Here is a 56115-nt window from a genome sequence, read left to right as displayed (position 1 = left end):
GGCCTGGCCGCCCTGCGCGCGGATCTCCTCGACGAGCGCTTCCGCGGGCTGCGACAGCACGTCGAGGATCGCGACGCTCGCGCCGGCCGCGGCCAGCGTGCGCGCCGTTTCCGCGCCGATGCCGCGCGCGCCGCCGGTGATCGCGGCCACCTTGCCGCGCAGGTCGAACAGGTCTTCGATGAGTTTCATTGTGTCTCCTTGTATTTAGGCGAACCGGTCACGAACGGGCCGGCCATCAAAACCATCGCGCATCATCGCGCCGTCGGCGCAGCCAGGAAATCGATGCATTCCCGATTGAAATAGGCCGCATGCTCCACCATGACCCAGTGGCCGCAACGGTTCAGCAGCACGAAGCGCGCGTCGCGGCAACGCTCGAGGAACGTCAGCGCGCCGCCGACCGGATTGAAGCGGTCGTCCGTGCCCCAGAAACCGAGCACCGGGCAGCGCAGGTCGGCGAGCGCACCCGTCAGGTTCGGCACGCTCATCGTCGACAACACTTCGGTCGGCTGCTCGACGCACACCTTCATCCGCTCGGCGACGAGCGCGTCGGTGACGATCGCCGGATCGTGCACCAGCAGCGTCAGCAGCTCGCGCATCGTGTCGTCATTCATCTGGCGATTGGTGAAGAGCTTCACCATCCGCTGGATCCCTTCCATCCGGAAATAGGTGTCGCGATCCTCGACGCCGCCCGGCGCCATCATGATCAGCCCGTCGACTTCGTCCGGGTAATCGAGCGCGTATTTCAGCGCGATCGCGCCGCCGAGCGAGTTGCCGAGCAGCACGGCCGGCCCGATGCCGAGCGCGGCCAGCTGCGCGTGCAGCGCGCCGACGAAGAAATCGAGCGTGTAGGCGACGTCGGACGGCTTCGACGACTGCCCGTAGCCCGGCAGGTCGACGACGATCGCGCGGTGGCCGGCCGCCGCGAACGCGGGGTAGTTGTGCTTGAAGTTGCTGAAACCACTCGCGCCCGGGCCGCTGCCGTGGATGAACACCACCGGGCGGCCTGCGCCCGCCTCGAAATGATGCAGGCGCAAGCCGCCCGGTACGTCGGTGAAGATGCCGGCCGGCGGCGTCGTGGGGGTCGTCATCGCGGGTTTGTCTCCTTCGTCGGTCGATGGATGCCTGCCACGATGATTACGCCGCCGGCGCCGCCCGGCATCATCCTTTCAGACTACGAAGCCGCGCGCGCTTGTTCCTATCATCGGGCCACCGAAACGGAGGCAGACGATGAACGGATTCGACTACAGCGGCAAGACGGTGCTCGTGACGGGCGGCACCAAGGGCATCGGGCGGCGCATCGCCGAGCGGTTTCTCGCGGCGGGCGCGCGCGTGTTCGTGTGCGGGCGCAGCGCGCCCGACACGCCGCCGTCCGCCGGCGGACGCACGGCCACCTTCATCGCGGCCGACCTGCGCGACATCGAGCAGGTCGACGCGATGCTCGCGACGGCCCGCGCCGCAACCGGCGGCCTCGACGTGCTCGTCAACAACGCGGGCGGCTCGCCGTTCGTGCTCGCGGCCGACGCATCGCCGCGCTTCACCGAATCGATCGTGCGGCTGAACCTGATCGCGCCGCTGCAACTCGCGCAGCGCGTGAACGCGATCATGCAGCCGCAACCGCACGGCGGTGTGATGCTGTTCATCGCGAGCGTCAGCGCGTCGCGGCCGTCGCCCGGCACCGCCGCGTACGGCGCCGCGAAGGCGGGGCTCGTCAACGCGGTCACGTCGCTCGCGGTCGAGTGGGCGCCGCGCGTGCGCGTGTGTGCGATCAGCCCGAGCCTCGTGCAAACCGAATCCGCGACCGAAGGCCACTACGGCGACGATGCGGCGCTCGATGCGATCCGCGCGACGATTCCGGCCGCACGGCTCGCGACACCCGACGACGTCGCGTCGGCGTGCCTGTTCCTCGCGTCGCCCGACGCGTCGTACACGTCGGGCGCGAACCTGCGACTCGACGGCGGGGGCGAACGGCCCGCGTTCCTGGCCGCAGCGCAGATGCAAGCGCGCTGACGCACGCGCCGCCAGAGGCGTGCGCCGATCGTTTCCAGTCCTAGGGAAGTCATCTAGTTCATTTTGACGATTCCCTGCTATCGCGATCTCCCTACTCTGCCTCTCACGACAACCACAGTCGACCGTCGTCGATACCCCCAGAGGAGACACCATGCATCAACGGATTTCGCGCCGTACCGACAAGCGGGCCACCGCCGCGCTGTCGACGCTGGCCGCCGCGCTGCTGACTTGCGTCGTTCCCGACGCGCACGCCGGCAGCACGATCGAGCTCGGCGCCGACACGACGCTGGACTACACGTTCACGCTGAGTTACGGCCTCGGCATGCGCACGCGTGCGCCGAGCGGCAATCTGCTGACGCCGGCGAACATCAACGGCGACGACGGCGATCGCAACTTCGCGAAGAACAAGCTGATCGAGAACCAGGTCAGCCTGCTCGGCGAAGTGAACCTGAAGCACGACGACTGGGGCGTGTTCGTCCGCGCGAGCACATTCTACGATCAGGCGTACCGCCACCCGAACTACAACGACGCGCCCGGCACGGTCAACCACACGGGCCAGTACAACAACTTCACCGGCGACGCCCGCTACTGGTCGGGCGGCCACACGACGCTGCTCGCCGCCTACGCCTACAACACCTTCAAGATCGGCCCGACGAGCCTGAACGTGAAGGTCGGCGACCAGGTGGTCGCGTGGGGCGAAAGCCTGTTCTTCCCGAACATCGCGGGCGCGCAAGGCCCGGCCGATGCCACCAAGTCCTATGTCGCGGGCGCTCAGGTGAAGGACATCCTGCTGCCGGTGCCGCAGATCTCGACGCAGTGGCAGATCACGCCGAACTTCAGCCTGCTCGGCTACTACCAGTTCTCGTTCCAGCAGAACCGCCTGACCGCGCCCGGCACGTACTGGAGCTATTCGGACGTGGTCGGCCCGGGCGCGCAGTTCATCATCGGCCCGGGCGGAATGATCATTCCGCGCGGGGCCGACGACAAGCCGAGCGCCCGCAACCAGTGGGGTATCGGCGCACGCGTGCGCGTGCTGGGCGACACCGAGCTCGGCGTGTACCACCTGCATTACAACGACATGAACCCGAGCGTCGTCACGACGTACTTCCCGACGCTCCAGTACCAGCAGAAATATTTCAGCAACATCAAGCTGACCGGCGCGAGCTTCTCGACGCAGGTCGGCCCGGTGAACGTCGCGGGCGAAGTGTCGTACCGCCAGGGCGCGGCCGTGCTCGTCAACACGCCGACCGGCCCGCAGTCGACCCGCGCGAACGTGCTGCAGACCAACCTGTCGGGCATCTACTCGATCGGGCCGAGCTTCCTCGCAAACTCGCAGTCGCTGGTCGGCGAACTGACGTACGTGCATGCCGGCGGCATCTCCGCGCTCGACGGCTCGACCACGCTCGCCAACTCGCGCAACGCGCTCGCGATGGAGATCGCGTGGACGCTCAGCTACAAGAACGTGTTCAACGGCTGGGATCTCGACGTGCCGCTGACCTACTCGCACGACCTGACCGGCACGTCGCCGCTCGCCGGCGCGCTCGGCTCGCTGACGGGCCAGGGCGATCACCGCGTGACCGCCGGCGTGACGTTCACGCGCCTGAGCAACCTGCAGCTGGCGCTCGTCTACGCCAAGTTCCTCGGCTCGCCCAACCCGGTCACGCGTCCGCTCGCGGATCGCGACTATGTGCTCGCCACGGCGACCTACCACTTCTGAGCGGCCCGGCCGCTCGTCACTCAGCAAGAAGAGGATTTGTCATGAAACGAACTCGTCTCCCCCTCCTGCGCGCATCGGTGATGGCCGCGTGCGCGCTCGTCGCGACGGCCTCGTTCCCGAAGGTCACGCCGGACGACCTGAAGGCGCTCGACGGCCCGCTCACGCCGATGGGCGCGGTGCGCGCCGCGAGCAAGGACAACAGCGTGCCGGAGTGGTCGGGCAAGTGGCTCGGCACGCCGCCCGACGTGCAGTACAAGCGCGGCAGCCGCTACCCCGATCCGTTCGCGAACGAGAAGCCGGTCGCGACGATCACCGCCGAGAACATGGCGCAGTACGCGGAGCACCTGACCGACGGCCAGAAGGCGATGTTCAAGCGCTATCCGGCCACGTTCAAGATCAACGTCTACCCGAGCCACCGCGACTTCCGCTACGCGGATTCCGTCTACAAGGACATCCGCACGTATGCGCCCGATTCGACGATGACGTCCGACGCGAACGGGCTGACCAACGCGCCGCCGCAGGTGCCGTACCCGATCCCGAAGACGGCCGCCGAGCTGCTGTGGAACCAGCGCTTCTCGTCGGCGATCGGCACCGAGCAGGCAACCTACGACCAGGCGGTCGTGTACTCCGACGGCAACATCGCGTGGGGCAAGGTGCGCTACGACATCTACTCGCCGCGCAACGTCGGCAAGTACGACGTGAAGAGCGACCTGAACAACCGCACGTTCTATCGCAACGCGACGGAGCTGCCGCTGTCCGACCGCGGCTCGCTGATCGTCGGCTTCACGAACTGGGACAAGGCCGGCGCGGACAACTCGTCGCGCACGTGGATGTACAACCCGGGCACGCGGCGCGTGCGCCAGGCGCCGGAGTACGGATATGACCAGCCGCAGGGCCCGGGCGGCTTCCGCACCGTCGACGACGACCGCCTGTACAACGGCCCCGGCGACCGCTACGACTGGAAGATCGTCGGCAAGCGCGAAGTCTACGTGCCGTACGACAACTACAAGGCGATGGACAGCTCGGTCAAGTATGCGGACCTGCTGACCAAGGGACATGAAAACCCTTCGTACATCCGTTACGAACTGCATCGCGTGTGGGTGCTGCAGGCGACGCTGAAGAGCGGCTATCGTCACCAGTACGCGAAGCGCGTGCTGTACATCGACGAGGATTCGTGGATGACGCTGCTCGCCGACAACTACGACGCACGCGGCCAGCTGTGGCGCACCAACGTCGCGACGACGCTGTACGCATATGACGCGAAGACGTTCTACCCCGGTGTCGTGTTCTTCCACGACCTGATCTCCGGCGCCTACATGGCCGACCGCCTGACCAACGAAGGGCCGATGCCGAAGCTCGACAGCAGCCCGCAGTTCAGTGAAGCGTACTTCTCGCCAGACGCGATCCGCAGTTCGGGTAACTAAGCAAATCGCCGCCCGCGCCGGAGCCTCGCTCCGGCGCCCGATGCCGCCCGGGACGGCGGCCTTTTCCATTCGAGGGCCCTACCATGTCCAACCGCTTGCATGCGACGCTCGGCGACGAGCTGTATGCCGCGTGGCACTCCCGCGCGCCGGTCGCGCCGCTGTCGGGGCGGCCGCGCCGGCTGTCCCTCGACGATGCGTACCGGATCCAGCAACGCTTCATCGAACGCCGCGTCGAATGCGGCGAATCGGTGGTCGGCAAGAAGATCGGCGTGACGAGCCAGGCCGTGCAGGACATGCTGAACGTGCGCCAGCCCGATTTCGGCATCCTGCTGTCCGGCATGCACTACGCGGCCGGCGAGGCGATCGCCACCGAGTCGCTGATCGCGCCGCGCGCCGAAGGCGAGATCGCGTTCATCCTCGCGCACGACCTGCGCGGCCCCGGCATCGACCGCACCGACGTGATCGCCGCGACGGCCGCGGTTGCGCCCTGCTTCGAGATCGTCGATTCGCGCATTCGCGACTGGGCGATCCGCATCGAGGACACCGTCGCCGACAACGCGTCGTGCGGCGTCTACGTGCTCGGCGATTCGCGCGTCGATCCGCGCACGCTCGATCTCGCCGCGTGCGAGATGACCATCGAGAAGAACGGAGAGATCGTCGCGCAAGGCCGCGGCGATGCGGCGCTCGGCCATCCCGCCGACGCGGTCGCGTGGCTCGCGAACACGCTCGCCGAATACGACGTGCCGCTGCTCGCCGGCGAGATCGTGCTGTCCGGCTCGCTCGCGAAACTGATTCCGGTCACGGCCGGCGACGCGCTGTCGATGCACATCTCCGGCATCGGCGGGTGCGACGTCCGCTTTATCTAAAGGAAGAGGAAGGATCCTGATGAAGAAAATCAAATGCGCACTGATCGGGCCCGGCAACATCGGCACCGACCTGCTTTACAAGCTGCGCCGCTCGCCGGTGCTCGATCCGGTGTGGATGGTCGGCGTCGACCCTGCGTCCGACGGCCTCGCGCGGGCCCGCGAATTCGGGCTGAAGACCACCGACAAAGGTGTCGACGGGCTGCTGCCGCACGTCGCCGACGACGAGATCCGCATCGCGTTCGACGCGACGTCGGCCTACGTGCACCGCGACAACTCCGACAAGCTCACCGCGCTCGGCGTGAAGATGATCGACCTGACGCCAGCCGCGATCGGGCCGTACTGCGTGCCGCCGGTCAACCTCGACGCGCATCTCGGCAGCGCGCAGATGAACGTGAACATGGTGACCTGCGGCGGCCAGGCGACGATCCCGATGGTGTACGCGGTGTCGCGCGTGCAGCCGGTCGCGTACGGCGAGATCGTCGCGACGGTGTCGTCGCGCTCGGTCGGCCCCGGCACGCGCAAGAACATCGACGAATTCACGCGCACGACGTCCGGCGCGATCGAACAGGTCGGCGGCGCCCGCAAGGGCAAGGCGATCATCGTGATCAACCCGGCCGAGCCGCCGCTGATCATGCGCGACACGATCCACTGCCTCACCGACGGCCCGCCCGACGTCGACGCGATCACCGCGTCGGTGCATGCGATGGTCAAGGAAGTGCAGCGCTACGTTCCCGGCTACACGCTGAAGAACGGTCCGGTGTTCGACGGCAACCGCGTGTCGGTGTTCATGGAAGTCGAGGGGCTCGGCGATTACCTGCCGAAATACGCGGGCAATCTCGACATCATGACCGCCGCCGCGGCCGCCACGGCCGAGCGTTTCGCCGAACAGATGCTGGCCGCGACGGCCGCCACCGCTTGAGTCGAGGAGTCACACGATGTCACTTGCAGGCAAGAAGATCACCGTCCACGACATGTCGTTGCGCGACGGGATGCACCCGAAGCGTCACCAGATCACGCTCGACCAGATGCGCAACATCGCGCGCGGGCTCGATGCGGCCGGCGTGCCGCTGATCGAGGTCACGCACGGCGACGGGCTCGGCGGCGCTTCGGTTAACTACGGTTTTCCCGCGCATACCGACGAGGCGTACCTGAGCGCCGTGATTCCGGAGCTGAAGCAGGCGAAGGTGTCGGCGCTGCTGCTGCCCGGCATCGGCACCGTCGAGCACCTGCGCATGGCGCACGAGCTCGGCGTCGGCACGATCCGCGTCGCGACGCACTGCACCGAAGCCGACGTGTCGGAACAGCATATCGGCCTCGCGCGCACGCTCGGCCTCGATACCGTCGGATTCCTGATGATGGCGCACATGTCGTCGCCCGAGCAGCTCGTCGTGCAGGCGAAGCTGATGGAGTCGTACGGCGCGAACTGCATCTACATCACCGATTCGGCTGGCCACATGCTGCCCGACGACGTGACCGCGCGGATCGGCCAGGTGCGCGCCGCGCTGAAGCCGGAGACGGAACTCGGCTTCCATGGCCACCACAACCTCGCGATGGGCGTCGCGAACTCGGTCGCGGCGGTCGCCGCCGGCGCGAACCGGATCGACGCGGCTGCCGCGGGCCTCGGTGCCGGCGCCGGCAATACGCCGATGGAAGTGTTCGTCGCGGTGTGTGACCGGATGGGAATCGAGACCGGCGTCGACGTGTTCGCGATTTCCGACGTCGCCGAGGATCTCGTCGTGCCGATCATGGACGCGCCGATCCGCCTCGACCGCGATGCGCTGACGCTCGGTTACGCGGGCGTCTACTCGTCGTTCCTGCTGTTCGCGAAGCGCGCGGAAGCGAAGTACGGGATTCCGGCGCGCGACATCCTCGTCGAACTCGGCCGGCAGCGGCTCGTCGGCGGGCAGGAGGACATGATCGAGGATGCGGCGCTGACGATGGCGCGGGCACGGGCGGTGGCGGCCTGAACGGCAGTCAGCGTACAGCACGCGCGGCAATCGGCATGATGCGAGCCGTTCGTCGAAGATTTCCTGCGAGACGCGGCCGCTCGAGCATTGCGCACGCTTGATGCAGTGATTCGGAGCCGGTAGCCGAATCGGCCGCAACGCGATCGGCAGCCCCCGGCTTCCTGGTTGTCACCGCCCCTTGCTCAGAAGCACGACAACCAGGATCGCGACCAGCGCAGCGAACCACTTCAAGCCGGTAAACATCTTGTCGAGCCTTTCCGTCAGCGCCACGACGGGATTCCCGTCGTCCGTGCGCAGCGGCATCCGCGCTGTCCGGCCATCTCCCGGCAGACTGACCTTCGGGAGATCGATGGCGAGATACACGACGTATCCGCTGGCGATCGGCGCCGCCTTCAATGCGTTGCCATCCTCGCCGGGCCTCAGGAACACGCGCAATCCCCCCGTCAGCACGGCACCGGGCGGGATCGACGTATAGACGTCCCGCAGGCACAGCCCGGCCTTGACGGCTGTGACCTGCCCCGCCTCGACGCCGTCGGCAAGTGCCTGCATGCTGCTCGCCGGCACGTCGCACCATGCCCACCACTGAGCCGGTTCCTGCATCTCGTCATCGGACTCGTTGTAGCCGAGCCGTGCCGTGCCAAGCGGATCGTCCGAATGGGTGATGCCCAGTTCGTCCTGCAATTCGCGAAGGCCGTGCCGTTCAGGCTGGCCGATCTCGCGAGCCGCGAAGGTGATGTATATCGTGCGCGTGCTGTTCTGCACGTCACCCATGATCGACAGACAGCAGTCGTCCAGACTCGCCGTCCCCTGGACATAGGTCGAAAGCGTCGAATGCGTTGTCCCTCCGGCGGGCTCCAGTCGCCTGACGACCTGGATGTCCTGCAGGGTGAGCCACAGCGACTTCGCCGGGTAGTACGTCTGCACGTTGCCGTCGGCGCCAAGGTGCTCGATCGTATGGCCGGCGCATTTCCCGATTTCGATGCAATGCCGCGCGTCCTCCTGTAGCCGGTCCTCGCCTGCATTCCGGTGCTGACCATCGTAGCCGGCAAGTTGTCCGGCATCGGGGCGCGTCAGCGGTGTCCGGGGTGCAATCCTGACATTGTCGAGAACGTCGTCGTGGGTACGGACTTCCGTGACCGACGCTCCGGCACGGGCGATCGATGCGGCAGGGGCTCGTGAACGTATCCCGTATCGCGTGTCGACGACGGGAAGCACATCACGGGCCTCCATGCCGAGCGTGATCCCGGGCGCCTGTTCCGCGAGCGGATCGGCGTACTGCGATCGGGACGCGGCCGAGACCTTCACGAGCGAAGGAAGCAGTCGGGTCAGCAGGTCGGCGTACGGGACCAGCAGCGGCAGGAACAGCCCGGCCAGCGACAGGTTGAACAGCGTATGGAAATCGGCCACCACACGCCCATTGTCCGGTTCGATCCTGACCATGACGCAACCGATCGGCGTCAGTGCGACAAGCGCAATCACCACGCCGGCCGACAGAATGAGCAGCATGCCGACCGGCACGCATCGGGAGGCAGGATCGTGTGTCGCGGTCTCCTCCAGCACCGGGCGGATGGCCACGCCCAGGTTGGCACCCAGCACCAGTGCGAAAGCCGTATCGGGGGGAATGACGTTTTGCGCGCACAGCGACATGATCAGGAGCACGATCGCGACGTTCGAATCGGCGGCCCAGGCCAGGCCGGCCGCCAGCAGGACGTCGATCAGCGGTATCGTGGATGCGTCGCTCAGCAGCATCCGAAGATTCGGCGCATCCTCGTAGTCCGTCATCAACTCCTGCAGATGATGCAGTGCGAGCAGCAACAGGCCCAGGCCGATGAGCGTGCGCCCCAGTTCATGAGCGCAAGTGTTCGATACCTTGCGGAACATCAGTACGCCAACGAGGATCAGGGCGGGCGACACGGCGCCGACTTCGAACGAAAGCACCTGCACGAGCAACGTCGTACCCACGTTCGCGCCGAGCACGACGGCCAATGCCGGGACAAGGCCGACGCGCCCCTGCGCGGCGAGCTCGCTCGTCATGACCGCGGTCGTCGTACTGCTCTGCAGTACCGCTGTTACGCCCATGCCGCCGAAGAAGGCAGGGAGTCGCCCGAAAAGCGCCCGTTCCAGCAGCGACCGCAGGCCAGCGCCGAACGCGCGCTGCATGCCGGTCTGAAGCATCTGCGTCCCGAGCAGCACCAGCGCAATCGAGCCGGCGAGATCGACCAGCGTGAACGTGAATGTCATGACTCTGGGCCCCAGACGCCGACCGGTTGTTCTTGTAACGTTTCCCGTCGTGAAGTTCGATCACGCCCGTCGCCGGCCGGCGAGGAAAGGCGAACTCGAATACGTCTTGTCGCGACGGAGAAACGCACGACCGAACCGTAGATCACGCGACGAGCCTTCCCCCGAAGACGCCGTGCGCCACGTTACGGTCACCCACGGCGGTTTCCATGAAATCACGCGCCCGCAGACACACTCCCCGCTGCAAGTGGCGTGCCACCAATGCGGGTCGGGTGCGCAAGGCGTGTTGAAACCGAAAAATACGGAAATGGGCCCGTTGGGCGAATGGATGTGTTGCAGCGTTGATACAGGCCTGCGTCTCTCATGCATCGGCCCATGTTGATTGCCGCCAACACGCGCGGCCGGCGACCACGTGGTGGCGTCACCGTCACGAGCGGGCCGAGCACGCCGCTGTGCCGACACGTCGGCATGTTTCGAAATTGAAACGCGCGGTGCGATACGTGGATGCGTACAACTGGATGGGAGCGGAGCGCGCGCTATGGACCGGCGCTCGTCGAAGATGGCTCGCCGACGTCGAATCCGCGAACCAGACCGGCGAACGGCGCGACCTGCGCCGTCCATCCGGTGTGCCCGGCCGCATGACCGGGCCGGACGGGTTTCGATCGGTACAGCGTTGCGCCGCCCGATCGCTACTGCTTAGCGACGCGGTTGCCCGGTGCGCGGCGGACGCGGCGAATTCGCGTCCTTGTGACGGAAGTTGATGCGCCCCTTCGTCAGGTCGTACACCGACAGTTCCAGCGTCACACGGTCACCCGCGAGAATGCGGATGTGGTTCTTGCGCATGCGGCCCGACGCATACGCGCCGACCACGACGCCGTTTTCCAGCGTGACACGGTATTTGCTGTCCGGCAGCACTTCGTCGACGATTCCGTCCAGTTCCAGCAGTTCTTCTTTTGCCAAACCAATTCCTCCAGACAAGGTGAATGACCGCGGCCGCGGCGAACTGACCGGCGCCGTGCCCGGCAACGGGACGGCGGCCGGCAGGATGCCGGGTATCAATTCGTTCAGACGGGCGACGGGCCCGCCTTGCAATCGGAGCCCGGCGCGTTGCGGCGGTCGGGCGGTCAGTGGCGGCGATGCGATCAGCACCGCGCAAAGTCGGGACCGCGCCGCGTGCGGCATGGCGACGGTCTACTCGGGTTGCAGCATGGGCCGCTGGCGACACGGCGAACGCGTCGCGAGGGCGTTGGATCGCACGTCGTACGGACGTGCGATGGATGAGGGAAGCACACGACCGATGCATCGTGAATGCCGCGATGCATCGGTCGTGTGCGTCGGAACGCGCTGGACGCCGGCTCGGGCCGGCCTCCGCGCGAGATCCGTCCGGCAGCGGCCGCCGCTTGGCGACCGGTGCCGATACGGCTTACTGCGGCGTGATGTTCGACGCTTGCAGCCCCTTCGGGCCACGCTTCACTTCGTAGCTGACCTTCTGGCCTTCGGCCAGGGTCTTGAAACCCGTGCCGCGGATTTCAGAGAAATGGGCGAACAGATCGTCGCCGCCGTTGTCCGGGGAAATGAAACCAAAGCCCTTGGTTTCGTTGAACCACTTGACGGTACCGGTATCCACAAATACTTCCTTAATACGAATGAAATGAACATGCGCCCGTGACGGGCACAGAAAGAATCAAAGAGGGAGAGACCAACGACTGCCGCACGCCGTGCGGCCAATGATGAGCAATCGAGCTTCTTGAAGACTTCGGTCTCGGACACTACGCGGTGCAAGCCGATCCGTCAAGTCCTTTCGATGCGACGCGTGCGCGCGGCAGCACGCGCCGCCTTGTCCGGCGGGCGTTTGCGGCAATCGGGAGGCGTAGCGATACGCCCCCCATTTTTCCCGCCACTCGCCACGCCGCGCCGTGACTGCGCTATTGCATTACTGCGGTTCGAACACGTGATGTAGCGCCGGCGGCGTCTCGCCGTCGCGGATCTTCATCTCGAACGACTTGCGCGCGACGCTCGACGGCCGCACGTCGGCCGCGTCCAGATAGAACTGCGAATACCAGTCGCGCATCTGGTACAGCGGCCCGTCGCCTTCGCACAGCAGCGGGTTGTCGATGCGCGTCTTGCTGTGCCAGATGTCGACGTCCTCGTAGAACGCGCGCTGCGCTTCCTTCACGTAAGCGTTCGCGATCTCCAGGTTCTGCGCGTCGCTCAGGCCGGCCACCTTCTTCACGATCACGCCGTAGCGCAGCTCGAAGCTGTTCATGTCGATCGGCACGTGGCAGTTCAGCAGCACCGAATGGATCGGCTGCCCGCCGCTCTGCCCCGTCATCTGCGTGATGTGCACGGCCGGCCCGAAATACGTCGACAGCGCGGTCAGGCTGTCGCCGCCGAGCTTCTCGCTGCGGCCGACCATCAGCTGCGTCGCCTTGTGATCCTCGAACAGGTTCGCGAAATAGTCGATCGGCGCATGGTGCACGGTCGCGAAGTGCGCGACGTCCGAGATGTTGTCGACCAGCTCGCGGCAGTTCGCGTTGATCACCATCTTGTCGACGACCCAGTCCGACCATTCGTCGGAGAAGCACACGTCGAGCCTCGGAATCGCGACTTCCGGCGGCGGCGCATTGCCTTCCGGGTCGTTCCACACGAACAGCAGGTTGTTTTCCTCGCAGGTCGGCCACGCGCCGATGCGCGCCTTCGGCGGAATCCGCTTGCAATACGGAATCGACGCGCACTGCCCTGCGCCGTTCCACGCCCAGCCGTGGAACGGGCAGACGAGGTTGTCGCCTTCGACCGTGCCGAGGCTCAGGTCGGCGCCCATGTGCGGGCAGTATGCGTCGACGATGTTGATCCTGCCGGTCGAATCGGCGAACGCGGCGAGCTTGCGACCGAAGATGTTCAGCGTGTGCGGCTTGCCGTCCTTGTAGTCGCGGGCGAGGCCGAGGCAGTGCCAGCCGCGCGCATAGCGCTGCGCGAGCGGCTGGGCTTCGATCTTGTAAGGGCGTGCGGACATGTGGGTTGACTCCTCTTTGGGGGACGCGCGGCGGCCCGCCGCGCACCGGGGTAATGGGGGTTCGGGGGTTGCGTCGTTCAGCGCGCCGGATTGCCGGGTTCGAGCGCGCGCGTCGGTTCGCGCGCTGGTGCCGACGCAGACGACGCGGACGGCTGCGGCAGTTGCGCCACGCGGCGCTCGGCACGCTCGACGCCGAGCCACGCGGCCAGCGCGGGGAGCAGGAACACCGCGCCGAACAGGTTCACGAGGAACATGAACGCGAGCAGCACGCCCATGTCGACCTGGAACTTCAGCGCGGAGAACGCCCACGTGCCGACGCCGATGAACATCGTGACGGCCGTGAACAGCGCCGCGGTGCCGCGCTGGCGCATCGCGTCGGCGAATGCGTCGGGCAGCGTCGCGCCGTGGCGCAGGTCGTGCTGCAGGCGTTCGTACAGGTAGATCCCGTAGTCGACGCCGACGCCGACACCGAGCGTGATCACCGGCAGCGTCGCGACCTTCAGCCCGATGCCTAGTCGCGCCATCACCGCGTTGCACAGGATCGACACCAGCGTGAGCGGCACGATGATGCACAGCACCGCGCGCCACGAGCGGAACGTGACCGCGCACAGCAGCGCGATCGCACCGAAGATCGACAGCAGCATCGCGACCTCCGCGTCGCCGACCGCCTCGTTGGTCGCGGCCATCACGCCGACGTTGCCGCCCGCGAGCCGGAACGCGACGTTCGGCGTCGGGTTCTCGGCCGCGTAGCGCTTGATCTCGTCGACGATGTGCGCGATGGTCGTGCCTTCGTGGTTCTTCGTGTAGATCAGCACCTGGATCGCCTTGCAGTTCGCGGTGTTCATCCCGTTGTCGGGGTCGAACGCGTTGGAACCCTGCGTGAGCCCGTCGCTGGAACGCGGCAACGCGGCCCAGCGCGGATTGCCTTCGTTGAACGCGGCGATGAACACCTTGCCCTGCGACGCGACGCTCGTCACCGACTGCACGCCCGCCACGCCGCGCATGTTCATCTCGAACTTCTCGATCGCGCTCATCACCGGGTAATGCAGGCAGGCGTCGTCGAAACCGGTCGTCTCGACGATCACCGACAGCACGTCGACGCCGATGTTGTACTGGTGCGTGATCGCCGCGTTGTCGACGTTGTAGCGCGAGTTCGCGCGCAGCTCCGGCGCGCCGGTGCCGATGTCGCCGATCTCGAGCCTGCGCGACTCGAGCGTGCCGTACGCGAGCAGCGCGAGCGCAACGGCGAACACGCCGAGCGCGGGCGCCGGCCGCGCGAATACCGCGAAGCGCGACCACTTCCCGCTGCCGCCGGCCGCCGCCGCGTGCTGTGCGCGCGCCAGCGTGCCGCGTTCGAGGCGCGTATACGACAGCAGGATCGGCAGGAACACCTTGTTGGTGACGATCATCAGCAGCACGCCGAGGCACGCGGTGATGCCGAGCTCGCGCACGATGTCGATCCTGATCCGCATGATCACCATGAAGCCGAGCGCGTTGGTCAGCAGCGCGACCGTGCCCGGCACGAACAGCTTGCGGAACGCGTCGCGCGCGGCCTCCGCCGACGATGCGCCGCGCACCAGCGCCTGCTTCCACGCATTGGTCATCTGCACCGCGTGCGACACGCCGATCGAGAAGATCAGGAACGGCACGAGGATCGACATCGGATCGATGCCGAGCCCGAGCAGCGGCAGCGCGCCGAGCAGCCAGACGACCGGCAGCAGCGCGACGACGAGCGCGAGCACGGTCGTCTTCAGCGAGCGCGTATAGGCGAACAGCAGCGCGGCCGTCACGAGGAACGCGAGCGCGAAGAACGCCATCACGCCGGCGATCCCGGCCTCGACGTCGCCCACCAGCTTCGCGAAGCCGATGATGTTCACGTCGATGCCCTGCTTCGCGTAGCGCGCGCGGATTTCCTCGAGCTGGCGCGCGACCGCGCTGTAGTCGAGCCGCTTGCCGGTGGCCGGATCGGTCTCGCGCAACTCCGCGCGGATCAGCGCCGACTTCAGGTCGTTGCCGACCAGCCGGCCGATCTGCCCGGAGCGCGCGACGTTGCGGCGCACCTTCGCGAGGTCGTCCGGGTTCGCGCTCGAGAACTGGCCGGGCACGACCACGTCGCCGCGAAAACCGGCTTCCGTCACCTCGGTGTAGTGGACGTTCGGCGTAAACAGCGAGAACACGCGCGAGCGGTTCACGCCGGGGATGAAGAACACGTCGTCGGTCGCGTGGCGCAGCGCGTCCATGAACGTCTGGTTGTAGATGTCGCCGTCGCCCTTCCAGCGCAGGCTGACGAGGATCGTGTTCGCGCCGGGGAACGCGCCCGCGTAGCGCTCGAACACCTGCATGTACGGGTGCTGCATCGGGATCATCTTGTTGAAGCCCGGATCGAGCTTCAGGCGCGTCGCGGACAGGCCGAGCGCGACCGTCAGCGCGACGCACAGCAACATCAGCAGCCGGCGCTGCCGGATGATGGTATCGGCGCAGCGCTCGACGAACGCGGCGAGGCGCGACGCGGGAACGGCTTCGGTGGAGCGTGACAGGTCGTTCATGGATTTCTCGTGTCGGAACGGACGAAACAGGCGATGCGGACGATGCGGGCGGCGCGGCAACGCGACCGCCGCCGCGCATCAGGACGGCGACGCAGCGAGCGGCGCGACGCCGGCCTCGCCCCCGAGCAGCAGCGCGCCGCGGCCCATGTCGAGCACGGCCGCGAGGCTCTGCACGCCGCCGAGCTTGCGCACGTCGAAGGTCAGGCCGCCGTCGCGCGACCCGACGATCGCGCCGCCCTGCCCGACCAGCACGAGTTCGCCGTCGGCAAGCTGGGTCGCGCCGAAATACGACACCGGCACGTGGCTGTCGACGTGCGTCCAGGTCGCGCCGCGATCGGTGCTGCGCAACACGTTGCCGCGCATGCCGTACGCGACCCAGTCGCCGTTCGCGAGCATCAGCGCGCCGAACAGCGAGCCTTGGTACGGCGACGGCACCTTGTCCCAGCTCGCGCCGTTGTCGGTCGAGCGCAGCAGCGTGCCGCTCTCGCCGGCGATCAGCAGGTCGCCGTGGCCGTCGCCGACGATCGCGTTCAGGTGGCGGTCGCCCGCCGGTGTCTTGAGCGGCTGCCACGTGAGCCCGGCATCGTCCGAGCGCAGCAGCTGGCCGAAACTGCCGGCCGCGAACAGCGGGCCGTTCGCGGTTCCCCACACGGACAGCAGCGGGTCGGAATGCGCGTTGTCGCCATGAACTTCGCGCCAGTGCACGCCCGCGTCGTCGCTGCGCAGGATCCGGCCGTCATGGCCGACCGCGATGCCGAGCGTCGGCGTGACGAAGCTCACCTGCGTGAGCGTCGATCCCTGGTCCGGCGTGACCGACGCCGGCCGCCAGCGGCCGCCCGCATCGTCGCTCAACAGGATCACGCCGCGCTCGCCGACCGCGACGATGCGCGTGCCGGCGCGGGCGAGCCCGTTGATCTGCAGGCGGTCCGCATGGATCGCGGTGACCGGGAACGCCGGCAGCGGGCGCGGCGAGAACGCGAACAGCGCGGCGCCGAGCACGAGCGCCGACATCGCGAGTCCTGGCAAAGTACGTTTCATCGGTTTGTCTCCTTCTCTGCGAGCGGCCCGGGCCCGCGCCGACGCGCTCGCCCTGCCGCTGCAAGTCTCCGGGCCGTCGGTCGTTGCCGCGGCCTCGAATGGTCCCGAATGGATGGCAGCCGAACCGGGCTGCCGGCTCGGCTGCCGGTGAGCCCTGCTCGAGCGTCGTTACGCGCCGACCTCGAACAGCGCGGCGGCACCCATCCCGCCGCCGATGCACATCGTCACGACCGCATGCCGCACGCCGCGGCGCGCGCCTTCGAGCAGCGCGTGCATCGTCATCCGCGTGCCCGACATCCCGAACGGGTGGCCGAGCGCGATCGCGCCGCCGTCGACGTTCAGCCGCTCGTCGGGGATGCCGAGCGTGTCGCGGCAATACAGCGCCTGGCACGCGAACGCCTCGTTCAGCTCCCACAGCCCGACGTCGCGCACGGTCATCCCGAAACGTTCCAGCAGCTTCGGAATCGCGAACACCGGGCCGATGCCCATCTCGTCCGGCTCGCAGCCGGCCACGGCCAGCCCGCGGAACGTGCCGAGCGGCGTCAGTCCGCGACGCTCCGCCTCGGCCCGCGACATCACGACGACCGCCGCCGCGCCGTCCGACAGCTGCGACGCGTTGCCGGCCGTCACGAACTCGCCCTGCTCGACGACCTTGCCGCCGCTCCACGACGGCTTGAGCCCCGCGAGCCGTTCGGCCGTCGTGTCGGCGCGCACGCCCTCGTCGCGCGCCGCGTGGACGGCTTCGTGGCCGCTCGGGTTGCCTTCCTTGTCGAACAGCGCGCGCCGCACGTCGAGCGGCGCGATTTCCGCGTCGAAGCGGCCGGCCGCCTGCGCGTCGGCCGTGCGCTGGTGGCTCTGCAGCGCGAATTCGTCCTGCGCGGCACGCGAGATGCCGTAACGGCGCGACACGATCTCGGCCGTTTCCATCATCGCCATGTACGCGGCAGGCTGATGGTCGAGCACGGCCTGCGAACGCGCGCGGTAGCCGTTCTTGTGCTTGTTCTGCGTGAGCGAGATCGATTCGACGCCGCCCGCGACGACAATCCGCGCGTCGCCCGCGCCGATGCTGCGCGCGGCGCTCGCGATCGACATCAGGCCCGACGAGCACATGCGGTCGATCGACATCCCGGGCACCGACGCCGGCAAGCCGGCCGCCGCGGCCGACAGGCGGCCGATGTTGTAGCCCTGCGTGCCCTGCTGCGCGGCGCAGCCGATCAGCACGTCGTCGACGTCGGCCGGCGCAACGCCCGCGCGTTCGAGCGCCGCGCGCACGACGTGGCCGCCCAGCGCGGGCGCCTCGGTGTCGTTGAACATGCCGCGAAACGCCTTGCCGATCGGCGTGCGTGCAACGGAAACGATGACTGCGTCTTCCATGAGCTGGCTCTCTGAATCGAAACTAGAAGTAGTAGCGGCTGATCGTGTCGGCGACGCAGCCGGGCTTGGCCTCGCCTTCGATCTCGACGGTCACGCGAACCCACGCCTGCACGCCGCCGTCGAGCGCCTCGACGCGCAGCAGCTCGCCGACGCCGCGCACGCGCGCGCCGACCTTCACCGGCGCCGGGAAGCGGATCTTGTCGCAGCCGTAGTTGACGCCGAGCCGCGCGCCGTCGATGCGCACGATCTGCGGCAGGAAATAATTGACGAGCGACAGCGTCAGGTAGCCGTGCGCGATGCACGCGCCGAACGGGCCGTCCTTCGCGCGCACCGGGTCGACGTGTACCCACTGGTGGTCGCCCGTCGCGTCGGCGAAGCCGTCGATGCGGATCTGGTCGATCGCGAGCCACGCGCTCGCGCCGAGCGTGTCGCCGACGGCCGCCGCGAGTTCGCCGGGATGCGCGAACACGCGGGGCGTCGCGCGCACGGAGTCGAGGGTCGCGCTCATCATGCGTGCTGGCTGCTGACCGACAGCACTTCGCCCGTCATGTACGACGCGTAATCGCTTGCAAGGAACACCATCACGTTCGCGACCTCCCAGACTTCGGCGGCGCGCCCGAAGGCTTCGCGCGACGCCAGTTGATTCAGCAGGTCGGCCGGGGCCGACTTCTTCAGAAAATCGTGCATCGCGATGCTCGGCGCGACCGCGTTGATGCGCACCCCGTAAGGCGACGCCTCGAGCGCCGCGCAGCGCGTGAGCGCCATCACGCCCGCCTTCGCCGCCGCGTAGTGCGCCTGTTCCGCCTGCGCACGCCAGCCGAGCACCGATGCGTTGTTGACGATCGCGCCGCGGCCGCGGGCCTGCATGTGCGGCAGCATTGCGCGCGTCATCCGGAACGTCCCGGTCAGGCTAATGTCGATCACCCGCGACCATTCGGCATCGTCCATTTCGACGATGCGTTTCGCTCCGCCGAGCCCGGCGTTGTTGATCAGTACGTCGACGCCGTCGAGCTTGTCCTGGGCTTCCGCGACGAGCGCCTGCACGTCGTCCTCGACCGCGACGTTGCACAGGCGGCCGTAGATCTGCTGCAGCCCCGTTTCAGCGCGCAGCGTCTCCACGGCCTGTTCGAGGCGTTTCTCGTGGATGTCGGAGATGAACAGCGCGCGGCAGCCTTCCTCCGCGCAGCGGCGCGCGGCCGCGAAGCCGATGCCGGCGCCGGCGGCGGCCGTGATCAGCACCGATTTGCCGGCGAGCAGCTGGTGGCCCGGCACGTACGCCGGCGCTTTCTGGATCTGGGGTTCGGTCATGCGTTTCCTCGCGGTTCCCTGGGCATGCCGAGCCCGCGCTCGGCCATGATGTTCAGCTGGATTTCGTTGGTGCCGGCGTAGATCGTGTCCGCACGGGAGAACAGGAACACGCGCTGCAGATGGGTGAGCTTCTCGTCGGCCGGATCGATCACGTTCGCGCGGGACCCAAGCGCGTCCATCGCGAGCTGGCCGAGGTCGCGGTGCCAGTTCGACCAGAAATACTTGTAGATCAGCGCCTCGCGGCGCAGCGGCGCGGTGGCGCCGTTCGCGTCGTCCGCGCCCGACAGCATCCGCAGCGCGTTGTAGCGCATCACGCGCAGCCCGGCCCACGCGCGGCCGATCCGCTGGCGCAGCACCGGGTCGCGATCGGCGCCCGATTCACGCGCGGCGTCGATCACCCAGTCGAGTTCGCGGACGAACTGCATCTGCTGGCCGAGCGTCGACATGCCGCGCTCGAAGCCGAGCAGCGTCATCGCGATCCGCCAGCCGTCGCCCGGCGCGCCGACGAGATCGCGAGCTTCCGCGCGCGCACCGTCGAAGAACACTTCGTTGAATTCGGCGCCGCCGTTGAGCTGTTTGATCGGGCGAATCTCGATGCCCGGCTGGTCGAGCGGCATCAGCAGGAACGACAGCCCCTTGTTGCCCTTCGACGCCGGATCGGTGCGCGCGAGCACGAAGATCCAGTCGGAGTCGTGCGCGAGCGACGTCCACACCTTCTGGCCGTGCACGCGCCAGGTACCGTCGGCCTCCTGCTCGGCGCGTGTGCGCACGTTCGCGAGGTCCGAACCTGCACCCGGCTCCGAGTAACCCTGGCACCAGAACTGCGTGCCGGCGAGAATTCCGGGCAGGAAACGCGCGCGCTGGTCGTCAGTGCCGCACGCGACGAGCGTCGGGCCGAGCAGCCCTTCGCCGATGTGCCCCATCCGCCCGGGGCCGCCGGCGCGCGCGTATTCCTCGTGGAAGATCACCTGCTCGGCGACCGAAAAGCCGCGGCCGCCCGCGTCGGTCGGCCAGCCGAGGCCGGTCCAGCCGCCCTGCGCGAGTTCCCGTTCCCACGCCTTGCGCAGTTCGGGAAACGCTTCCTCGTCGCCGGGGCCGCCGCGGTACTTCAGGCACGCGAATTCGCCGGTCAGGTGCGACTGCACCCAGTCGGCGACTTCGTGCCGCAATTGCTGTTCGCGCGTTTCGCTGTTCATTGGAGTGCTCCGGTACGCGCTGCGGACGAACGCGTGGCGATCGAAGCCGACGGCGACGACGCGAGCACCGCGTCGTGCCGCGACGCGCCGCCGTCGATCGCCTGGCTGGCGATCCATTCGAGCAGTTGCGGCGTGCTGCCGAACTGCGCGCCCGACGCCTGCGCGCGCTTGAAATAGAGATGCGGGTCGTATTCCCACGTGAAGCCGACGCCGCCGTGCAGCTGGATCGCCTCCTGTGCGCAGAACGCATACGCATCGTTGGCGGCGGCTTTCGCGGCCGCGACGTCGGCGCGCAGCGCAGCGCCGGGCGTGCCGCTGCCGGCTTCCGCGTCCCACGCGTGGGCGGCGCCGAGCACGGCCGAGCGCGCGGATTCGATCAGCACCATCATCTGCGCGCAGCGGTGCTTGACCGCCTGGAACGATGCGATCGCGCGGCCGAACTGCACGCGCTGGCCGGTGTAGTCGAGCGTGAGATCGAGGCATTGCTGTGCGCCACCGAGTTGTTCGGCGGCCAGCGCGAGCGCTGCGAACCATGCGGTGCGTTCGAGCAACTTCGCGGCAGCGCCGCCGCTCGCGAACAACGCGTCGCGGCTCACGCGGGCCTCGTCGAGCACGACGCGCGCGATCGGCCGCGTCGCGTCGAGCGTGTCGAGCGGCGTGACGCTCAGGCCCGACACCGTCGCGACGTCGATCGCGAACACCCCGATCGCCTGCCCTTCGTTCGCGATCCGTGCCGGGATCATCAGCAGGTCGGCGCGCGCGCCGTCGATCACCTGCTCGATCGTTCCGGACAGCGCGTAACCGCCCGTCGCTTCTTCCGCGACGACCGGCAGTTGACCCGCGCCGGCCGGAAGCTCGAGCGGCAATGCCAGCGTCGCGCTGCACGCGCCTTCGGCCAGCTTCGCGAGCCAGCCGGTCGCGCCCGGCGTATCGCAGCCGGCCAGCGCGGTGGCCGCCAGGCACGCGGTCGAAAAATACGGCACGCACGCGACGCGCCGCCCAAGCTGCTCCATCAACAGCGTCTGTTCGACCGCGCCGAGCCCCATCCCGCCCGCCGCCTCCGGCAGCGCCAGCGCGTTCCAGCCGAGTTCGCCCGCGAGCGCGGCCCACAGCGCGTCGTCGCGGCCGGCCGCTTGCTCGATCGCGCGGCGCACGTCGGCCGACGCGCTGCGCTCGGCGAGCACGTCGGCTGCCGCATCGCGGATCATCGCCTGTTCGTCGGTGAGCGCCAGATCCATCGTCAGCTCCCGTACACGCGCTGCGCGGGCCGCGCATCGGCGAGCAGCCGCGCGACCGCCGGGCCGACCTCGGCCGGCGCCCAGCGCGCGCCGCGATCGACGCTCGGGCCGGTGCGCCAGCCTTCGGCCACCGCGATCATCCCGCCCGCGACCTCGAACACCTGGCCCGTCACGTCGGCCGACAGCGCGCTGCCGAGCCACACGACGAGCGGCGCGACGTTGGCCGGATCGAAATAGTCGAAGCCGCCGTCCTCGGGCTTCTTCATCATGTCGGCGAACACGCCTTCGGTCATCGACGTGCGCGCGGCCGGCGCGAGCGCGTTCACGCGCACGCCGTAGCGCTGCAGTTCGACCGCCTGCATCAGCGTGAGCGCCGCGATGCCGGCCTTCGCCGCGCCGTAGTTCGACTGGCCGATCGAGCCTTGCAACCCGGCGCCGGAGCTCGTGTTGACGATGCGCGCGTCGACCGGATGGCCGGCCTTCGCGGCGTCGCGCCATACACGCGCCAGCACGCTCGACAGGCAGAAGTGGCCGCGCAGGTGTACGCGCATCACGTCGTCCCAGTCGGTTTCGGTCATGCTGGTGAACATCTTGTCGCGGCAGATGCCTGCGTTGTTGACCAGCACGTGCACGTCGCCGAATGCTTCACGTGCGGCGTCGACGATCCGCTGCGCGGTGTCGATCCTGGTGATGTCGTCCGAATTCGCGAGCGCGCGGCCGCCGCGTCGTGCGATCTCGTCGCACACGGCCTGCGCTGCCTCGTGCCGGATGTCGTTGACGACGACCGCCGCGCCCTCGGCCGCGAACGCGAGCGCGTATTCGCGCCCGAGCCCGCCGCCGGCGCCGGTGATGATGACGGTGCGTCCGTTACAGATTCCCATGCTGATGCCTCCTGGATCGAGAGATCGTGAAAGTGACGCGCTCACAGGCGCTCGATGATCGTGACGTTCGCGAGACCACCGCCTTCGCACATCGTCTGCATCCCGTAACGTCCGCCGGTGCGTTCCAGTTCGTGCAGCAGCGTCGTCATCAGCCGCGCGCCGGTCGCGCCGAGCGGATGGCCGAGCGCGATGCCGCCGCCGTTCGGGTTGGTCTTTTCGTGCGGGAAGCGCGTGTCGGCAAGCCAGGCCTGCGCGACCGACGCGAACGCCTCGTTCATCTCGACGACGTCGATATGCGCCCAGTCGAGTCCGCTCTTCGTCAGCGCAACCTTGGTCGCCGGGATCGGCGCGGTGAGCATCCACAGCGGATCGTCGCCGAGCACGCTCAAGTGATGAATGCGCGCGCGCGGTGTGAGGCCGTAGCGCTTCAAGGCATCTTCCGACACGATCAAGAGCGCCGCGGCCGCATCGCAGGTCTGGCTCGCGACGGCGGCCGTCAGCGAGCCGCCCGGCATCAGCGGTTCGAGCGTCGCCATCTTGTCGAGCGACGTGTCGGGGCGCGGCGTTTCATCGTGAAGGACGCCTTCGAGCGGCACGATTTCCCGCTTGAAATGGCCGGCCTCGATCGCCGCCACCGCACGGCGATGGCTCTCCAGCGCATAGCGTTCCATCGCGTCGCGCGACAGGTTCCAGTGATCGGCGATCCGTTGCGCGGCGACGAACTGCGATACCGGCGCGTCGCCGAAACGCGCGCGCCAGCCGGTGCTGCCCGAGAACGGGTCGTTGAAACCCAGCGACACCGCGCTCGTCATCGCGGACGAGATCGGGATCTGCGTCATCGTCTGCACGCCGCCCGCAACCACCACGTCCTGCACACCGCTCATCACGGCCTGAGCGGCGAAGTGCACGGCCTGCTGCGACGAGCCGCACTGGCGGTCGACCGTCACGCCCGGCACCTGCAGCGGCAACCCGGCCGCGAGCCAGCAGGTGCGCGCGATGTTGCCCGCGAGCGGGCCGATCGTGTCGACGCAGCCGAACACCACGTCGTCGTATTCGTCGGCCGGAATCGCGTTGCGTTCGACGAGCGTCTTCAGCACGAAGCCGCCGAGGTCCGCCGCGTGCACGTGTGCGAGCCCGCCTTTGCGGCGGCCGGTCGGCGTGCGCAGCGCGTCGACGATATAGGCTTGTTTCATTGATTGGTTTCCTCGAAGTCGAAGGTCTGCGCGGGGCCGATCGGCAATGCGTCGCCGAGGATCGCGTCGGCCACGCGGGCCTTGTGGAACGCGGTGTCGCCCCAGCTGCCGGAGAACGCCCAGATCCGCTTCATGAAGATCTGCAGGTCGAGCTCCCACGTGTAGCCGATCGCACCGTGAACCTGCATCGTGTGGCGCGCGGCCAGCTGCGCGGCGGCGCTCGCCGCGAGCTTCGCGTGCGACACCAGCACCGCGCGCTGCGGGTGATCGTCGGCGATCGCTTGAGCCGCGCGCGCGACCACCGGCCGCGCGAACTCGTAGCGGATCGCGACGTCGGCGAGCAGGTGCTTGAGCGCCTGGTACGAACCGATCGCCTTGCCGAACTGCTTGCGCTGCGCGCTGTAGTCGATCGCGACGTCGAGCACGCGTTGCGTGAGGCCGAGCAACTGCGCGGCCACCGCGAACGCGCCGTGGTCGAGCGCGCGATCGAGCAGCGGCGCGGCTTCGTCGGCGCCCGCGATGCGCGTGGCCGCCGACGGTTCCCAGTCGAGCGTGAACAGGCGCCGCGACGGGTCGACGCTGTCGACCGCGCGCCACGCGCACTGCGCGGGATCGACGCGGTGCAGCTCGCCGCGGTGCTCGCAGAGCAGCGCCTGCGCGACGTGCACGTCGGCCGCATACGGGTTCACCGGATGCACGAGCGCGACACGCGCGCGCCCTTCGGCGATGTCGCGCAGCAGCGCGTCGCGCCAGCCGCTGGCGGGCAGCCGCGCGAGCACGCCGGCCGATACCAGCGCCGTGTCGAGCAGCGGCTCCGGGCTGCCGAAATAGCCGTAGGCCTGCGCGAGCAGCGCCCATTCCGCTTCGGTCAGGCCGAGGCCACCGTGCGCTTCGGGCACCGACACGGCGGTCAGCCCCTGCGACGCGAACAGCGACCACAGCGCGTCGGAGCGGCCGGTCGGCGTGGCCCACAGCTCGCGGATCAGCTCCGGGGTCATCTCGGTCATCAGCAGGCGCTTCACGCTGTCCGCGAGCGCTTCCTGGTCTTCATCGAATACGAAATCCATACGATGTCCGTTCAGTGAGGGAATCGCCGGCGCGCTCACGCGCGCGGCATGCCGAGCATCCGTTCGGCGACGATGTTGCGCTGGATCTCGTTGGTGCCCGCGTAGATCGGGCCGGCCTGCGCGAACAGGAAGCCGTCGAGCCAGTGGCCGAGCGTCGCGTGCTGCGCGGCCGTCTGCGGGACGACCTCGCCGTGCGCGCCGAGAATGTCGAGCGCGGTCTGGTGCATCCGCAGGTCCAGCTCCGACCAGAACACCTTGTTGGTGCTCGATTCCGCGCCGATATGGCCGCCCTTCAGCAGCCGGCTTGCGGTCGCATAGGTCGACAGCGCGTACGCCTGCGCGTCCATCCACGCCGACACCACGCGTTCGCGCAGCGTCGGGTCGCGATCCGCGCTGTCGCGGTGCGCGAGATACAGGTCGCGCAACGCCTGCGCGGTGCGCTGGAACCGCGCGGGCGAACGCAGCATCAGCCCGCGCTCAAAGCCGGCCGTCGCCATCGCGACCTGCCAGCCCGCGCCTTCGGCCGCGAGGCGGTTCTCGACCGGCACGCGCACGTCGTCGAAGAAAATCTCCGCGAAGCCCGTCTGCCCGTTGAGCTGGCGGATCGGACGCACCGTGATGCCCGGCGCGGACAGCGGCACCATCAGGAACGTGAGCCCGTGGTGACGCGACGATTCGGGATCGCTGCGGAACAGCCCGAACAGCCAGTCGGCCCACACCGCGCGGGTCGACCAGATCTTCTGGCCGTTGAGCACGTATTCGTCGCCGATGCGGATCGCCGTCGTGCGGATCGCGGCCATGTCCGAACCCGCGTTCGGCTCCGACCAGCCCTGCGCCCACACGTGCTCGCCGGCCGCCATCGCGGGCAGGAAGCGCGCCTTCTGCGCGTCGGTGCCGAAGTCCATCAGCGTCGGGCCGAGCAGGAAGATGCCGTTCTGGTTCACGCGCATCGGTGCGTCGGCGCGCCAGTACTCTTCCTCGAAAATCAGCCACTCGATCAGGTCGCAGCCGCGCCCGCCGAGTTCGCGCGGCCACGTGACCATGCTCCAGCGGCCCGAGTGCAGCGTGCGCTCCCATTCGCGGTGCGCGGCGAAGCCTTCCTCGGTATCGAAGCTCGGCAGCCGCTCGCGCGGCACGTGCGCGGCGAGCCATGCGCGGATTTCCGCGCGGAACGCCTGCTGTTGCGGCGTATAGGTCAGGTTCATGCGCGTGCCTCCTCGACGCCTGCCTGCGCGTCGAACCGCGCGTCGCGCTTCTCGACGAATGCGGCGCGCGCCTCCGTCGAGTCGTTCGTCATGTACGCCTGCAGCGTGAAGCCCTGCTCCCAGCGGTACTTGCCCTCGAGATCGCCGTCCTCGACGCCGTTCAGCGCCTCCTTCGCGAGCCGCACCATCGCCGGGCTCTTCTCCGCGATCTTGCGGGCGATCGCGAGCGCCGCGTCGCGCAACGCGTCGCGCGTCACGACCTGCTCGAGCGCGCCAAGCCGGTACGCCTCGGCTGCGTCGATCATGTCGCCGGTGAAGTACATCGCGCGCACCTTCTGCACACCGAACAGTCGTTGCAGATGCGCGCCGCCGCCCATCGCGCCGCGGTCGATCTCCGGCACGCCGAAGCGCGCGCAGTCGGCCGCGACGACGATGTCCGCCGCGCCGCAGATGCCGATCCCGCCACCGAGCACGAAACCGTGCACGGCCGCGATCACCGGCTTCGGGTTGCGGTGCACCGCGCGGAACGTCTCGTAGTTGCCCGCGTTGACCGACACGATCCGCTCCGGATGCGCGGCGAGTTCCTTGATGTCGACGCCCGCGCAGAAGCCGCGGCCTTCGCCGCGCACGACGATCACGCGCACGTCGTCGTCCTCGCCGAGCGCGTCGAGCGCGCGCGCGAGCGCATGCCAGCCCTGCGCATCGAGCGCGTTCACGGGCGGATGGGCGATCACCAGTTCGGCGATGCCGTCGGCGCGCTCGATCCGGAACGGCGTCGCGCCGCCCGGTTGATTGGATGCAGTCATCTCCAAAGCCTCCCTGTGATGTTTTTTACGCAGCCTGTGCCGCGGTCGCGCCGCGCAATGCGGCCAGCGCGTCGAGCCGCTCGCCGGCTTCCGCGACGATCCGCGCGATCAGCGCATCGCACGATTCGATCGCGCCGATCATCGCGGCCGCCTGGCCGCTCGGCAGCACGCCTTCGTCCGGCCGCCCCTCGACGATCGCGCGCTGGATCAGGAACGGCGCGTTCGCGGCCATCAGCGTCTGGCTCGCCGTGTAGTCGTGCGAGCGCAGCGCCTTGATCGCGAGGCCGAGCATGTCGCCCGTGCTCAGCCCGTTCTGTCGCCGCCACGCTTCGGCCGTCTTCAGCGCGAACCACGTGCGGCGCAGCGGGCCGAAGCGTTCGAGCTTCAGCAGGTACGGGTTGTCGATCATCCGTTGCGGCAGCCCGTCGAGCGCGTCCGACACGCGGATCCGCGCCGGGTCGCCGACCGCGACGTAGCGGTCGAGCGTTTCGCGCGGCACCGGCGATTCGGCGCTCATCAGGAAACGCGTGCCCATCGCGATGCCAGCTGCGCCATACGCGAGTGCGGCCGCCAGCCCGCGGCCGTCGAAGAATCCGCCGGCCGCGACGACCGGCACCCGCACCGCGTCGAGCACCTTCGGCAGCAGCAGCGTGGTCGGCACCGAGCCCGTGTGGCCGCCGCCTTCCGCGCCCTGCACCGTCACGATGTCCGCGCCGAGCTCGACCGCCTTCGACGCGTGCTTCGGCGCGCCGACGGTCGGCATGCAGACGATGCCGGCGTCCTTGAAGCGGCGAATCGTCTTCGCGTCCGGCCCGCGGCCGTAACTGACCGCACGCAGCTGGTGCTTGATCGCGAGATCGACCACCTGTGCGGCGTTCTTCTGGAACATGTGGAAATTGATGCCGAACGGCTTGTCGGTCAGCGACTTCACCTTCAGGATCTCGGCCTCGACCTGCCCGGGTTCGAGCGTCGCGCCGGCGAGGAAGCCGAAGCCGCCCGCGTTGGCGGTCGCCGCGACTAGCCGCGCGTCGGCCACCCAGCCCATCGCGGTCTGCACGATCGGGTAGCGGCAGCCGAGCAGGTCGCACAGCGGCGTATGCAACGTCGTGCTCATGCGGCGGCTCCGTTGACGGCGGCCGGTGCCGCATCGGCCTGCGCTTCGTCGTCCGCCGGTTCCGGCTTGCGCTGCGAGCTGGCCATCTTGCGGGCGTCGTAGCCGCCGAGGCGGTCGCCGCTGACGAGCTCGTTGTGCGCATGCGCGAAGTGGTGCCATGCGAACGCCGCGTCCATCGCCGCGCGCTTGCCCTGCAGTTCCTCGACGTGGTTCAGCGCCTGCTTGGTCAGCGTGAGGCCGAGGCGCGGCATCGTCGCGATCTTCGCGGCGATCGCGTAGGTTGCATCGCGCAGCCGCTCGCGCGGCACCACGCGGTTGACCATGCCCATCTGATACGCGCGCTCGGCCTGCATCCGCTCGCCGAGGAACAGGAACTCCTTCGCGATGCGCGGGTTCAGCTCGTACGCATGCGCGAAATACTCGACGCCGGGAATCCCCATCCGCACGACCGGATCCGCGAAGAACGCATCCTCCGACGCGACGATCAGGTCGCACACCCATGCGAGCATCAGCCCGCCCGCGATGCACGCGCCCTGCACCATCGCGATGGTCGGCTTCGGCAGGTCGCGCCAGCGCCGGCACATCCCGAGGTACACCTCCTGTTCGCGCGCATAGAGGAATTCGCCGCCCTCCTTGTCGACGTGGTCGTACCACAGCGACGCGCGGTCGAACGACTCGTGGATGTCGCGGCCCGGCGTGCCGATGTCGTGGCCCGCCGAGAAATGCTTGCCGGCGCCCGCGAGCACGATCGCCTTCACCGCGTCGTCGTGCGCCGCGCGCCGGAACGCCGCGTCGAGCGCATACGTCATCTTCGAGTTCTGCGCGTTGTGATACTCGGGACGGTTCATCGTGATCGTCGCGATGCCGTCCTCGACCGCGTAGTCGACGACACCGTCGCCGAACGTCATCTGGGTCGCTTCCATGTCGGACCTCATCCGCGGCGCGGCGCCGGATTGTTGCGCACGATCGTCGCGCGCAGGTTGTGAGGGTCGAGCGCACGCACGATGCGCAGGTCTTCCGCATTCGGCGCGGCCGTCGTGCCGAGGTCGGGCGCCGCGATCAGCGGGAAGCCGGTCGCGTCCTGCACTTCGTCGAAGCTCACGCCCGGATGCAGCGAACGCACGCGGATCGCGTGGTCGGGCCCGCCGAAATCCATCACGCACAGGTCGGTGACGATGCTGCGCAGGTCGACGAAGGTCTTCATGCCAGGCAGCCGGCGCGCCGGGTTGTAGCCGACCGTGCACACCATGTCGACTTCGCCTGCGACGAACGTGCGCTTGCCGTGGCCGCTCACGAAAAACGAGTTCGCGTGGTTCGTCGAGTTGCCGGGGAAGCCGCGCGCGCCGAGCAGCTGCGTCTTCGGACGCGCGTAGTCGTCGCCGAGCCACGAGATGTTCGCCTGGCCGAAGCGGTCGATCTGCGTCGGCATCACCAGCGCATGACGGCGGCCGTGCCACAGGCAGTCGAACACGCGCTCGTAGGTCATCCAGCCGCTCGCCTGCACGCGATAGCCGTCGGGACGCGGCCCGAGAGGGATCGGCGCCTCGACGAGATACGCTTCGCCGTCGGTCAGCATCAGCCCGCTGTTGTACGCGAGCCGCGCGAGGCCGGCCGCGAGCCGCGGGCCCGTGCCGATGCCGGTCGCCAGCACTTCGCCGTCGTCGCGCCAGAGTCGCGCGGACGCGACGATCATCAGTTCCGCGAGGGAATGGTCGAGAGATTCGCTCACAGGCGCTCCTTTACAGAATCGGCAACGGCAGCGTCGTCACGTGCGACAGCCCGCCGACGCCTTCGAGATACTGGCGTTCGTCCTGGCCGACCACGTCGCGCAGGTAAGCCGCCGTCTTCGCATCGTCTTCCGCGCTCGCGCAGTACGCGCGCAGGTGCGGCAGGTCCCAGCCGTAGTCCGGCCCGCACGACGTCGGGTGCGCGCCGCCCGGCGCATGCACGACGCCGGTGACGAGCGAGCGCTCGAACGGGTTGCGGCGTGCGGCGTCGAGGTCGTCGCTCGCGAGCGACGCGTCGACCGTTTCCGCCGACACGTAGCAGCGCTGCGCGGCGCGCGCCATCCACGCATCGAAGAACGGATCGGGACCGTCGATGCGCGTGTTGCCCATCCGGTCGGCCGCGTTCACGTGCAGCAGCGCGACGTCGAGTTCGATCGCCGGCATCGCGAGCAGCGTTTCGCCGTCGTCGTACGGCGATTGCACCGTGCGCAGCTGCGGCGCGTGATCGAGCAGCGCGGTGCCGAGACCGGCGCGCGTCGGCAGGAACGGCAGGCGCGCGCCGGCCGCGCGCAGGCCGAGCTGCAGCATCCCTTCGTCGAGTTCCAGCACGTCGACGCGGCCCTGTTCGCGGGCCCGGCGGAAATGCGGCTCGAGCGGAATCACGTCGAGCGACACGAAGCCGAACACCGCCTTGCGCGCCTTGCCGGCCGCGCACAGCAGGCCGATGTCGGCGCCGCCGTACGCGACGATCGTCAGGTCCTTCAGGTTCGAGCGCGCGATCTCGCGCACCAGTGCCATCGGCTTGCGCCGCGGCCCCCATCCGCCGATGCCGATCGTCATGCCGTCGGCGAGTTGCGCGACCACGTCGCGCGCGGACATCGTCTTGTCGAGAGGTTTCATCGTCATCGTGCTGGCTTACCGGTATCCGATGCTGAAATCGTGGCCCCACTGGCTCACCTTCGTGGCCTCGAACACCGCATGCTTCGACCAGTCGACCGTGAGGCCGCCGAAGCCGTATTCGAGATCGAAGCCGCCGGGGGTCTTCATGTAGAACGAGATCATCTGGTCGTTGCAGTGGCGGCCGAGCGTCGCCGACATCTTCACGTCGTGCGCGGCGACCCGATCGAGCGCGCGGCCGACTTCGTCCATCGAGTCGACTTCGGCCATCACGTGCACACAGCCCGACGGCACCGCCATCTCGAACAGCGCGAGGCTGTGATGGCGCGCGTTGCGGCAGTGCATGAAGTGAATGCGCTTCTCGGGTTCGGCGGGGTCCGGCGTGAACTTCACGCGGTAGATGTCGGACAGCTCGAAGCCGAGCACGCCGCGCACGAACGCGTCGGTCGCGTCGAACTGCGGCGCGGGCAGCACCGCGTGGCCGAGCCCCATGTCGCCGGTGACGAAGCGCGCGACGCCCAGCGGCGACACGAAACGGCGGAAGTCGCAGCGCGCGCCCCAGTACAACTCGTGGCGGTTGCCGGACGGGTCGGTACACCACGCCATCGCCTGCACGCGGCGCAGCGCGGCTTCGTCGCGCGTGGCGCGCACGGCCTCGACACCCGCCTGCCGCAGTGCCGTCAGCGCGGCGTCGAACGCGGCGCCGTCGGGCAATTCCCAGCCCGACGCGAAATAGCGGTCGGTCGCGCCGGGGACGATCACGTAGCGGAAATCGCGCTCGTCCATCTTCAGGTACAGCGCGCCGTCGGGCGCGTCGAGCGCCTGCATGCCCAGCACGTCTTCCGCGTAGCGGCGCCACGCATCGACGCGGGTCGCCTCGACGACGACGTAGCCGAGCGCACGGACATCGATCATGTCGGCCTCCTCCAGGTTCAGAATCCGTTGTTCGTGAAAGGATTCTGGCCGGTCGGGGATGGCGTCACATCGTCTGTTGGGACGAGAGCGGGCGGGTGTTTCAGGACGACGCCGGCCGGGAGAGGACCGGGAATCGGACGCGCGCTAAAGCCCGGCGATACGGGTTGCAAGCGGGCGATGCGCGACGGAGAACGCGCAAGGGAAGAAGGCGGGAAGCGATGGCGGATTGCCGCGACGCGGCAACCCGGCTCACTCGAACGGGTTCAGCAGCCGGACGCCGGTGCGGGCGAAATCGTCGACATTGCGCGTGACGACCGTGAGATCGTTGATCAGCGCGGTGGCCGCGATCAGCTTGTCGAGTGCGTGGGCCGGGTCGGGCACACGCAAATGGCCCCACATCTGGCTGGTCTCGAGATCGACCGGCAGGATGTTCGACGCATAGCCGGACAGAATCGTCGCCATCCATGCCTCGAGCGCCGACGCCTGCGGATGATCGCCGCGATGGCGGATCAGATCGACGCCGCGCCGAAGTTCGGCCACCGTGACGATCGACAGGTAAAGCGGGCTCGCGTCGGCCTCGGCCTGCCTGAAGAACCCGCGCACGCCGCGGTTGGTTCGCTTGCCCTTCCTGATCTCGCTGATGACGTTCGTATCAATCAAAAACACGCCTGACCTCGCCGGAATCCTGAACACGTTGGAAATCCGCGTCTTCGCCGACGTCCGGCATGCTCATCAGCACTTGCGCGAATGTCCTTCGCTTCGGCCGGCCGAGCGCATCGGCCAGAATGGCCCGATGTTCGGCCTCGGCACTCCTGCCGTTCGCCGCAGCCTGCTCTCGAAGGCTCTGAACGATACTGTCATCCACGTTACGCACCAGAAGATTTGCCATGAGTCCCTCCATCCAGATTGCTATCAATGATAGCGCCAACGCGGTGAATTGCAAGCATTGCTATCATCGTCGTGATCGGACGGCAGCCGGGTGTCGGCGTTGGCCGGCGGCAGCGGACGGGATGAAGCCACCCACGTTCCGCCGTCGGCCCGACGCGTCGAACTGCTTTTGACCAAGGTAATCCAGCCGCGGCGACGAAAAAAGACGGCCGAATGGCCATTCACCGACGGATAGTCTGCGCCGGTGGGGGATGTCCGACGCGCGCCGCACGACCATCACCAGCGCCGCGACCAGAATCACGGACGTGATCGGCGACATCGTGCCGGTAACGACTGCGACGAACGCCTGGGCCGGCACGGTCCAGGTGAGTGCCAGGACAATCGATTCGAGCCGGTTCGGCCGGACGTTCCGGCAGTCGAGCAACAGGCAACGGGAAGGTCTGCGGATGCGGCCACGGCACGAAAGCGTCGAACGGCCGGAGCGCGGCCGTGCCATAACGCGCGTCCCGCTCAGAACCGGTACGAGATCCCGATCTGCAGCACCGGGTACCACCGATACCGCGACATCACGCGGTTCAGTTCGTCGAGGCCGCTGGCGGTCAGAATCTGGCTCTTCTGCGGTCCGGCCGCGGCGGCGAGTTGCGGCGACAGCGTGTACGAGCAGCGCGGGATGCCGTACGCGACGCCCAGGTCGGCGACGAAACCGAGCCCCTTCGACGCCGGCCGGTGCCCGTAGCCGATCCCGACATACGGCATCACGGTCGGATAGCGTGCCTCCGCGACCGCGTACATCCCGGGGAGCGCCGGATAACGCTTGCCGGCGAACACGTAGGTCCCGTCGGTGGGCACCGACACGCCGCGGATATCGTCGTCGTTGAAGCGCAATCCGATCGTCGCGCGAAAGCCGCTGCCGCGCCACGGAAAGATGTCCGCATAGAGGCCGCCTTGCCGCAACTTGATGTCGTCCTGGTAGCGGTTGCCGGCCACCGTGAAGTCATGCGTCAGATTGATCGCGTTGAAATCCGCGTGCGCGCCCAGCACCGAATTGAAGCTGACGGCCGCGCCGATGCCGACGCCCTGCGTGCCGCCCTGCAGGTAGATTTCCTGTGCGTGCGCGCCGGCCGTGACTACCATCGCCAGCGCTGCCCATTGGTTCATTGTCATTTTCACGGGCGTCCCCCCGACATGTGCCGGGCGCGCCGACCCGCCACGTGCAGCGCATGTCGCCACGCGCGGCGGGTCCCCCGGCACGACATCTTGCAAGCAAGCTTGCTGTTTGACGGATCGAGCGTACGATGCCCGTGCGTGCCGCCGATACGACGCAGCGTGTCCGGCACGACGGGCCGCTATCCCGCGGCTCGATCCGATCCCCGATATTTCGATGTCGTTACGTGCCGCTCCCGCGATTTGTCGTTGCCATCAGTCGCGATTGTGTCGAGCGGCCCCGACCTAACCGCAAGGCATGTGCCATGCGGCGCGAACCGGCACGGGACAAGCGTCGCGGCCAAACGTCCGCGGTGATGCGGGGGAGAATCGACGGAAATGTTTCAGGAACGCATCTGTTTTCGGCACGTCAGCACCGTGCCCGATGCAGCGGAGCGATGCATCGGGTGCCGCGACGCGCGCCGGGCAAGCACGCGCGGCTGTCGACACGCGCGACATCGCAACGGCGTGCAAGCACGTGTGACGTCACGCATGGCAGGAAATGTTTCATCGACGTGACCTCGCGCGAGTCGCGCGTGGTCAGGATGCGAGAAGCGCGCAGCGCGGATCAGGGTGAATACCGAGGACGGTGCGCGCGCAACCAGTTGCCGCCGCGACGGCCGTTCATGCGCTTCGACGCATGCATGCGGGCAGTCGCTCCCGGGCGCCTGCGGCGCGAAGATCCGGGATCGATACGGCGGATTCGGCGCCGAAAGCAACCGAACGTTCGTCTGCCGGGCCCGCTCTCCCGAGCGGGCTCCGCGCATCCGCTACAACCCGTACCCGCCCGAGACGTTCAACTGCTGCCCCGTGATGTAGTTCGCGCGATCCGACGCGAGGAACACCGCCGCACGCCCGATATCGTGCGCCTTCCCCCAGCGCTTGAGCGCGAGCATCTTCTGCGTGTCGTCGATCCACGCCTGGTCGAACTGCCCCTGTTCGAGCAGCACCGGAAACATCCCGGCCTCGATCACGCCGACCAGGATCGAGTTCGCGCGAATCTCGTGACGGCCTTCCTCGCGCGCGAGCCCCTTCACCAGCGCCTCGTTCGCCGCCTTCGGCGCGACCGACAAACCGTCGCGATCCGGCCAGCGCAGATGCCCGGCCGAGCCGAGCGTGACGAACGACCCGCCGCCCGACGCACGGAAATGCGGCAACGCGGCCTTCGCCGCATTGAAGAAGCCGACCGTCTCGACCGCGATCGCACGGTGCCAGTCGTCGTGCGTCATGTCGCCGATGCGACGCTGGTTCACGAACGGGCCGGCCGCCCACACGATCGTGTGCACGCGGCCGTGCGCGCCGATCGCGGCCGCGAGCGCGGCATCGATCTGCGCGGGAGCGGTCACGTCCGCGCAATGCGTGGTGGCCGCGACGCCTGCGGCGCGCACCTCGCGCGCGACGCGCTCGGCCACCTCGGCCTTGCTGCGGTAACCGAGCGCGACCGGCACGCCGGCGCGCGCGAATTCGAGTGCGACGCCCTGCCCGATTCCGCCGCTGCCGCCGAACACGAGTACCGCGCCCTGCGGAAATCCGTTGTCGTTCATCCGTTCGTCCCGTTGATTTCGTGCCGTGCGCCGGCGTTCAGGCCGCCGCTTCGGTGCCCGCGCGCAGCCGGTACTTCAGCACCTTGCCGGCCGCGCTCGTCGGCAGTTGCTCGACGAACGTGAAATGCCGCGGCACCTTGTAGTTCGCCATGTTGCTGCGCGCCCAGTCGTTCAGTGCGTCGGCGTCGGTGTGCGCGCCGGGACGCAACACGACATACGCATGTCCGACCTCGCCGAGCCGCGTATCGGGCACGCCGACCAGCGCGACCTGCGCGATCGCCGGATGCGCGGCCAGCAGCCGCTCGATCTCGGCCGGATAGCAGTTGAAGCCGCCGACGATGAACATGTCCTTGATCCGGTCGGTGATCTTCAGGTTGCCGTTCGCGTCGACACAGCCGAGGTCGCCGGTATGCAGCCAGCCGTCGGCGTCGACGGCTTCGCGCGTCGCATCCGGCTGGTTGAAGTAGCCGCGCATCACGTTGTAGCCGCGCACCCAGATCTCGCCGGTCTCGTCCGGCCCGAGCGCCGCGCCGTCCGGCCCCGCGATGCGCAGCTCGACACCCGGCATCGGGCGGCCCGACGTAGAGGCGACCGTCTCCGCGTCGTCGCCGTGGCGGCACAGCGTCGCGAACCCGCACGATTCGGTCAGTCCGTAGCCGGTCAGCACGGTCTCGAAGCCGAGCTCGGCGCGCATCCGCTCGATCAGGCTCGGCGCGATCGCGGCCGCGCCCGTCACCGCGATCCGCAGCGACGACAGGTCGCGCGTCGCGCGATCGGGCGCATCGAGCAGCGCGTAGTACAGCGTCGGCGGGCCGGGCAGCACCGACACGCGTTCGTCGGCGATGCGGCGCAAGACGTCGGCCGGCTGGAACACGAGATGCGGCAGCACGGTCGCGCCGCTCGACAGCGCGGCGAGCCAGCCGGCCTTGTAGCCGAACGTATGGAAGAACGGATTGACGATCAGGTAGCGGTCGTCCCGGCGCACGCCGGCGATCGTCGCCCACGCCTGCGCGGCGCGCAGGTTCTGTCCGTGCGCGGTCATCACGCCCTTCGGGCGGCCCGTCGTGCCGGACGTGAACATCAGGTCCATCACGGTATCCGGCGTCACCTGCGCCTCCCGCTCGCGCACGGCGGCGAGCGGCACCGCCGCGCCGCGCGCGAGGAATGCATTCCAGGTTTCATCGTGCGCGCCGGACGGCGGCTCGCCGTCGAACACGACGACGCGTTCGAGCGTCGCGGGCCGGTGCGGCGCGAGCAGCGCCGGATAGGATTCGCCGAGGAAGGTGCCGCAGCAGAACAGCAGCCGCGCGCCGCCGTCGTGCAGGATGCCGCCCACCTCCATGCCCTTCATCCGCGTGTTGACCGGCACGAGGATCGCGCCGACGGTGTGGATCGCCAGCGCCGCGACGATCCATTGCGGCAGGTTCGGCGCCCATACGGCGACCCGGTCGCCGGCGTCGATGCCGCTCGCGAGCAGCGCGCGCGCCGCTTCGAGACGCGCCGCATCGAGTTCCGCGTAGGTCAGCCGGCCGTGCTCCGACTCGATCGCCGGATGCGCGCCGTGGCGCGCGGCAGCCCGCGCGATCAGCGCGGGCGTGGTGAGGATTTCGTTGTCCATCGTCATATGCGTCGAAACAGGGTTGCCGTCGGTGCCATCGACACGTCGCGGCTCAATCGGGGAACACCACGCGCAGCGCGTCGCTCGCGGGCCGCGCGCAGCAGGCGAGCGTCCAGCCCGCCGCGATCTCGTCGTCGTCGAGCACGTGGTTGCTGTCGAGCGTCACCGCGCCGCGTTCGACGCGGCACATGCACGCGCCGCACTGCCCCATCCGGCAGGAATTCGGCGCAGGCAGGCCGGCGCGCAGCATCGCGTCGAGCAGCGTTTCGCCGGGCGCGCTGTCGAACGCGAACGCCTCGCCGTCGAGCACCGTCTCGATCGCCGCGCCTTCACCGTCGCCGTCGCGATCGTCGTCGCCGGACGCCGCCGCCGTTGCGGTCGATGCCGCCGGATCGGCCTGCGCCGGCGCATCGGGCAGCGACGCGAAGCGCTCGACATGCACGCGCGCACGCGGCAGCCCGAGGCCGAGCATCGCGGCGAGCGCGTTCTCCATGAACAGCGCCGGCCCGCAGATGAACGTCTCCTGCTGGCTGAACGGCCGCGCGAGTTCCTCGAAATGCCGCTGCAGCGGCACGCCCTGCACGCTGTCGAGCCAGTGGATCACGCGCAGGCGGCCCGGGTGGCGGTGCGCGAGCTGCCGCAGTTCGTCGCGGAAAATCACCGCGCGCTCGTCGCGGTTCGCATAGATCAGCGTCAGCATCCCGCGGCCGTGCACCAGCGCCGATTTCAGGATCGACAGCACCGGCGTGATGCCGCTGCCGCCCGCGAACAGCAGCAGGTCGCCGTCGAGCGTGCGCGGCGTGAAGACGCCGGCCGGCGGCAGCACGTCGAGCGCATCGCCCGCGCGAATGCGGTCGCACAGCCAGTTCGACGCACGGCCGTCGCGCACGCGCTTGACGGTGATCTTCGGCGCCGCGTCGATGCCCGGCGCGCTCGACAGCGAGTAGCAGCGCGCGACGGTCGAGTCCGTGCATGGCACGTTCAGCGTCAGGAACTGGCCGGGCCGATACGCGAACGCATCGCGCAACGCGGCGGGCACGTCGAACACGAACGAGCACGCGTCGTCGCTTTCGGCGATGACGTCGGCCACGGTCAGCCGGTGAAAACGGGGATCGCTCATCGCCGGCTCCTCATGCAGTGCGAGCCGCGCCGGCCGCACCCGCCGAAGCCGTATGCCAGCCGGCTTCTCCCGCACGGCACCGCGCGTCGTTCGACGCCAGCGCCAGCGCTGGCGCTGGCGCAACACCGGCGAACGCGTTCAGCACCTGCGTTTCCGCCGCGCCGATCAACTGCACGAACTCGTGCACGATCGTTGTGTCCGCACCATTCTCGATATTGCGGTTCAATCTGCGTGTCATGGATCGTCTCGTTCCGATGCGGAAAAACGCGCACCGCCGTCACGCGGCCGCGCGGGCCGCGGGCGCGCCGGGCGTCGTGTACGCACCGTCGAGATAGACGAGCGGATCGACGTCACCGCTCATCAGCACCTCGCGAATGCGCCCGATGAACACCGTATGCGTGCCGTATTCGAAGCGGCCGTCCTGCTCGCACACGAGGCTCGCCTGCGAATCGTGCAGATACGGCACACCCAGCGGCGACGTGTGCCACTCGCCGGTCGTGAAGCGCGCCTCGCCCTTCAGACGGCCGCTGCAATCGATCGCGATGCCTTCATGCCGTGCCGACAGCACGTTCACGCAGAACGGTGCCCCCGCATCGAGCGGCGGATACAGCGACGCATTGCGGTTGATGCAGATCAGCAGCGACGGTGGATCGGTCGACAGCGAATCGACCGCCGTCGCGGACATCGAGTAGCGCCGGCCGTCGTGCGCGCTGCTGATGACCGTGACGGAGCGCGCGAGGCGGCGCATCGCGAGCAGCATGTCGGTGCGCAGCGGATGGGTGGTGAGATCGCTCATGGTTGGACTCCGTCAAGTTCTGTCGTGGACGGCCGGGCTGACCGGCCGCCGGCGTCGGCCGCTTGCGCGGCCAGGTGGTCGGCGGCGATGAACCCGAAGGTCATCGCCGGACCGAGCGTCGAGCCCGCGCCGGGGTAGCTCGCGCCCATCACCGATGCACTGGTGTTGCCGATTGCATAGAGGCCGTCGATCGGCGCGCCGTCGGCGCGCAGCACGCGCGCCTGCGCGTCGGTGACGAGCCCGCCCTTCGTGCCGATGTCGCCCGCGTCGATCCGCACCGCGTAGAACGGCGCCTCGTCGACCGGCCCCAGGCACGGATTCGGCCGGTTCTTCGGATCGCCGTAGTACGTGTCGAACAGGTTGTCGCCCTTGCCGAACGCTTCGTCGATACCGGTTGCCGCGTAACGCGCGATATCGCGCAGCGTGTCGTGCAGCCCGGCCGCATCGACGCCGATCCGCACGGCGAGCGCGTCGATCGTGTCGGCTTTCACGAGCACGTCGCGAAACGCGTCCGGAATGCGGGAATCGGGCATCATCGACGCCGGCATGATCGGCCCGCACGGATACTTGCGGCGAAAGCGCGCGTCGAACACCATCCACGCCGGCACGCACGCGCCGGTGCGCGCATGGTCGCGATACATCGCCGGCACGAATTCCGAATACGGCGCGGCTTCGTTGACGAAGCGCTTGCCGAGACCGTTGACGATCACGCAGCCGGGCAGGTTGCGCTCGACGAACAGCGCGCGTTGCTTCTCCTCGCCCGCGACGCCGACCGTAGGCGCGCCCCATACGTGTTCCATCAGCGCGAGCGCGCCGCCGAGCCGGTGGCCTTCGGCGATCGCGTCGCCGGTGTTGGCCGGCGGCGTCGCGCTCCATTGCATCTGCGTCGGTTGCGGCAGGTAGCGCTCGCGCATCGGCTGGTTGCGCTCGAAGCCGCCCGCGCCGAGGATCACGCCGCACCGCGCGGCGATCGTCACCGGCTGCCCGAAGCGCTGCGCGCGCACGCCCGTCACGCGGCCGTCGACGTCGAGCAGGTCGCGCATCGGCGTGTCGAGCCACACGGGCACGTTGCGCTCGAGCAGCGCGCGGCGCAGCCCGCCGATCAACGCGTTGCCGAGCGTCAGGCGCCGGTCGCGCCGCGTGCGGCGGCGCACGCCGAAATCGAGCCAGTAGCGGCCGAACTGCGCGATCGCGAGCCTCATGAAGCCCGGCCCGCGCGAGAACAGCGTGTGCGCCTCCTTCGACGTCACGGCCACGCGGCCGCCGATCAGCGTGCCGGGCGACGGCGGACGCAGCCGGTCGAGTTCGTCGCCGAGCAGCCCGCCGTCGAACGGCAGCGGATCGAGCGCGCGATAGCCCGGCATCGCGCCCGGCAGCTTCTGGAAATAGTCCGCGTACTTCGGCAGCGCCTGGTAGCGCACCGGCGTCTTCGTTTCGAGGTAGCGCAGCATCTCGGGCGCCTGGTCGAGATACGCGTCGAGCCGCTCGCGCGACGATGCGCCGGCCGTGCACGCGTCGAGATAGCGGCTCGCAGCCTCGCGCGTGTCGGTCGCGCCGAGTTCCGCGATATGGTGATTGCACGGCACCCAGATGCCGCCGCCCGAGACCGCCGACGTGCCGCCGTACAGCGCCGTCTTCTCGATCACGACGACGGACAGCCCGCGGTCGGCCGCGCGGCAGGCCGCGAGCAGCGCGCCCGCGCCCGAGCCGACGACCACGACGTCGAACACGTATTGCTGCGCTTGCGTGTCGTTCATCGCCGCCTCGTCAGATGAAGTAGTCCGTGTTCTCGCGGCCGAGCATCACGGCGCCGAGGTTCTGGCCGAAGCGGTCCACGTTGTTCGCGTAGTGCGCGCGGGCCGCGTGCAGGTCGAGGAAGCGGCGCACCAGCGGATTGCGGTGGTAGATGCCATTGCCGCCCGCATAGCGCAGCAGCGCGTTCGCGGCCTGCGCGCAACGCTCGGCGACCTGCGCGGACTGGTAGCGGAAATGCACGCGTCGCTCGATCGACACGGCCGGGCCGCCCGTCACCGACGCCATCAGTTCCGCGAAATTGCGCTCGAGCAGCACCTTCATCTCGTCGATCGCGACGGCCGCGTTCGCGCACGCGTTCTGCGCGCCCGGATCGTCGGTCGTCTTCGTGCCGCTGTTGGCCGACACGCGCGTGGCCGCATAGCCGGTGAAATCGTCGAGCGCGCCCTGCAGCGCGCCGATGCACGAGGTGCACACCGCGCGCACGAAGATCTGCGCGAACGGCAGCCTGAACAGCGGCGCGTCGTTGACGGCCAGGCCCGGGCTCGTGCCGATCATCCCGTCGATCGCCTTGTGCGTGCGGTACGCGGGCACGAACACGTCGTCGACGACGATGTCGTGGCTGCCGGTCGCGCGCAGGCCGAGCACGTCCCAGTCCTGCTGGATCCGGTAGTCGGATTTCGGCAGCAGGAAGGTGCGGTATTCCGGCGGCTGGCCGGCCTCGGCCGGCGGCACCAGCGCGCCGAGGAACACCCATTCGCACAGCTCGCTGCCGCTCGAGAACTTCCAGTGGCCGGACAGCCGGAAGCCGCCTTCGACCGGCGTCACGCGGCCGACCGGCATGTAGGTCGACGCGATCAGCGTCGCGGAATCCTTGCCCCACACGTCCTGCTGCGCGCGCTCGTCGAACAGCGCGAGCTGCCAGTTGTGCACGCCGACGACGCCGTACACCCATGCCGTCGACATGCAGCCGCGCGCGAGCGCCATCTGGATGTCGAAGAAGGTTTGCGGATCGAGCTCGTAGCCGCCGTAGCGTTTCGGTTGCAGCACCTTGAAGAAGCCGGCGGCCTGCATGTCGGCGATCGTCTCGGCCGGGATGCGGCCCTGCGCTTCCGCCTGCGCGGCGCGGCCGGCCAGCGTCGGCGCGAGCGCCTCGGCCCGGGCGATCAGCGTGGCGGCCAATGCGTTCGAATCGTTGTCGCGATGCACGAATGTCTCCTGTGATACGGAGCGCGCGCGGCGGCGCCCACCCCGGTCTCTCTTTAAGTGATTCGTCGCGGGCGGCGCCGCGAGCGAGGGTTCCTGCCGACGATGGTCGGCTTCGCGCGGCCGCGCCGCATCGTCCGAAGGGACGACGGGCGCGGCGTGGCGCGACACGCCTCGCCTTATGCGCAGGCGCGCTCCTGTTCCTTGTTGAAGAACGGGATCACGTGCTCGCCGATGTTGCGGATCGTCTCCATCTGCGCGTCGTGCGGCACCGTGCCCATCTGGCACAGGAACAGCACTTCGTCGACGCCCGCTTCCTGCAGGCGGCCCACGTAGCCGATGCAGTCGTCCACCGTGCCGTACGCATGGTTCGGGTTCATCATCGCGAGCGCCGGATCGGCGAAGTTCACGACGACTTCCTCCGACGCGAAGCGCGAGCGGATCACCATCTCGCCGGTATCGGCCTGCACGAGGTCGTCGCCCCACTTCGCCGGGTCCGGACGCTCGCCGCCCGTGTACCAGTACGCGAGCGATTCCATGAAGTAGCGCTGGCCACGGATGCCGATCTTGCGGGCCTTCTGGCCGTCGGCCATCACGACCGTCGGGCACAGCGCCGCGAGGTGCTGGGTCGGGCGGAAGCCGACCTGGTCTTCCGGCTTGCGGTTCGCCCACGCTTCGCGATAGATCGCGTTCTTCTTCGCGACCTCATCGGGCCCGCCGAAGCCGAGCACCAGCGCGCCCATACCGCGCTGGCCGGCGCGCAGCAGCGCGTCGGTGTTCGTGCAGGCGAGGTACATCGGCGGATGCGGATCCTGGAACGGCTTCGGATGGATCGGACGCTTCGGAATCTTGATGTACTTGCCGTCGTGCTCGATCTCGTCCTGCACGAACATCTTCGGCACGAGATACATCGACTCGTCGATCATCGGCTGCAGTTCGTTGAGGTCGTAGCCGAACGCGCCCGCTTCCTGCTGGCTGCCGCCCTTGCCGACGCCGAAATGCACGCGGCCGCCCGACAGGATGTCGAGCAGCGCGACGCGCTCGGCGACCTTGATCGGATGGTTCATCGCCGGCGGCAGGCACACGACGCCGTGACCGAGGCCGATGCGCGTCGTGCGGCCGGCCAGGTACGCAAGGAAGGTTTCCGGCGCGCTCATGTGCGCATAGTTGGTCAGCGACGTGTGCTCCACGCACCAGATCGTGTCGAAACCGACCTGCTCGGCCAGCAGCGCCTGTTCGACCGTCTCCTTGAACACCCGGTGGTCGCCCTCGCGCGATGCGTCGGTGGTCTGGGCTTCGTAGATGAGGGAAAACTTCATTGCGTGCGTCTCCATGTATGTTGGACGAGTCGGGGTCGCGCAGGCCGCCCGCACGATACGGACGAATAGCGACGGTCCACGGATGGGAGTGTCGGCGCGCGGGCCCGCCCGGGCATCGTCTGTTTGGAGTAACGGCACGCATGCGGGGACAGAGGGGTTTCACCGTCGTCCGATCGGACTGCGTCGCGGCCGGCACCGCGCGCTAGCATCGAACGACGGTGCGGTGCGCGCCGGGCACATCACGACAAGGGAGAGAGGGAATGAAGGTATCGATGCTGCTGTACCCGGTCGACGACATCGACACGGCGCTGCCGCTGTTCGTCGACGGACTGGGCCTGAACGTGAAGTTCCGCGACGGCGACCGCTATTGCGCGCTCGACGGCGGCCCGCTGACGATCGCGCTGGTCGCCGGCGACGAGCAGATCGTCGAGCGCGCGGCGCTCACGCTGCGGGTCGATGAGGATGACGACCTTTACGCGGCGATGGCGCGGGTCGTGAAAGCCGGTGCGTCGGTGCGCGTGCCGGTGCAGGCCGGCCCGCACGAATACCGCGCGGTGCTGGAGGACAGGAACGGCGCGCTGCTGGTGCTTTCGCAGAAACGCGCGGCATGACACGGCGGTGCGTGGTGCGTGGTGCGTGGTGCGTGGTGCGTGGTGCGTGGCGCGCGGTGCGTGGCGCGTGGCGCGTGGTGCGCGGTGCGTGGCGCGCGGTGCGTGGCGCGCGGACCGGCCGGCGGGGACCCGGCCGGATGCCGCGCGACGCGTCGCCGTCCGGTAACGACGTGCGCTACCCGCTTTGATCGACCGCGCCGGGCGCGCGCAGGTCGCTGGTTTCCGGTAGCTCGAGCAGCGTGCCGGCCGGCTGGCCGAGCCGCTTCGCGGCGCGCGCGATGCATTCGACGTCGGGCAGCGCGGGCGGCCGGTCGCCGTTCAGCGCATCGAGGCATCTTCCCGATGACCACCGGAATCGGTACCATCGAGTGCTCGTAGACCGGCCGTGCGCCGGCGCGCGCCCGCTGTTGCCGGGCCGCGCCGCCCGTCGCGTCGCCGCCGCGCCGGTCGCCGCACTTCCCGTTTCGTCATGTCCCGCGAACCCTCACACTCCGCGCTGCTGTGGATCGTCGCCGCCGCGTTCTTCATGCAGTCGCTCGACACCACGATCGTCAACACCGCGCTGCCGTCGATCGCACAAAGCCTGCATGCGTCGCCGCTCGCGATGCAGCCGGTCGTGGTCGTCTATACGCTGACGATGGCGATGCTCACGCCGGCGTCCGGCTGGCTCGCCGACCGCTTCGGCACGCGCCGCGTGTTCTCGCTCGCCATCCTGGTGTTCTCGCTCGCATCGATCGGCTGCGCGGCGTCGCACACGCTCGGCCAGCTCGTCGTCGCGCGCGCCGTGCAGGGCATCGGCGGCTCGATGCTGCTGCCGATCGGGCGGCTCGCCGTGCTGCGCCGCGTGCCCGGCGAACGGTACGTCGCGGCGATCGCGTTCGTGTCGATCGCCGCGCAGCTCGGCCCGATCGTCGGGCCGACGCTCGGCGGCTGGCTCACGCAGGCGATTTCCTGGCACTGGGTGTTCATCGTCAACGTGCCGGTCGGCATGGTCGGCTTCATCGCGGTGCAGCGCTTCCTGCCGCACGACCAGGCGATGCAGCCGCCGCCGTTCGACTTTATCGGCTGCGCGCTGCTGTCGGTCGCGATGATCGCGTTGTCGCTCGCGATCGATCCGCCGATGCGCGCGCACCGCGCCGGCTGGGCGATCGGGCTGGCCGTGCTCGGCGTGGCAAGCGCGCTCGCGTACCTGCCCCATGCGCGGCGGCGCGCGCAGCCGCTGTTCCGGCTCGGGCTGTTCCGCGAGCCGAACTTCGGCGCGGGGCTGCTCGGCAACCTGCTGTGCCGGATCGGCACGAGCTCGGTGCCTTTCATGCTGCCGCTGCTGATGCAGGTGCAGCTCGGCTATACGCCGCTGCAGTCGGGGATGATGCTGCTGCCGGCCGCGATCGCCGGCGTGATCGCGAAACGCTGGATCGCGCCCCTCGCGAAACGCTTCGGTTATGCGACGTTCCTGGTCGTGAACACGGGGATCGTCGGTGGCGCGATCGCCGGGTTCGCGCTGGTGTCGGCCCGGCCCGCGCCGGTGCTGGAGATGGCGTTGCTGGTCGTGTTCGGCGCCGCGAACTCGATGCAGTTCGCCGCGATGAACGCCGTGACGCTCAAGGGCCTGTCGCACGCCGACGCCGGCAGCGGCAACAGCCTGTTCACGATGATGCAGATGCTGGCGATGGGGCTCGGCGTATCGATCGGCGGCGGGCTCGTGAACCTGTTCGCCGCGCATTGGGGCTCGATGGCGAACGGCTTCATGCTGTCGTTCGTCTGCATGGGCGCGGTCACGCTGCTGTCGTCCGTCGTGTTCCGGCGGATCGATACCGCCGCGCCGCCGCGGCCGGTCGCGCCGCGGCCGTCCGCGTAAGCGCCGCCGCGGGCAGGCGCGGCCGTCAGTTCACCGGGCGGCGCTCGACGACCCGCTTGAGCACCCAGCGGATCGACGAACCGTCGGCCGGCGGCTGCGCGACGCGGTATTCATCGACTTCCAGCACATATTGATAGCCGGGCTGGTACGCAAAGCCCTCGATGCCCGCGTACCACAGGCTCCACGGCTCGGCCGGACTGCTGCGCACCTGCAGGCAGTCCATCGGCGCGACGCCCGTGCAGCGCGCCGCCTGCGGCGCGACATAAACGGTCCGGGTCGCGGGCCGGCCGTCGGCCGGGCGGTCCGCGCGTGCATCCGGCGCGGCCGCGCCGGTCTGGCATCCGGCGAGCAGCGTGCTGCCGGCAATCAAGGCCGCGCCGAGCAGCGTTCTGGTGTTGCGATTCATCCGATGGTCCTCGGGAAGCGTTGGCGGGCCGTTTAGACGAATGCTGCGCCGGCAAAGTTCACAAATGGCTTGCAGCGCGCGCGCCGCCACCCTCATTCGTGGGATGTCACGTCTGCACGGGCACGTTACCGTATTCCGGTGCAGGCAACCGCGCGCCGCCGCCGGCGGTCCGCATTCGCGCATGCACGCACCCGCACGCCCGGCGCACCGCGACCCGGCGGCGGCAACAGGAGACAACCCGATGACCACGGCGCCCCCGGCCCTTCCCCCGTGCCTTGCCCAATCGAAACTGACGCTCGAGCAGTACGACGCGCTGCTCGCGACAATCTACGAAGGCCCGCTGGAAGACGTGCCGTGGGGCGGCGCGCTCGAACAGATCCGCGTGCACCTGGACGCGAACTACGTGACGATGATCCTGCGCTGGCCCGCCAGCGGCCACGCGGGGCTGATGGTCAATGCGTCCGCGGCGAGCGCGCCGCTGACCGGCGTCGCGTCGTACAACAACTACTATTACGCGCTCGATCCGTTCGTGAACCTGCCGAGCGATCGCGTCGTCACCGTCGACGAGCTGCTCGGCGTCGGCGTGTGGCGCAGCAGCGCGATGTATCGCGAGTTCCTCGAGCCGTTCGACGTCGGCTACCTGATGGGTGCCGACCTGCGCACGCCCGACGGGATCGAATGCCGCTTCCGCGTGTGCCGCTCGCATCACGGCCGCGCGTTCTCGGCGACCGACAAGGCCGTCTGCAATGCGCTGCTGCCGCACCTGAAGCGCGCGGTGCGGCTGCATGCGAAGTTCGGGATGGTCGAATCGGAGCGCACGCTGTATGCGAGCGCGATCGACCGCATGCTCGTCGCGACCGCGATCCTCGACGAGCGCGGCACGATCATGAAGACCAATTCCGTCGCGGACGAGATCTTCGCCGAATGCGACGGCCTGCGCGTGCGCGCCGGTGCGCTCGAGGCATCGTATCCGCTGGAGGACCGCAAGCTGCAAAAGCTCATCCGCCAGGTGCTCGCGGAGCGCGCGGGCGGAGCGCCGTCGGTCGCGCAGGCGATTGCCGTGCCGCGCCCGTCCGGCAAGCCGCCGCTCGGCGTGCTGATCCGCACGGTCCCGCTCAGCGAATGGTCGGAGGACAATCCGCGCCGGCCCGCGTGCGCGATCTTCATCCGCGATGCGGAGCGCAAGTCGCAGGCGTCTCACGACATCGTGCGCAAGCTGTTCGATCTCACGCCGGCCGAGACCGCGCTGGCGCTCGCGCTCGTCAACGGATCGACGCTCGAGGAAGCGGCCGACGAACTCGACATCAGCAAGAACACCGCGCGCTCGCACCTGCGGGCGATCTTTTCCAAGACGGGTGTCACGCGACAGGCGACGCTCGTGCGGACGTTGCTGAACAGCGTGTTGTCGCTGGGGTGAGGTGTTCGACAGGCCGGGAAGCCGGATTCGTGGACGGGTTGCTCCCGACGCCGGAAAGCCGGAAGCGGTCTGCACCGAAACGGCCGATGCGGACGGTATGAGCGCCAGCCGTAAACCCGTTGCGCTTCGCCAAGTCGTGATCGTGTATTACCATCGGCGTTTCCTCGTACGCTTCGTCGCGCCGCGTGCGCCCGCCCGGCCACGGGCGAGCCGCGCCCCCTGTTCGCATGACCTCACCCGTTCCGTCCGACACCGCGCTGCGGCCGCAGCCGATCGACGCGCTGACCGTGCCGGCCGCGCTCGACGGACGCGCTGGCACCAATCGCTCGACGAGCGCGCATCCGCAGATCGCCGCGACCCATGATCTCGACGCCGTGCGCGCATGGCTCGCACGCTTCGTCGATACGCCCACCACGTTCCAGAACTACCGCAAGGAGGCCGAGCGCCTGCTGCTGTGGGCCGTGATCGCGTGCGGCAAGCCGCTGTCGTCGCTCACGCACGAGGATCTCGTCGTGTACCGGCAGTTCCTGCTCGCGCCCGCGCCCGCCGACGTGTGGTGCGCGAATGGCGGCCGCAAGCATCCGCGCGGCGACCCGCGCTGGCGGCCGTTCTACGGGCCGCTGTCGGCGGCCAGCCAGCGGCAGGCGATGGTGATCCTGAACGTGATGTTCTCGTGGCTCGTGCAGGCCGGCTATCTGGCAGGCAATCCGCTCGCGCTGTCGCGGCAGCGGCAACGGCGGCCCGCGCCGCGCGTCACGCGCCATCTCGGGCCGCCGCTGTGGCAGGCGGTCAAGGATGCGATCGCCGCGATGCCGCGCGACGATGCGCGTGCCGCCTTCCATGCGGATCGCGCGCGCTGGGTGTTCACGCTGATGTATCTCGGCGGACTGCGCATCACCGAGGCGGCCGACACGACGATGGGGCAATTCTTTGCACGGCGCGATGCGAACGGGCGCGATCGCTGGTGGCTCGACGTGACCGGCAAAGGCGGCCGCCAGCGCCTCGTGCCGGCCACCGCCGAGATGATGGCCGAGCTCGCGCGCTACCGGCGCGCGCATGGCCTGCCCGCGCTGCCGGCCGACGGCGAAACCACGCCGCTCGTGCTGCCCGCCGGTCGCACGCGCAAGCCGCTCACGCGCGCGGCGCTGCACCGGATCGTAAAGCAGGTGTTCCGGTTCGCGGCCGAGCGGTTGCGTGCGCAAGGGGATGCAGGCGAACAACAGGCGCGCGTGCTCGAACAGGCATCGGCCCACTGGCTGCGCCACAGCGCGGGTTCGCACATGGCGGACGGCCGCGTCGACCTGCGGCTCGTGCGCGACAACCTCGGTCACGTATCGCTGACGACGACGAGCCAGTATCTGCACGCAGACGACGACTGGCGACACAGCGAAACCGAGGAGAAGCACCGGATCGGCTGGTGAACGGCGCGCCGGTCCCCTGCTTCAATACACGGCGGCCCAGTGCCCGGGCACCCACGCCCAGTGGTTGCCGGCCCAGCGGTAATGACCTTTCGCCCAGCGATAACCGGGCGCGGGCGGCGGCGGCATCACTTCGGCGACCGGCGCCGGCTGCGGCGGCCGCGCGGGTTCGACCACGCACGCGGACAGCAGCGCCGCGCTCGTCGCCACCCATACGGCAAGCGATACGGATCGGATCTTCATCGTCGATTCTCCCTGTTGTGCAATCGATCGGTCGGCGGAGGCGAACCCGCGTACGCCGTGCATCGAGTCGTGCATCGCGCTGCGCATCACGCCGCGCGTCACGCGGTTCCGCGAACGAGGCCCGTCATCGGCCGCGTCGCGCCGCTTTCCGCGAACAGCGTCGACGCGGTATGAGCGGGATCGAGCCGCAGGCTTTCGGCGGCCGCGCCCGCGATCAGCGCGTCGAGCGACGCGGTCGGCTTCAGGTCGCGCCCTTCGTACAGGTCGCCCGGCCGCAGGCCCGGCCAGTCGGCGATCACGCGTCCGCCCGCGACCGCCCCGCCCGCCAGCATCGCGACCGACGCCTGCCCGTGATCGGTGCCGCCCGTGCCGTTCGCGGCGGCCGTGCGGCCGAACTCGGTCGCGACGAGCACCGTGGTCCGCTGCCACACGGGCCCGAGACCGTCGCGCAACGCGGCGAGCATCGTGTCGAGCGCCTTCAACTGATTCGCGAGCCGCGCGTTCTGCGCGCTGTGCGTGTCCCAGCCGCCCGTCTCGATCATCGCGATCCGCGGGCCGTCGTCGCGCGCGAGAAACGTCGCCGCGAGCTTGCCGACGCCCGCCGGATCCTGGCGCGCATGCGCGTCGCCGGCGAGACCGCGCGCGGCCATCGCCGATTGCCACAGCGGCCCGAGCTGCGCGTCGGCCTCGTACAGCGCCGACACGCGCGCGAGCAGGTCGTCCGGTGCGGCCGGCAACCCGGACGCCGCATACGACGCGGCCTGCACGCTGCCGCGCAACGCGAGCGGCACCGTCGGCGCGAACGCGATCGCGTTGTCCCGCGTCGCCGGCAACATCGCGGCGAGCCGGTTCAGCCAGCCGTCCTTCACCTGGTACGGCGCGCGCCCGCCCGTCTCGAGCACGTTCTGGCCGTCGAAATGCGAGCGGTCGCGATACGGCGACGCGATCGCGTGGACGAACAGCGCCTCTTTGTCGCGAACCATTTGCGCGGTCCGCACGAGCGACGGATGCAGCGCGAACGTGCCGTCGATGCGGGTCGCCATCGACGCGTCGATCGCCAGCGGGCCGCGCAACGACGCATACGCGGGTTCCGCATACGGGACGACGATGTTCAGCCCGTCGGCCGCGCCGCGCTGGATCACGAACACGAAGCGCCGGTCGGTTTCGACGTTCGCGAACACGATGCGCGGCGCGACGAGGATCGCGCCCGCACCGGCGGCGGCGATGCTCAGGAAATGTCGACGGGAAAGGGATCGGGCCATGTTCATCTCCGTTGAAAATCGGGCGACACGAGCAGCAGTGCAAGCGACGTGGTCGCGCTCTCGGCTCGCGAGAGTGCCGTCGCCGTCGGTGCGCTCAGCGAGCCGGCCAGCAGCGTCTTGCCGAGCGTGCGCGGGTCGAGCCGGTCGCCCGTGCGTGCGGCAAACCGCTGCGCGATCTCGACGCGACGCACCAGCGCGTCGGGCGCGGCCCAGCTCGCGGCAACGTCGTCGTAGCCGGCCGGCGACCCGGGCCGCCATACCGGCTGGCCGAGCTGCGCGAGCAGCGGCGCGGCCTTCAGGTCGCCGGTATCGCGCCAGCCGAGCCCGCGCAGCGACGACACGGCCCACTCCCACGGCGTCTTGAACTTGCGATTGACCGGTGACCATGCGTCCGGCGCATTGACCAGCGCACGATAGACGGTCGGCAAATCGCCGCCGCTCGTATCGAATGCGCGGGCGAGCCGGTCGGTGAGCGCGGGCGGCGGATCGTCGGCGACGAAATGACGGGCGAGCTGGAACGCGACATGCCGGCCCGTAGCCGGCGAACGCGCCAGATCGCCCAGGATCGCGAGCGCTTGCGCGTCGCCCGGCTGGCCGTAGGTGCGGCCCATCACCGTGCGCGCGCCCGGTTCGTGCAGCTTCGGGCGGAACACGAACGCGCCGGGCGCCGCATCGCCGGACTGCGGCCCGCGTCCGCCGGCAATGCTCCAGCCGGTCAGCGCACGCGCGAATTCCGTCACGTCCGTTTGCGTGTAGCCGGTGCGTACCCCGAGCGTGTGCAGCTCCATGATTTCGCGCGCGAGGTTCTCGTTGAGGCCGCGCCGTGCCGCCGGCTGGCGGGCTTCGGCGCGCAGCGCGGCCGGGCTGTCGGGGCCGACCGAGCGCGCCTGGTCGAGGAACAGCTGCATCGCGGGATGCTGCTCGACGGCGACGAGCATGTCCTCGAAGCGGCCGAGCACGTGCGGGCGGATCGCATCGCGCTCGAAGGCGCCCGCGTATGCGGCGACCTGCCCCTTGTCGACCGACACCGCGAAATGGTTCGCCCAGAAATGCACGAGACGCTCGACGAACGGCGTGGACGTGGCGAGCGCGTTGTTCAAGCGCGCGGCGACGGCGCTGCGATAGGCGTCGTAGCCGTCGCGACGGATCGACTGCGCGGTTGCGCGCCTGGCCGCCGCGTCGTCGCTCGTCATCGTGTTGCGGGTCGTCGCGAAGCGCGTGGCGAGCGTGATCGCGTCCGGTTCGCCGGCCCATGCGGCCGGCCTCGGGTCGTAACGATCGAGCTGGGCGACCAGCGCGGCCTTCGGATCGGCAGGCGGCGCGTCGTCGGCCCGCGCGCCGAGGCCGAAGCGGTTCAGCGCGATGGCGGCCGGTGAGATGTCGTTCGGGTGGTCCATGACGGGGGCTCTCGCGATGCGTACCCGTGTTTAACGGAGGGTGGCGGGAAATCCGTCGCAGGATGAGCGAAATATTTCGGGTTCGGCGCGGGGATGTATAGCTTGCGGTCGGCTTTCAAGCAGCGGCGAGCTGCGCGCGTGCCGCGCCCGATCGTCAGATTTCCACAGCACCGGTGTTCCCTCCATCACGAGCTGCCGGACGGCAATCGTCCGAGCCTATTCGTGACCGTCACCCCAGCTCGAACGACGTCACGCCGAACACGCGGTCGATCGCGATCGCCGGCGCTTCCTTCGTATACATCCGCGCGGTTTCGAACACGCTCGACATGCCGTGCCGTTCCGCCAGCGCGACGGCCGCGGGATTCGTTTCCGGCACGTCGAGCACGATCATCTCGCCGGGCATGCGCGCCGCCAGCGCGCGAAACAGCCCCGTGGCGACGCCGGCGTCATCGGCGAACAGCGGGCCGATCTTGCAGCCGGCGTTGCAGCGGCGCACGACGCCGTATCCGGTGATGCGATCCGCGTCGATCGTTGCGAGCGCAACGGCATCCGGTTGCGCGAGCCACGCGGAAACGAAACGCGCGCGCGGCGCAGGAAAAGACTGGCGATCGTACGCCAGCAACTGCTCGAACGGGACATCGGCCGCCGCGGCCGCGTGCGCGCATCCGATGCCGTCCACACGCCCCTGATAGCGGATGTTGCGATATGCGAGCCGGAACCCGGACTTCCGGTAGTTCGCCTGTTGTGCCACGACACCGTCGAGACCGACATTGCGGTCTCCCAGGTAACGCATGCCGTGCTGCCAGATTCGCATGCCGAAGCCTTTGCCGCGAAACCCGGGTTTCACGATGTACAGACCGACGAAGCCGAAGCGTTCGTCATACGCGACGGCAGCAAGGCACGCGACCGGCTCGCCACGCCACACGCCGACGAAAAAACCGGCCGGGTCCGCTTCCCTGAAACACGGCGGATCATGCAGGCCGGGGTTCCACCCTTCGGCTGCCGCCCATTCGACCGACATGGCCACCTCGTCGGCCGACATGGTGCGCACGATCAAGTCTTCGCTTCGATCCATGGTTTGCCTCCGTCGCGGCACTCGAGATCGCCGCCAACCGATTCGCGAGCGTGACGCGTCGTCACACCACGCCAGTTACTGGCTCCCCGCCGCGTCGTGCTTCCTCTGAAACCTCGCCGGCAGCCGCCAGTTCCCGCTGCGCCGCAACCCGTCGACGAATTTCGCGCGCTCATCCGGCGTCAGCGTCGCCGCGAAATCGACGACGCTGCGCTCGACCTGCCCCCGCAATGCACTATCGGCCGCCCGCGTCCGATCGAGCGCCGCGTCGATCGCCGCACGATCGAGCTGCGGAGCCGCCAGCAGATCCAGCACCGTGATCCGCCCGTCACGCCCTTCCCGCGCGAAATCCCGACCTTCCTTGCGCGCCGCCTTCAGCGCCGCCGCAAACGCTTGCTGACGCGCGTCGGACAATTCGTCCGCGGCGAACCGCAATGCCGTGCGCTGTCCGGGCATCCCGCCCCCATCCAGGCCTCGATGCGTAGAAAACCATTGATACGCGCCGCCGCCGATCGCGCCGAGCATGAACACGTTCAACACGACCGACCCGACGAGCATGAATTTCCAGCCGCGTTCGCTCATTCGTCGCCTCCGTCGATGCCCGGGCCGCCGAACGTCGTCGTCAGGTATCCCGGTTCGTGTTGCGCGATCGGCGCGCTGCCGAGCATCAGCATCGACACGGCCACCGCGCCCGCCAGCGCGCCGGCGAGCCCGACACCCGCGAACGCCGCGCCCGACCACCACACCGTGCCCCGGCGCCGCGCACGTTGCGGCGCGGGCGCCGACGCGACGATGCGTTCGACGAGCGCCGGCGCGGGCGGCGCGACCGTATCCTGCACGAGCCAGGCATCGAGCTCGGCGGCATCGTCGAGCGCCGCGAGCGCGTCGCGCGGATGCGCTTGCGCCCACGCTTCGGCCGCCGCGCGTTCGTCGCGCGGCCAGCGCCGCGCATCCGAGCCGTACGCGGCGACGATGGTACGGAATCGTTCGGGTGTCATCGCTTGTCCTCGCTAGGTGGGTCGCCGGCCAGTTGCGCGCGCAGGTTGCGCCTTGCGCGCGCGAGCAGGCTTTCCAGCGCATCGACGGTGATGCCCATCAGGTTGGCCGCTTCAACATTCGACATGTCCTGATAGTACTGGAGCACGAGCGCTTCCCGCTGCCTGGGCGGCAATGCGGCGAGCGCCTCGCGCACGCGCGCATCGCGCGCGCGCAACTCCGCGTGCGCGGCCGGCTCGGGTTGCGGGTCGGGCACGTCGGGCAGCGTGTCGACCGGCTCCTCGCGCCGCCCGCGCAACCGGTCGTAGCACAGGTTCAGCACCACGCGATGCAGCCACGTGTCGAAGCGCGCTTCGCCATCCCGCCAGCGCGGCGCGTGATGCCAGATCCGCAGGAAGGTTTCCTGCGCAACGTCTTCGGCTTCGGTCCGGTCGCCGAGCATGCGCGTCGCGAGCGCAAGCAGGCGCGGCAGCTTGCGTGCGACGAGCACGCGCACGGCCGACGTGTCGCGCGCGCCGACCCGCGCGACGAGTTCCGCGTCCGGATCGGCGTCGCTCAACGCGGGCTGCTCCGCCATGCGCGGCGCGCCCGCCACATGCTGCCGGCGAGCGTGCCCGCCGTCCGGCTGAAGCTCATCGTCGTGCTCTCCTTGCATGCGTCGGGCCGGCGCCGCACGGCGCCATGCCGGCGCGTCCACGGCGCGCCGCACGTCGTGTCCGGCATCCGCCCGGCCGGTTTCGTCGACATCCGGTTCGAACGGCATATCGATCCTGTCGATCGCCAGCCGGCCGGCGCGATCAATATACGACGACCGGCGCGGGCCGGTAATACACCGGACGCGCCGGCACCACGACACAGCCGGCCAGCACGACGGCCGCGGCTGTCAGGATCACGATGGTTCGAAAAGGCATGGCTCGACGGATGAAGTTGTGTGGAAGTCCCGCCGCACCGGCGCTGCGCGCCGCGCGGCACCCTGCGCGTCACGCCCAGTGACCCGGCACCCAGCGCCAGTTCGGGCCGCGCGCGGCCCAGTGCCCGGGCACCCAGCGATAGCCGACGCGCACCGCTTGCCAATGCCCGGGGATCCACACGTAGCGGCCCTGCCGCCAGTGCCAGTGGCCCTGATCCCACACGTAGCCCGCGCGTGGCGCCGGCATCACTTCGACGCGCGGCGGCGGGGGCGCGACCGGCGCGACGATGACGGCCTGCGCGAATGCGGCGGAGGTCGCCAGCGCGGCCACGCATCCCGCGGCAACCCGTAATGAAATGGAAAGTTTCATGCAAGACTCCGAAGCGTCGTGTAGCGAACGTGATGGCCGGAAGTGGCCGTTCGTTCGTTAAACGACGCATGCGGAAAAATCCGTCGCGACGCGCGCAAATAAATTTCCTCCGCGCCGGCAACGCCGCGCTCACCCGGCGACGCATCGGGCCCGGGCGTGGACGACCGTCTGTCACAACCCGGCAAAACTGCGCTTCGACAATGCGTGTCACCGGGATCCCGCTCGTTTCCGGCCCACGCCCCGGACGCGCTCGCGCACGGCCGGGCGGTTCCGCATTTCGCGTGTCACTCAACGAAAATACGATCATGTCGAACCAGGACAACTTCCCCGCCGAGTCGAACGAGCCGGCCGCTTCCGTATCGCGTCGCGGCTTCCTGAAACTGGCCGGCGTCTCCGGCCTCGCCACCGCCGCGGGCGGGCTCGCGGCCGCCCGTGCCGCCGGGTCGAACCCGGACGGCACCCCCGAACAGGTGCACCTGACATGGGGCAGCGACCCGGCGTCGGAAGTCGCGATCTCGTGGGCATCGCTCGCGCCGGCCGTCAATCCGCGGGCGCGGATCGTCGCCGACGGCGAACCGGCACGCACCGTGCACGGCGTGCAGCGCCTTTACACCGACGGCCTGAACGGCGAAACGGTGTTCACGTACCATGCACGCGTGCACGGCCTGAAGCCGAACACGCGCTACCGCTACGAACTGACGGCCGACAACGACAGCAACGCCGCGCAGCCGTTTGCCGCGACCTTCACGACCGCGCCGCGCGGGCGCGCACCGTTCCGCTTCACGAGCTACGGCGACCTCGCAACGCCGAACGGCGCATGGGTGCTGTCGTCACCGCAAAGCCGCTTCGCGGTGCAGGCCGTCGAGCAGTTCCAGCCGCTGTTCCACCTGCTGAACGGCGACCTCTGCTACGCGAACCTGAACCCCGCGCATCAGCCGGAGGTGTGGCGCGACTTCGGCAACAACAACCAGA

General features: G+C 69.1%; 55 protein-coding genes and 1 pseudogene (2 of these 56 running past the window's edge). 11 read left to right on the top strand and 45 right to left on the bottom strand.

Features of this window, described 5'->3' with window-relative positions:
* Both DIE02_RS24485 and DIE02_RS24480 read right to left on the bottom strand, forming a co-directional pair.
* On the bottom strand, window positions 1–189 hold the beginning of the coding sequence (locus DIE02_RS24485) for an SDR family NAD(P)-dependent oxidoreductase (protein WP_044844631.1). 600 nt of this gene lie to the left of the window's left edge; 189 of the gene's 789 nt are visible here — the first part of the coding sequence; its start codon is at window positions 187–189; its stop codon lies off the left edge, out of view.
* Between the two features lie 62 nt (window positions 190–251).
* A complete protein-coding gene (locus tag DIE02_RS24480) occupies window positions 252–1088 on the bottom strand; it encodes an alpha/beta fold hydrolase (RefSeq protein ID WP_124484699.1) in 837 nt (278 codons plus the stop codon).
* Between the two features lie 139 nt (window positions 1089–1227).
* Between DIE02_RS24480 and DIE02_RS24475 the strand changes: the two genes are divergently transcribed.
* The 6 genes from DIE02_RS24475 (at window position 1228) to dmpG (ending at window position 7981) form a co-directional block, all read left to right on the top strand.
* The gene (locus DIE02_RS24475) at window positions 1228–2007 is read left to right on the top strand and encodes an SDR family oxidoreductase (RefSeq protein ID WP_124484698.1); all 780 of its coding nucleotides are present in this window, start codon (window positions 1228–1230) and stop codon (window positions 2005–2007) included.
* A 151-nt stretch (window positions 2008–2158) separates the two neighbouring features.
* Window positions 2159–3724: a DUF1302 domain-containing protein gene (locus tag DIE02_RS24470; RefSeq protein ID WP_124484697.1), complete on the top strand. Its 1566-nt coding sequence runs from the start codon at window positions 2159–2161 to the stop codon at window positions 3722–3724.
* Between the two features lie 41 nt (window positions 3725–3765).
* Window positions 3766–5148: a DUF1329 domain-containing protein gene (locus DIE02_RS24465; protein WP_124484696.1), complete on the top strand. Its 1383-nt coding sequence runs from the start codon at window positions 3766–3768 to the stop codon at window positions 5146–5148.
* Between the two features lie 83 nt (window positions 5149–5231).
* On the top strand, window positions 5232–6014 hold the full coding sequence (dmpE, locus tag DIE02_RS24460) for a 2-oxopent-4-enoate hydratase (RefSeq protein ID WP_124484695.1): 783 nt from the start codon (window positions 5232–5234) through the stop codon (window positions 6012–6014).
* A gap of 19 nt (window positions 6015–6033) precedes the next feature.
* Window positions 6034–6933, top strand: coding sequence for an acetaldehyde dehydrogenase (acetylating) (locus tag DIE02_RS24455; protein ID WP_124484694.1), 900 nt, complete (start codon window positions 6034–6036; stop codon window positions 6931–6933).
* Between the two features lie 16 nt (window positions 6934–6949).
* Window positions 6950–7981 (top strand): 4-hydroxy-2-oxovalerate aldolase, encoded by a 1032-nt coding sequence (dmpG, locus tag DIE02_RS24450; protein WP_059539660.1) that lies wholly within the window; start codon window positions 6950–6952, stop codon window positions 7979–7981.
* Window positions 7982–8149: 168 nt separating this feature from the next.
* Here the strand turns inward: dmpG and DIE02_RS24445 are convergent, their stop codons facing one another.
* The 33 genes from DIE02_RS24445 to DIE02_RS24275 all read right to left on the bottom strand — a co-directional run bounded on the left by DIE02_RS24445 (window position 8150) and on the right by DIE02_RS24275 (window position 43183).
* Entirely contained in the window at window positions 8150–10222 is a 2073-nt protein-coding gene (locus DIE02_RS24445) for a Na/Pi cotransporter family protein (protein ID WP_124484693.1), read from the bottom strand.
* Window positions 10223–10915: 693 nt separating this feature from the next.
* A complete protein-coding gene (gene infA, locus DIE02_RS24440; RefSeq protein WP_011355053.1) occupies window positions 10916–11179 on the bottom strand; it encodes a translation initiation factor IF-1 in 264 nt (87 codons plus the stop codon).
* A 463-nt stretch (window positions 11180–11642) separates the two neighbouring features.
* Window positions 11643–11846 carry a cold-shock protein gene (locus DIE02_RS24430; protein WP_006751843.1) on the bottom strand — a complete coding sequence of 68 codons (204 nt, stop codon included), beginning with the start codon at window positions 11844–11846 and terminating at the stop codon, window positions 11643–11645.
* Between the two features lie 306 nt (window positions 11847–12152).
* Complete coding sequence (locus DIE02_RS24425; protein WP_124484691.1) at window positions 12153–13232, bottom strand: Rieske 2Fe-2S domain-containing protein; 1080 nt, start codon at window positions 13230–13232, stop codon at window positions 12153–12155.
* 77 nt (window positions 13233–13309) lie between these two features.
* Window positions 13310–15778 carry an RND family transporter gene (locus DIE02_RS24420; RefSeq protein WP_124484690.1) on the bottom strand — a complete coding sequence of 823 codons (2469 nt, stop codon included), beginning with the start codon at window positions 15776–15778 and terminating at the stop codon, window positions 13310–13312.
* A 78-nt stretch (window positions 15779–15856) separates the two neighbouring features.
* Window positions 15857–16816: a sialidase gene (locus DIE02_RS24415; RefSeq protein WP_044845662.1), complete on the bottom strand. Its 960-nt coding sequence runs from the start codon at window positions 16814–16816 to the stop codon at window positions 15857–15859.
* 168 nt (window positions 16817–16984) lie between these two features.
* Window positions 16985–18190 carry an acetyl-CoA C-acyltransferase gene (locus tag DIE02_RS24410; RefSeq protein WP_124484689.1) on the bottom strand — a complete coding sequence of 402 codons (1206 nt, stop codon included), beginning with the start codon at window positions 18188–18190 and terminating at the stop codon, window positions 16985–16987.
* Window positions 18191–18212: 22 nt separating this feature from the next.
* The gene (locus tag DIE02_RS24405) at window positions 18213–18698 is read right to left on the bottom strand and encodes a MaoC family dehydratase (protein ID WP_124485053.1); all 486 of its coding nucleotides are present in this window, start codon (window positions 18696–18698) and stop codon (window positions 18213–18215) included.
* Window positions 18698–19498 (bottom strand): SDR family oxidoreductase, encoded by an 801-nt coding sequence (locus tag DIE02_RS24400; RefSeq protein ID WP_044845664.1) that lies wholly within the window; start codon window positions 19496–19498, stop codon window positions 18698–18700. The genes DIE02_RS24405 and DIE02_RS24400 overlap by 1 nt, the downstream gene beginning before the upstream one ends.
* Window positions 19495–20694, bottom strand: a complete 1200-nt coding sequence (locus DIE02_RS24395; RefSeq protein ID WP_124484688.1) for an acyl-CoA dehydrogenase family protein — start codon at window positions 20692–20694, stop codon at window positions 19495–19497. Before DIE02_RS24395 ends, DIE02_RS24400 begins: the two co-directional genes overlap by 4 nt.
* Complete coding sequence (locus DIE02_RS24390) at window positions 20691–21932, bottom strand: acyl-CoA dehydrogenase family protein (protein WP_124484687.1); 1242 nt, start codon at window positions 21930–21932, stop codon at window positions 20691–20693. Before DIE02_RS24390 ends, DIE02_RS24395 begins: the two co-directional genes overlap by 4 nt.
* A 2-nt stretch (window positions 21933–21934) precedes the next feature.
* Complete coding sequence (locus DIE02_RS24385; protein WP_044845667.1) at window positions 21935–22813, bottom strand: SDR family oxidoreductase; 879 nt, start codon at window positions 22811–22813, stop codon at window positions 21935–21937.
* Window positions 22814–22854: 41 nt separating this feature from the next.
* Complete coding sequence (locus DIE02_RS24380) at window positions 22855–24006, bottom strand: acetyl-CoA C-acetyltransferase (protein ID WP_124484686.1); 1152 nt, start codon at window positions 24004–24006, stop codon at window positions 22855–22857.
* Window positions 24003–25073, bottom strand: a complete 1071-nt coding sequence (locus tag DIE02_RS24375; protein WP_124484685.1) for an acyl-CoA dehydrogenase family protein — start codon at window positions 25071–25073, stop codon at window positions 24003–24005. The genes DIE02_RS24380 and DIE02_RS24375 overlap by 4 nt, the downstream gene beginning before the upstream one ends.
* A gap of 35 nt (window positions 25074–25108) precedes the next feature.
* Window positions 25109–26278: an acyl-CoA dehydrogenase family protein gene (locus DIE02_RS24370; protein WP_124484684.1), complete on the bottom strand. Its 1170-nt coding sequence runs from the start codon at window positions 26276–26278 to the stop codon at window positions 25109–25111.
* Window positions 26275–27084 (bottom strand): enoyl-CoA hydratase family protein, encoded by an 810-nt coding sequence (locus DIE02_RS24365; RefSeq protein ID WP_124484683.1) that lies wholly within the window; start codon window positions 27082–27084, stop codon window positions 26275–26277. Before DIE02_RS24365 ends, DIE02_RS24370 begins: the two co-directional genes overlap by 4 nt.
* A 25-nt stretch (window positions 27085–27109) precedes the next feature.
* Window positions 27110–28198, bottom strand: coding sequence for a nitronate monooxygenase family protein (locus DIE02_RS24360; RefSeq protein ID WP_044845672.1), 1089 nt, complete (start codon window positions 28196–28198; stop codon window positions 27110–27112).
* On the bottom strand, window positions 28195–29121 hold the full coding sequence (locus DIE02_RS24355; protein WP_124484682.1) for an enoyl-CoA hydratase: 927 nt from the start codon (window positions 29119–29121) through the stop codon (window positions 28195–28197). Before DIE02_RS24355 ends, DIE02_RS24360 begins: the two co-directional genes overlap by 4 nt.
* Before the next feature lie 8 nt (window positions 29122–29129).
* Window positions 29130–29927, bottom strand: a complete 798-nt coding sequence (locus DIE02_RS24350) for a CoA-transferase subunit beta (protein WP_124484681.1) — start codon at window positions 29925–29927, stop codon at window positions 29130–29132.
* A gap of 10 nt (window positions 29928–29937) precedes the next feature.
* Window positions 29938–30831: a CoA transferase subunit A gene (locus DIE02_RS24345; protein WP_124484680.1), complete on the bottom strand. Its 894-nt coding sequence runs from the start codon at window positions 30829–30831 to the stop codon at window positions 29938–29940.
* 9 nt (window positions 30832–30840) lie between these two features.
* The gene (locus DIE02_RS24340; RefSeq protein WP_124484679.1) at window positions 30841–31737 is read right to left on the bottom strand and encodes a VOC family protein; all 897 of its coding nucleotides are present in this window, start codon (window positions 31735–31737) and stop codon (window positions 30841–30843) included.
* 249 nt (window positions 31738–31986) lie between these two features.
* Window positions 31987–32403, bottom strand: a complete 417-nt coding sequence (locus DIE02_RS24335) for a type II toxin-antitoxin system VapC family toxin (protein ID WP_185500362.1) — start codon at window positions 32401–32403, stop codon at window positions 31987–31989.
* Complete coding sequence (locus DIE02_RS24330) at window positions 32390–32626, bottom strand: FitA-like ribbon-helix-helix domain-containing protein (RefSeq protein WP_014899176.1); 237 nt, start codon at window positions 32624–32626, stop codon at window positions 32390–32392. Before DIE02_RS24330 ends, DIE02_RS24335 begins: the two co-directional genes overlap by 14 nt.
* Window positions 32627–32689: 63 nt before the next feature.
* Window positions 32690–33121 carry a hypothetical protein gene (locus tag DIE02_RS36130; RefSeq protein ID WP_260427223.1) on the bottom strand — a complete coding sequence of 144 codons (432 nt, stop codon included), beginning with the start codon at window positions 33119–33121 and terminating at the stop codon, window positions 32690–32692.
* 14 nt (window positions 33122–33135) lie between these two features.
* Window positions 33136–33783, bottom strand: coding sequence for a hypothetical protein (locus tag DIE02_RS24320; RefSeq protein ID WP_409362213.1), 648 nt, complete (start codon window positions 33781–33783; stop codon window positions 33136–33138).
* An 815-nt stretch (window positions 33784–34598) separates the two neighbouring features.
* Entirely contained in the window at window positions 34599–35372 is a 774-nt protein-coding gene (locus tag DIE02_RS24315) for an SDR family NAD(P)-dependent oxidoreductase (protein WP_124484676.1), read from the bottom strand.
* Window positions 35373–35409: 37 nt separating this feature from the next.
* Window positions 35410–36996, bottom strand: a complete 1587-nt coding sequence (locus tag DIE02_RS24310; RefSeq protein WP_124484675.1) for a FadD3 family acyl-CoA ligase — start codon at window positions 36994–36996, stop codon at window positions 35410–35412.
* Window positions 36997–37042: 46 nt separating this feature from the next.
* Window positions 37043–38110, bottom strand: a complete 1068-nt coding sequence (locus tag DIE02_RS24305; RefSeq protein WP_124484674.1) for a ferredoxin--NADP reductase — start codon at window positions 38108–38110, stop codon at window positions 37043–37045.
* Window positions 38111–38120: 10 nt separating this feature from the next.
* Complete coding sequence (locus DIE02_RS24300; RefSeq protein WP_124484673.1) at window positions 38121–38348, bottom strand: hypothetical protein; 228 nt, start codon at window positions 38346–38348, stop codon at window positions 38121–38123.
* Between the two features lie 39 nt (window positions 38349–38387).
* On the bottom strand, window positions 38388–38906 hold the full coding sequence (locus tag DIE02_RS24295) for a flavin reductase family protein (protein ID WP_044845681.1): 519 nt from the start codon (window positions 38904–38906) through the stop codon (window positions 38388–38390).
* A complete protein-coding gene (locus tag DIE02_RS24290) occupies window positions 38903–40663 on the bottom strand; it encodes an FAD-dependent oxidoreductase (protein ID WP_124484672.1) in 1761 nt (586 codons plus the stop codon). Before DIE02_RS24290 ends, DIE02_RS24295 begins: the two co-directional genes overlap by 4 nt.
* A gap of 10 nt (window positions 40664–40673) precedes the next feature.
* Window positions 40674–41867: an acyl-CoA dehydrogenase family protein gene (locus DIE02_RS24285; RefSeq protein ID WP_124484671.1), complete on the bottom strand. Its 1194-nt coding sequence runs from the start codon at window positions 41865–41867 to the stop codon at window positions 40674–40676.
* Between the two features lie 176 nt (window positions 41868–42043).
* Window positions 42044–43183, bottom strand: a complete 1140-nt coding sequence (locus DIE02_RS24275; protein ID WP_044845714.1) for an LLM class flavin-dependent oxidoreductase — start codon at window positions 43181–43183, stop codon at window positions 42044–42046.
* A 260-nt stretch (window positions 43184–43443) separates the two neighbouring features.
* Here DIE02_RS24275 and DIE02_RS24270 point away from each other — a divergent pair, with 260 nt between their 5' ends.
* Complete coding sequence (locus DIE02_RS24270) at window positions 43444–43794, top strand: VOC family protein (RefSeq protein ID WP_124484670.1); 351 nt, start codon at window positions 43444–43446, stop codon at window positions 43792–43794.
* Window positions 43795–43969: 175 nt separating this feature from the next.
* Here DIE02_RS24270 and DIE02_RS36125 read toward each other — a convergent pair.
* Window positions 43970–44116: pseudogene (locus DIE02_RS36125) on the bottom strand (LysR family transcriptional regulator); the annotation flags it as partial.
* A gap of 147 nt (window positions 44117–44263) precedes the next feature.
* On the opposite strand from DIE02_RS36125, the gene DIE02_RS24260 reads away from it, so the two are divergent.
* Window positions 44264–45652: a DHA2 family efflux MFS transporter permease subunit gene (locus tag DIE02_RS24260; RefSeq protein WP_124484669.1), complete on the top strand. Its 1389-nt coding sequence runs from the start codon at window positions 44264–44266 to the stop codon at window positions 45650–45652.
* 25 nt (window positions 45653–45677) lie between these two features.
* On the opposite strand, the gene DIE02_RS24255 is transcribed toward DIE02_RS24260, so the two are convergent.
* Window positions 45678–46058 (bottom strand): DUF4377 domain-containing protein, encoded by a 381-nt coding sequence (locus tag DIE02_RS24255; RefSeq protein ID WP_124484668.1) that lies wholly within the window; start codon window positions 46056–46058, stop codon window positions 45678–45680.
* A 241-nt stretch (window positions 46059–46299) separates the two neighbouring features.
* On the opposite strand from DIE02_RS24255, the gene DIE02_RS24250 reads away from it, so the two are divergent.
* Together DIE02_RS24250 and DIE02_RS24245 are read left to right on the top strand one after the other, a co-directional pair.
* On the top strand, window positions 46300–47475 hold the full coding sequence (locus DIE02_RS24250; RefSeq protein ID WP_124484667.1) for a helix-turn-helix transcriptional regulator: 1176 nt from the start codon (window positions 46300–46302) through the stop codon (window positions 47473–47475).
* Window positions 47476–47702: 227 nt separating this feature from the next.
* The gene (locus tag DIE02_RS24245) at window positions 47703–48896 is read left to right on the top strand and encodes a tyrosine-type recombinase/integrase (RefSeq protein ID WP_124484666.1); all 1194 of its coding nucleotides are present in this window, start codon (window positions 47703–47705) and stop codon (window positions 48894–48896) included.
* A gap of 21 nt (window positions 48897–48917) precedes the next feature.
* Here the strand turns inward: DIE02_RS24245 and DIE02_RS24240 are convergent, their stop codons facing one another.
* From DIE02_RS24240 to DIE02_RS24205, 8 genes are all read right to left on the bottom strand, one after another.
* On the bottom strand, window positions 48918–49136 hold the full coding sequence (locus DIE02_RS24240; RefSeq protein WP_124484665.1) for a YXWGXW repeat-containing protein: 219 nt from the start codon (window positions 49134–49136) through the stop codon (window positions 48918–48920).
* 98 nt (window positions 49137–49234) lie between these two features.
* Window positions 49235–50398: a DUF1501 domain-containing protein gene (locus DIE02_RS24235; protein WP_124484664.1), complete on the bottom strand. Its 1164-nt coding sequence runs from the start codon at window positions 50396–50398 to the stop codon at window positions 49235–49237.
* Window positions 50399–50400: 2 nt separating this feature from the next.
* Window positions 50401–51795: a DUF1800 family protein gene (locus DIE02_RS24230; protein WP_124484663.1), complete on the bottom strand. Its 1395-nt coding sequence runs from the start codon at window positions 51793–51795 to the stop codon at window positions 50401–50403.
* A 229-nt stretch (window positions 51796–52024) separates the two neighbouring features.
* Window positions 52025–52870 carry a GNAT family N-acetyltransferase gene (locus tag DIE02_RS24225; protein ID WP_124484662.1) on the bottom strand — a complete coding sequence of 282 codons (846 nt, stop codon included), beginning with the start codon at window positions 52868–52870 and terminating at the stop codon, window positions 52025–52027.
* 75 nt (window positions 52871–52945) lie between these two features.
* Entirely contained in the window at window positions 52946–53449 is a 504-nt protein-coding gene (locus DIE02_RS24220; RefSeq protein WP_124484661.1) for a periplasmic heavy metal sensor, read from the bottom strand.
* Complete coding sequence (locus tag DIE02_RS24215) at window positions 53446–53865, bottom strand: hypothetical protein (protein WP_124484660.1); 420 nt, start codon at window positions 53863–53865, stop codon at window positions 53446–53448. The genes DIE02_RS24220 and DIE02_RS24215 overlap by 4 nt, the downstream gene beginning before the upstream one ends.
* On the bottom strand, window positions 53862–54626 hold the full coding sequence (locus DIE02_RS24210) for an RNA polymerase sigma factor (RefSeq protein ID WP_124484659.1): 765 nt from the start codon (window positions 54624–54626) through the stop codon (window positions 53862–53864). Before DIE02_RS24210 ends, DIE02_RS24215 begins: the two co-directional genes overlap by 4 nt.
* Before the next feature lie 217 nt (window positions 54627–54843).
* Window positions 54844–55143, bottom strand: a complete 300-nt coding sequence (locus DIE02_RS24205) for a YXWGXW repeat-containing protein (protein WP_124484658.1) — start codon at window positions 55141–55143, stop codon at window positions 54844–54846.
* A 305-nt stretch (window positions 55144–55448) separates the two neighbouring features.
* On the opposite strand from DIE02_RS24205, the gene DIE02_RS24200 reads away from it, so the two are divergent.
* Window positions 55449–56115, top strand: partial view of a metallophosphoesterase family protein gene (locus DIE02_RS24200; protein ID WP_124484657.1) — the start only. The gene runs 1019 nt beyond the window's last position; the window shows 667 of its 1686 coding nt (coding positions 1–667); the start codon lies at window positions 55449–55451; its stop codon lies off the right edge, out of view.

The sequence above is a fragment of the Burkholderia sp. Bp8991 genome (genome assembly GCF_003853795.1).
Classification (GTDB): Bacteria; Pseudomonadota; Gammaproteobacteria; order Burkholderiales; family Burkholderiaceae; genus Burkholderia.
This window is presented reverse-complemented; position numbering and strand designations above follow the sequence as displayed.

Excerpts from the sequence above, each read along its gene's own strand:
- DIE02_RS24480 (WP_124484699.1), bottom strand. The coding sequence starts at position 1,088 with ATGACGACCCCCACGACGCCGCCGGCCGGCATCTTCACCGACGTACCG.
- DIE02_RS24475 (WP_124484698.1), top strand. The coding sequence starts at position 1,228 with ATGAACGGATTCGACTACAGCGGCAAGACGGTGCTCGTGACGGGCGGC.
- DIE02_RS24470 (WP_124484697.1), top strand. The coding sequence starts at position 2,159 with ATGCATCAACGGATTTCGCGCCGTACCGACAAGCGGGCCACCGCCGCG.
- DIE02_RS24465 (WP_124484696.1), top strand. The coding sequence starts at position 3,766 with ATGAAACGAACTCGTCTCCCCCTCCTGCGCGCATCGGTGATGGCCGCG.
- dmpE (WP_124484695.1), top strand. The coding sequence starts at position 5,232 with ATGTCCAACCGCTTGCATGCGACGCTCGGCGACGAGCTGTATGCCGCG.
- DIE02_RS24455 (WP_124484694.1), top strand. The coding sequence starts at position 6,034 with ATGAAGAAAATCAAATGCGCACTGATCGGGCCCGGCAACATCGGCACC.
- dmpG (WP_059539660.1), top strand. The coding sequence starts at position 6,950 with ATGTCACTTGCAGGCAAGAAGATCACCGTCCACGACATGTCGTTGCGC.
- DIE02_RS24445 (WP_124484693.1), bottom strand. The coding sequence starts at position 10,222 with ATGACATTCACGTTCACGCTGGTCGATCTCGCCGGCTCGATTGCGCTG.
- DIE02_RS24425 (WP_124484691.1), bottom strand. The coding sequence starts at position 13,232 with ATGTCCGCACGCCCTTACAAGATCGAAGCCCAGCCGCTCGCGCAGCGC.
- DIE02_RS24420 (WP_124484690.1), bottom strand. The coding sequence starts at position 15,778 with ATGAACGACCTGTCACGCTCCACCGAAGCCGTTCCCGCGTCGCGCCTC.
- DIE02_RS24415 (WP_044845662.1), bottom strand. The coding sequence starts at position 16,816 with ATGAAACGTACTTTGCCAGGACTCGCGATGTCGGCGCTCGTGCTCGGC.
- DIE02_RS24410 (WP_124484689.1), bottom strand. The coding sequence starts at position 18,190 with ATGGAAGACGCAGTCATCGTTTCCGTTGCACGCACGCCGATCGGCAAG.
- DIE02_RS24405 (WP_124485053.1), bottom strand. The coding sequence starts at position 18,698 with ATGAGCGCGACCCTCGACTCCGTGCGCGCGACGCCCCGCGTGTTCGCG.
- DIE02_RS24400 (WP_044845664.1), bottom strand. The coding sequence starts at position 19,498 with ATGACCGAACCCCAGATCCAGAAAGCGCCGGCGTACGTGCCGGGCCAC.
- DIE02_RS24395 (WP_124484688.1), bottom strand. The coding sequence starts at position 20,694 with ATGAACAGCGAAACGCGCGAACAGCAATTGCGGCACGAAGTCGCCGAC.
- DIE02_RS24390 (WP_124484687.1), bottom strand. The coding sequence starts at position 21,932 with ATGGATCTGGCGCTCACCGACGAACAGGCGATGATCCGCGATGCGGCA.
- DIE02_RS24385 (WP_044845667.1), bottom strand. The coding sequence starts at position 22,813 with ATGGGAATCTGTAACGGACGCACCGTCATCATCACCGGCGCCGGCGGC.
- DIE02_RS24380 (WP_124484686.1), bottom strand. The coding sequence starts at position 24,006 with ATGAAACAAGCCTATATCGTCGACGCGCTGCGCACGCCGACCGGCCGC.
- DIE02_RS24375 (WP_124484685.1), bottom strand. The coding sequence starts at position 25,073 with ATGGATTTCGTATTCGATGAAGACCAGGAAGCGCTCGCGGACAGCGTG.
- DIE02_RS24370 (WP_124484684.1), bottom strand. The coding sequence starts at position 26,278 with ATGAACCTGACCTATACGCCGCAACAGCAGGCGTTCCGCGCGGAAATC.
- DIE02_RS24365 (WP_124484683.1), bottom strand. The coding sequence starts at position 27,084 with ATGACTGCATCCAATCAACCGGGCGGCGCGACGCCGTTCCGGATCGAG.
- DIE02_RS24360 (WP_044845672.1), bottom strand. The coding sequence starts at position 28,198 with ATGAGCACGACGTTGCATACGCCGCTGTGCGACCTGCTCGGCTGCCGC.
- DIE02_RS24355 (WP_124484682.1), bottom strand. The coding sequence starts at position 29,121 with ATGGAAGCGACCCAGATGACGTTCGGCGACGGTGTCGTCGACTACGCG.
- DIE02_RS24345 (WP_124484680.1), bottom strand. The coding sequence starts at position 30,831 with ATGACGATGAAACCTCTCGACAAGACGATGTCCGCGCGCGACGTGGTC.
- DIE02_RS24340 (WP_124484679.1), bottom strand. The coding sequence starts at position 31,737 with ATGATCGATGTCCGTGCGCTCGGCTACGTCGTCGTCGAGGCGACCCGC.
- DIE02_RS24330 (WP_014899176.1), bottom strand. The coding sequence starts at position 32,626 with ATGGCAAATCTTCTGGTGCGTAACGTGGATGACAGTATCGTTCAGAGC.
- DIE02_RS36130 (WP_260427223.1), bottom strand. The coding sequence starts at position 33,121 with ATGGCACGGCCGCGCTCCGGCCGTTCGACGCTTTCGTGCCGTGGCCGC.
- DIE02_RS24320 (WP_409362213.1), bottom strand. The coding sequence starts at position 33,783 with ATGAACCAATGGGCAGCGCTGGCGATGGTAGTCACGGCCGGCGCGCAC.
- DIE02_RS24315 (WP_124484676.1), bottom strand. The coding sequence starts at position 35,372 with ATGAACGACAACGGATTTCCGCAGGGCGCGGTACTCGTGTTCGGCGGC.
- DIE02_RS24310 (WP_124484675.1), bottom strand. The coding sequence starts at position 36,996 with ATGACGATGGACAACGAAATCCTCACCACGCCCGCGCTGATCGCGCGG.
- DIE02_RS24305 (WP_124484674.1), bottom strand. The coding sequence starts at position 38,110 with ATGAGCGATCCCCGTTTTCACCGGCTGACCGTGGCCGACGTCATCGCC.
- DIE02_RS24300 (WP_124484673.1), bottom strand. The coding sequence starts at position 38,348 with ATGACACGCAGATTGAACCGCAATATCGAGAATGGTGCGGACACAACG.
- DIE02_RS24295 (WP_044845681.1), bottom strand. The coding sequence starts at position 38,906 with ATGAGCGATCTCACCACCCATCCGCTGCGCACCGACATGCTGCTCGCG.
- DIE02_RS24290 (WP_124484672.1), bottom strand. The coding sequence starts at position 40,663 with ATGAACGACACGCAAGCGCAGCAATACGTGTTCGACGTCGTGGTCGTC.
- DIE02_RS24275 (WP_044845714.1), bottom strand. The coding sequence starts at position 43,183 with ATGAAGTTTTCCCTCATCTACGAAGCCCAGACCACCGACGCATCGCGC.
- DIE02_RS24270 (WP_124484670.1), top strand. The coding sequence starts at position 43,444 with ATGAAGGTATCGATGCTGCTGTACCCGGTCGACGACATCGACACGGCG.
- DIE02_RS24260 (WP_124484669.1), top strand. The coding sequence starts at position 44,264 with ATGTCCCGCGAACCCTCACACTCCGCGCTGCTGTGGATCGTCGCCGCC.
- DIE02_RS24255 (WP_124484668.1), bottom strand. The coding sequence starts at position 46,058 with ATGAATCGCAACACCAGAACGCTGCTCGGCGCGGCCTTGATTGCCGGC.
- DIE02_RS24250 (WP_124484667.1), top strand. The coding sequence starts at position 46,300 with ATGACCACGGCGCCCCCGGCCCTTCCCCCGTGCCTTGCCCAATCGAAA.
- DIE02_RS24245 (WP_124484666.1), top strand. The coding sequence starts at position 47,703 with ATGACCTCACCCGTTCCGTCCGACACCGCGCTGCGGCCGCAGCCGATC.
- DIE02_RS24240 (WP_124484665.1), bottom strand. The coding sequence starts at position 49,136 with ATGAAGATCCGATCCGTATCGCTTGCCGTATGGGTGGCGACGAGCGCG.
- DIE02_RS24235 (WP_124484664.1), bottom strand. The coding sequence starts at position 50,398 with ATGGCCCGATCCCTTTCCCGTCGACATTTCCTGAGCATCGCCGCCGCC.
- DIE02_RS24230 (WP_124484663.1), bottom strand. The coding sequence starts at position 51,795 with ATGGACCACCCGAACGACATCTCACCGGCCGCCATCGCGCTGAACCGC.
- DIE02_RS24225 (WP_124484662.1), bottom strand. The coding sequence starts at position 52,870 with ATGGATCGAAGCGAAGACTTGATCGTGCGCACCATGTCGGCCGACGAG.
- DIE02_RS24220 (WP_124484661.1), bottom strand. The coding sequence starts at position 53,449 with ATGAGCGAACGCGGCTGGAAATTCATGCTCGTCGGGTCGGTCGTGTTG.
- DIE02_RS24215 (WP_124484660.1), bottom strand. The coding sequence starts at position 53,865 with ATGACACCCGAACGATTCCGTACCATCGTCGCCGCGTACGGCTCGGAT.
- DIE02_RS24210 (WP_124484659.1), bottom strand. The coding sequence starts at position 54,626 with ATGCCGTTCGAACCGGATGTCGACGAAACCGGCCGGGCGGATGCCGGA.
- DIE02_RS24205 (WP_124484658.1), bottom strand. The coding sequence starts at position 55,143 with ATGAAACTTTCCATTTCATTACGGGTTGCCGCGGGATGCGTGGCCGCG.